This window comes from Maricaulis sp. (assembly GCF_030149235.1).
GTDB lineage: Bacteria > Pseudomonadota > Alphaproteobacteria > Caulobacterales > Maricaulaceae > Maricaulis.
The window spans coordinates 1-55,448 of the sequence record NZ_JASBRW010000013.1 but is presented as its reverse complement, the minus strand read 5'-3'; the positions used below and the strand labels follow the sequence as shown (position 1 = coordinate 55,448).

The 55,448-nt window shown below is 63.0% G+C and carries 50 protein-coding genes, 3 tRNA genes, 1 rRNA gene and 1 pseudogene; 25 read left to right on the top strand and 30 right to left on the bottom strand.

The genetic code is table 11. The annotated features are described in order from the left end of the window. Positions 1-28 precede the first annotated feature (28 nt). Positions 29-1,675, bottom strand: a complete 1,647-nt coding sequence (gene ccoN, locus Q1V51_RS02220; RefSeq protein WP_300552246.1) for a cytochrome-c oxidase, cbb3-type subunit I — start codon at positions 1,673-1,675, stop codon at positions 29-31. A 289-nt stretch (positions 1,676-1,964) separates the two neighbouring features. Between ccoN and Q1V51_RS02215 the strand changes: the two genes are divergently transcribed. Continuing rightward, the gene (locus Q1V51_RS02215) at positions 1,965-2,216 is read left to right on the top strand and encodes a hypothetical protein (RefSeq protein WP_300552244.1); all 252 of its coding nucleotides are present in this window, start codon (positions 1,965-1,967) and stop codon (positions 2,214-2,216) included. A 25-nt stretch (positions 2,217-2,241) separates the two neighbouring features. On the opposite strand, the gene fsa is transcribed toward Q1V51_RS02215, so the two are convergent. From fsa to Q1V51_RS02185, 6 genes are all read right to left on the bottom strand, one after another. Next, the gene (gene fsa / locus Q1V51_RS02210; RefSeq protein WP_300552241.1) at positions 2,242-2,895 is read right to left on the bottom strand and encodes a fructose-6-phosphate aldolase; all 654 of its coding nucleotides are present in this window, start codon (positions 2,893-2,895) and stop codon (positions 2,242-2,244) included. A gap of 75 nt (positions 2,896-2,970) precedes the next feature. Beyond that, positions 2,971-3,939 (bottom strand): alpha/beta hydrolase, encoded by a 969-nt coding sequence (locus Q1V51_RS02205; protein WP_300552239.1) that lies wholly within the window; start codon positions 3,937-3,939, stop codon positions 2,971-2,973. After that, the gene (locus tag Q1V51_RS02200; RefSeq protein ID WP_300552236.1) at positions 3,936-4,781 is read right to left on the bottom strand and encodes an SDR family NAD(P)-dependent oxidoreductase; all 846 of its coding nucleotides are present in this window, start codon (positions 4,779-4,781) and stop codon (positions 3,936-3,938) included. Before Q1V51_RS02200 ends, Q1V51_RS02205 begins: the two co-directional genes overlap by 4 nt. Continuing rightward, positions 4,778-6,286: an NAD(P)/FAD-dependent oxidoreductase gene (locus Q1V51_RS02195; RefSeq protein WP_300552233.1), complete on the bottom strand. Its 1,509-nt coding sequence runs from the start codon at positions 6,284-6,286 to the stop codon at positions 4,778-4,780. Before Q1V51_RS02195 ends, Q1V51_RS02200 begins: the two co-directional genes overlap by 4 nt. 413 nt (positions 6,287-6,699) lie before the next feature. Next, complete coding sequence (locus Q1V51_RS02190) at positions 6,700-9,822, bottom strand: efflux RND transporter permease subunit (protein ID WP_300552230.1); 3,123 nt, start codon at positions 9,820-9,822, stop codon at positions 6,700-6,702. Next, on the bottom strand, positions 9,819-10,943 hold the full coding sequence (locus Q1V51_RS02185) for an efflux RND transporter periplasmic adaptor subunit (RefSeq protein WP_300552227.1): 1,125 nt from the start codon (positions 10,941-10,943) through the stop codon (positions 9,819-9,821). Before Q1V51_RS02185 ends, Q1V51_RS02190 begins: the two co-directional genes overlap by 4 nt. Positions 10,944-11,348: 405 nt before the next feature. Between Q1V51_RS02185 and Q1V51_RS02180 the strand changes: the two genes are divergently transcribed. Further along, the gene (locus Q1V51_RS02180; RefSeq protein ID WP_300552224.1) at positions 11,349-12,539 is read left to right on the top strand and encodes an alpha-hydroxy-acid oxidizing protein; all 1,191 of its coding nucleotides are present in this window, start codon (positions 11,349-11,351) and stop codon (positions 12,537-12,539) included. 255 nt (positions 12,540-12,794) lie between these two features. Then, positions 12,795-13,235: a hypothetical protein gene (locus Q1V51_RS02175; protein ID WP_300552221.1), complete on the top strand. Its 441-nt coding sequence runs from the start codon at positions 12,795-12,797 to the stop codon at positions 13,233-13,235. 49 nt (positions 13,236-13,284) lie between these two features. On the opposite strand, the gene Q1V51_RS02170 is transcribed toward Q1V51_RS02175, so the two are convergent. Both Q1V51_RS02170 and Q1V51_RS02165 read right to left on the bottom strand, forming a co-directional pair. Further along, complete coding sequence (locus Q1V51_RS02170) at positions 13,285-14,652, bottom strand: ATP-binding protein (protein ID WP_300552218.1); 1,368 nt, start codon at positions 14,650-14,652, stop codon at positions 13,285-13,287. Then, entirely contained in the window at positions 14,649-15,344 is a 696-nt protein-coding gene (locus Q1V51_RS02165) for a response regulator (RefSeq protein WP_300552215.1), read from the bottom strand. The genes Q1V51_RS02170 and Q1V51_RS02165 overlap by 4 nt, the downstream gene beginning before the upstream one ends. A 129-nt stretch (positions 15,345-15,473) precedes the next feature. Between Q1V51_RS02165 and Q1V51_RS02160 the strand changes: the two genes are divergently transcribed. Next, entirely contained in the window at positions 15,474-17,384 is a 1,911-nt protein-coding gene (locus tag Q1V51_RS02160; RefSeq protein WP_300552212.1) for a S8 family serine peptidase, read from the top strand. A 400-nt stretch (positions 17,385-17,784) separates the two neighbouring features. Here the strand turns inward: Q1V51_RS02160 and Q1V51_RS02155 are convergent. From Q1V51_RS02155 to Q1V51_RS02110, 10 genes are all read right to left on the bottom strand, one after another. Then, positions 17,785-17,860 (bottom strand) — tRNA-Phe (locus Q1V51_RS02155). Positions 17,861-17,971: 111 nt separating this feature from the next. Further along, entirely contained in the window at positions 17,972-18,151 is a 180-nt protein-coding gene (gene yacG, locus Q1V51_RS02150; RefSeq protein ID WP_300552209.1) for a DNA gyrase inhibitor YacG, read from the bottom strand. A gap of 9 nt (positions 18,152-18,160) precedes the next feature. After that, positions 18,161-19,234, bottom strand: coding sequence for a ribonuclease E/G (locus Q1V51_RS02145; protein ID WP_300552207.1), 1,074 nt, complete (start codon positions 19,232-19,234; stop codon positions 18,161-18,163). Further along, positions 19,231-19,842, bottom strand: coding sequence for a Maf family nucleotide pyrophosphatase (locus Q1V51_RS02140; protein WP_300552204.1), 612 nt, complete (start codon positions 19,840-19,842; stop codon positions 19,231-19,233). The genes Q1V51_RS02145 and Q1V51_RS02140 overlap by 4 nt, the downstream gene beginning before the upstream one ends. A 39-nt stretch (positions 19,843-19,881) precedes the next feature. After that, positions 19,882-20,100 carry a translation initiation factor IF-1 gene (gene infA, locus Q1V51_RS02135; protein WP_019961978.1) on the bottom strand — a complete coding sequence of 73 codons (219 nt, stop codon included), beginning with the start codon at positions 20,098-20,100 and terminating at the stop codon, positions 19,882-19,884. Between the two features lie 107 nt (positions 20,101-20,207). After that, entirely contained in the window at positions 20,208-20,630 is a 423-nt protein-coding gene (locus Q1V51_RS02130) for a low molecular weight phosphatase family protein (protein ID WP_300552201.1), read from the bottom strand. Beyond that, a complete protein-coding gene (locus Q1V51_RS02125) occupies positions 20,627-21,106 on the bottom strand; it encodes a UPF0262 family protein (RefSeq protein ID WP_300552199.1) in 480 nt (159 codons plus the stop codon). The genes Q1V51_RS02130 and Q1V51_RS02125 overlap by 4 nt, the downstream gene beginning before the upstream one ends. Continuing rightward, positions 21,103-21,555 (bottom strand): DUF2948 family protein, encoded by a 453-nt coding sequence (locus Q1V51_RS02120; RefSeq protein ID WP_300552196.1) that lies wholly within the window; start codon positions 21,553-21,555, stop codon positions 21,103-21,105. Before Q1V51_RS02120 ends, Q1V51_RS02125 begins: the two co-directional genes overlap by 4 nt. Positions 21,556-21,580: 25 nt before the next feature. Further along, positions 21,581-22,846 carry a UDP-N-acetylglucosamine 1-carboxyvinyltransferase gene (gene murA, locus Q1V51_RS02115; RefSeq protein ID WP_300552193.1) on the bottom strand — a complete coding sequence of 422 codons (1,266 nt, stop codon included), beginning with the start codon at positions 22,844-22,846 and terminating at the stop codon, positions 21,581-21,583. A gap of 54 nt (positions 22,847-22,900) precedes the next feature. Then, on the bottom strand, positions 22,901-23,089 hold the full coding sequence (locus tag Q1V51_RS02110) for a hypothetical protein (protein ID WP_300552191.1): 189 nt from the start codon (positions 23,087-23,089) through the stop codon (positions 22,901-22,903). 104 nt (positions 23,090-23,193) lie between these two features. Between Q1V51_RS02110 and Q1V51_RS02105 the strand changes: the two genes are divergently transcribed. The 3 genes from Q1V51_RS02105 (at position 23,194) to pip (ending at position 24,919) form a co-directional block, all read left to right on the top strand. After that, a tRNA-Thr gene (locus Q1V51_RS02105) sits at positions 23,194-23,268 on the top strand. A gap of 132 nt (positions 23,269-23,400) precedes the next feature. Beyond that, a complete protein-coding gene (locus Q1V51_RS02100) occupies positions 23,401-23,838 on the top strand; it encodes a hypothetical protein (RefSeq protein ID WP_300552188.1) in 438 nt (145 codons plus the stop codon). A gap of 58 nt (positions 23,839-23,896) precedes the next feature. Continuing rightward, a complete protein-coding gene (pip, locus tag Q1V51_RS02095) occupies positions 23,897-24,919 on the top strand; it encodes a prolyl aminopeptidase (protein ID WP_300552185.1) in 1,023 nt (340 codons plus the stop codon). On the opposite strand, the gene Q1V51_RS02090 is transcribed toward pip, so the two are convergent. Continuing rightward, complete coding sequence (locus Q1V51_RS02090; RefSeq protein WP_300552182.1) at positions 24,916-25,638, bottom strand: DUF2793 domain-containing protein; 723 nt, start codon at positions 25,636-25,638, stop codon at positions 24,916-24,918. The two genes, pip and Q1V51_RS02090, sit on opposite strands and share 4 nt — an antisense overlap. A 160-nt stretch (positions 25,639-25,798) precedes the next feature. Here Q1V51_RS02090 and Q1V51_RS02085 point away from each other — a divergent pair, with 160 nt between their 5' ends. The 4 genes from Q1V51_RS02085 (at position 25,799) to Q1V51_RS02070 (ending at position 30,393) form a co-directional block, all read left to right on the top strand. Continuing rightward, entirely contained in the window at positions 25,799-27,229 is a 1,431-nt protein-coding gene (locus Q1V51_RS02085; RefSeq protein WP_300552179.1) for a methylmalonyl-CoA mutase family protein, read from the top strand. After that, positions 27,229-29,373: a methylmalonyl-CoA mutase gene (scpA, locus tag Q1V51_RS02080; protein ID WP_300552176.1), complete on the top strand. Its 2,145-nt coding sequence runs from the start codon at positions 27,229-27,231 to the stop codon at positions 29,371-29,373. Before Q1V51_RS02085 ends, scpA begins: the two co-directional genes overlap by 1 nt. Before the next feature lie 69 nt (positions 29,374-29,442). After that, positions 29,443-29,871 carry a hypothetical protein gene (locus Q1V51_RS02075; RefSeq protein ID WP_300552174.1) on the top strand — a complete coding sequence of 143 codons (429 nt, stop codon included), beginning with the start codon at positions 29,443-29,445 and terminating at the stop codon, positions 29,869-29,871. A gap of 48 nt (positions 29,872-29,919) precedes the next feature. After that, a complete protein-coding gene (locus Q1V51_RS02070; protein ID WP_300552172.1) occupies positions 29,920-30,393 on the top strand; it encodes a hypothetical protein in 474 nt (157 codons plus the stop codon). On the opposite strand, the pseudogene Q1V51_RS02065 reads toward Q1V51_RS02070, so the two are convergent. From Q1V51_RS02065 to Q1V51_RS02055, 3 genes and pseudogenes are all read right to left on the bottom strand, one after another. Next, a pseudogene (locus Q1V51_RS02065) lies at positions 30,390-30,758 on the bottom strand (MmcQ/YjbR family DNA-binding protein). The gene Q1V51_RS02070 and the pseudogene Q1V51_RS02065 sit on opposite strands and share 4 nt — an antisense overlap. 6 nt (positions 30,759-30,764) lie before the next feature. Then, entirely contained in the window at positions 30,765-31,346 is a 582-nt protein-coding gene (locus Q1V51_RS02060; RefSeq protein WP_300552169.1) for a hypothetical protein, read from the bottom strand. A gap of 3 nt (positions 31,347-31,349) precedes the next feature. After that, positions 31,350-32,384, bottom strand: coding sequence for a hypothetical protein (locus Q1V51_RS02055; protein ID WP_300552166.1), 1,035 nt, complete (start codon positions 32,382-32,384; stop codon positions 31,350-31,352). Between the two features lie 567 nt (positions 32,385-32,951). Between Q1V51_RS02055 and Q1V51_RS02050 the strand changes: the two genes are divergently transcribed. The 3 genes from Q1V51_RS02050 (at position 32,952) to Q1V51_RS02040 (ending at position 38,421) form a co-directional block, all read left to right on the top strand. Continuing rightward, on the top strand, positions 32,952-35,291 hold the full coding sequence (locus Q1V51_RS02050; RefSeq protein ID WP_300552164.1) for a TonB-dependent receptor: 2,340 nt from the start codon (positions 32,952-32,954) through the stop codon (positions 35,289-35,291). A 161-nt stretch (positions 35,292-35,452) separates the two neighbouring features. Then, positions 35,453-37,492, top strand: a complete 2,040-nt coding sequence (locus Q1V51_RS02045) for a S9 family peptidase (RefSeq protein ID WP_300552162.1) — start codon at positions 35,453-35,455, stop codon at positions 37,490-37,492. Next, on the top strand, positions 37,489-38,421 hold the full coding sequence (locus Q1V51_RS02040) for a carbon-nitrogen hydrolase family protein (RefSeq protein ID WP_300552160.1): 933 nt from the start codon (positions 37,489-37,491) through the stop codon (positions 38,419-38,421). The genes Q1V51_RS02045 and Q1V51_RS02040 overlap by 4 nt, the downstream gene beginning before the upstream one ends. Before the next feature lie 8 nt (positions 38,422-38,429). Here the strand turns inward: Q1V51_RS02040 and Q1V51_RS02035 are convergent, their stop codons facing one another. Both Q1V51_RS02035 and Q1V51_RS02030 read right to left on the bottom strand, forming a co-directional pair. After that, positions 38,430-39,059, bottom strand: a complete 630-nt coding sequence (locus tag Q1V51_RS02035; protein ID WP_300552158.1) for a glutathione S-transferase family protein — start codon at positions 39,057-39,059, stop codon at positions 38,430-38,432. 7 nt (positions 39,060-39,066) lie between these two features. After that, positions 39,067-40,815, bottom strand: coding sequence for an amidase (locus tag Q1V51_RS02030; protein WP_300552157.1), 1,749 nt, complete (start codon positions 40,813-40,815; stop codon positions 39,067-39,069). 186 nt (positions 40,816-41,001) lie between these two features. On the opposite strand from Q1V51_RS02030, the gene Q1V51_RS02025 reads away from it, so the two are divergent. The 4 genes from Q1V51_RS02025 (at position 41,002) to Q1V51_RS02010 (ending at position 43,998) form a co-directional block, all read left to right on the top strand. Continuing rightward, positions 41,002-41,940 (top strand): hypothetical protein, encoded by a 939-nt coding sequence (locus tag Q1V51_RS02025; RefSeq protein WP_300552156.1) that lies wholly within the window; start codon positions 41,002-41,004, stop codon positions 41,938-41,940. Between the two features lie 63 nt (positions 41,941-42,003). Next, positions 42,004-42,792 (top strand): hypothetical protein, encoded by a 789-nt coding sequence (locus tag Q1V51_RS02020; RefSeq protein WP_300552154.1) that lies wholly within the window; start codon positions 42,004-42,006, stop codon positions 42,790-42,792. A 140-nt stretch (positions 42,793-42,932) separates the two neighbouring features. After that, complete coding sequence (locus tag Q1V51_RS02015; RefSeq protein WP_300552152.1) at positions 42,933-43,256, top strand: hypothetical protein; 324 nt, start codon at positions 42,933-42,935, stop codon at positions 43,254-43,256. 73 nt (positions 43,257-43,329) lie between these two features. After that, entirely contained in the window at positions 43,330-43,998 is a 669-nt protein-coding gene (locus Q1V51_RS02010; protein ID WP_300552151.1) for a glutathione S-transferase, read from the top strand. Positions 43,999-44,073: 75 nt separating this feature from the next. On the opposite strand, the gene Q1V51_RS02005 is transcribed toward Q1V51_RS02010, so the two are convergent. After that, the gene (locus Q1V51_RS02005) at positions 44,074-45,453 is read right to left on the bottom strand and encodes a M20/M25/M40 family metallo-hydrolase (protein WP_366522685.1); all 1,380 of its coding nucleotides are present in this window, start codon (positions 45,451-45,453) and stop codon (positions 44,074-44,076) included. A 132-nt stretch (positions 45,454-45,585) separates the two neighbouring features. On the opposite strand from Q1V51_RS02005, the gene Q1V51_RS02000 reads away from it, so the two are divergent. The 6 genes from Q1V51_RS02000 (at position 45,586) to thrC (ending at position 52,955) form a co-directional block, all read left to right on the top strand. Then, positions 45,586-46,482 carry a pirin family protein gene (locus Q1V51_RS02000; RefSeq protein ID WP_300552149.1) on the top strand — a complete coding sequence of 299 codons (897 nt, stop codon included), beginning with the start codon at positions 45,586-45,588 and terminating at the stop codon, positions 46,480-46,482. 431 nt (positions 46,483-46,913) lie between these two features. Further along, entirely contained in the window at positions 46,914-48,494 is a 1,581-nt protein-coding gene (locus Q1V51_RS01995; protein WP_366522684.1) for a phosphoenolpyruvate carboxykinase, read from the top strand. A gap of 186 nt (positions 48,495-48,680) precedes the next feature. Continuing rightward, positions 48,681-48,830, top strand: coding sequence for a hypothetical protein (locus tag Q1V51_RS01990; RefSeq protein WP_300552146.1), 150 nt, complete (start codon positions 48,681-48,683; stop codon positions 48,828-48,830). 116 nt (positions 48,831-48,946) lie between these two features. Then, positions 48,947-50,737, top strand: coding sequence for a homoserine dehydrogenase (locus Q1V51_RS01985; protein ID WP_300552144.1), 1,791 nt, complete (start codon positions 48,947-48,949; stop codon positions 50,735-50,737). After that, entirely contained in the window at positions 50,734-51,675 is a 942-nt protein-coding gene (locus tag Q1V51_RS01980; protein WP_300552143.1) for a homoserine kinase, read from the top strand. Before Q1V51_RS01985 ends, Q1V51_RS01980 begins: the two co-directional genes overlap by 4 nt. Beyond that, positions 51,672-52,955 (top strand): threonine synthase, encoded by a 1,284-nt coding sequence (gene thrC, locus Q1V51_RS01975; protein ID WP_300552141.1) that lies wholly within the window; start codon positions 51,672-51,674, stop codon positions 52,953-52,955. Before Q1V51_RS01980 ends, thrC begins: the two co-directional genes overlap by 4 nt. On the opposite strand, the gene Q1V51_RS01970 is transcribed toward thrC, so the two are convergent. The 3 genes from Q1V51_RS01970 to Q1V51_RS01960 all read right to left on the bottom strand — a co-directional run bounded on the left by Q1V51_RS01970 (position 52,912) and on the right by Q1V51_RS01960 (position 54,533). Further along, positions 52,912-53,232, bottom strand: coding sequence for a hypothetical protein (locus tag Q1V51_RS01970; protein ID WP_300552139.1), 321 nt, complete (start codon positions 53,230-53,232; stop codon positions 52,912-52,914). The two genes, thrC and Q1V51_RS01970, sit on opposite strands and share 44 nt — an antisense overlap. Before the next feature lie 484 nt (positions 53,233-53,716). Beyond that, positions 53,717-54,403, bottom strand: a complete 687-nt coding sequence (locus tag Q1V51_RS01965) for an RluA family pseudouridine synthase (protein ID WP_300552137.1) — start codon at positions 54,401-54,403, stop codon at positions 53,717-53,719. Between the two features lie 53 nt (positions 54,404-54,456). Next, positions 54,457-54,533: transfer RNA gene (locus tag Q1V51_RS01960), tRNA-Met, on the bottom strand. Positions 54,534-54,740: 207 nt separating this feature from the next. Here Q1V51_RS01960 and Q1V51_RS01955 point away from each other — a divergent pair. After that, positions 54,741-55,205 (top strand): hypothetical protein, encoded by a 465-nt coding sequence (locus Q1V51_RS01955; protein WP_300552136.1) that lies wholly within the window; start codon positions 54,741-54,743, stop codon positions 55,203-55,205. Between the two features lie 113 nt (positions 55,206-55,318). Here the strand turns inward: Q1V51_RS01955 and rrf are convergent. Beyond that, positions 55,319-55,433 (bottom strand): 5S ribosomal RNA (rrf, locus tag Q1V51_RS01950). Positions 55,434-55,448 lie beyond the last annotated feature (15 nt).

Genomic DNA, 55,448 nt, shown 5'->3' with positions numbered 1-55,448 from the left:
GCCTTCTTTCGCAGACATGTCCGCCCCCCTATTCCGCAAGTGCCGGCTGAGGCACGACAGCCTCGTCGGCTTCCGTCACATCATCTTTGATGGTGCGATAGACGTTGTAGATCATGATGAGTGCACCCACGAGGTAGAGCGAGCCGCCTACCGCCCGGATGATGTACTGGATGTGCATGGCCTCGACGGTTTCGATGAAGGAATACTCCAGGAAGCCGAGCGAATTGTAGGCGCGCCACCACAGGCCCTGCAGGATGCCAGCAGCCCACATCGAGGTGATGTAGAGAATGATGCCGATGGTCGCGATCCAGAAGTGCCAGTCGACCAGGGTCTTGGAGAACATGCCCTTCTTCTTCCACAACCAGGGAACCAGGCAGTAGATGGCACCGAAGGAGATGAAGCCAACCCAGCCCAGGGCGCCGGAGTGCACGTGGCCAATAGTCCAGTCGGTGTAGTGCGACAGCGAGTTCACGGCGCGGATCGACATCACCGGGCCTTCAAAGGTCGACATGCCGTAAAAGGCCACCGAGAGCACCAGCATGCGGACAACCGGGTCGGTGCGCAGCTTGTCCCAGGCCCCAGACAGGGTCATCAGGCCGTTGATCATCCCGCCCCAGGACGGCATCCACAGCATGATCGAGAAGGTCATGCCCAGCGTCTGCGCCCATTCCGGCAGAGCCGTGTAGTGCAGGTGGTGCGGACCAGCCCAGATGTAGATGAAGATCAGCGACCAGAAGTGGATGATCGAGAGCCGGTAGGAATAGACCGGACGGTTCACCCGCTTGGGGATGAAATAGTACATGATCCCCAGGAAACCGGCCGTCAGGAAGAAGCCCACCGCGTTATGGCCATACCACCACTGGGTCAGCGCATCCTGCACACCGGCGAAGGCCGAATAGCTGCGGGAGCCAAAGAAATCGACCGGCATCGCCAGATTGTTGACGATGTGCAGCATCGCAATGGTGAGGATAAAGGCGAGGAAGAACCAGTTGGCCACATAGATGTGGGGTTCCTTGCGCTTCCAGAGCGTCCCGAGAAAGACCAGGAGATAAGCGACCCAGACTATGGTCAGCCAAAGGTCGGCATACCATTCCGGCTCGGCGTATTCCTTGCCCTGCGTGATACCGACCAGATAGCCCGATGCGGCGATCACGATGAAGAACTGATAGCCCCAGAACACGAACCAGGGCCAGATGCCCCCGGCCAGACGTGTCCGGCAGGTGCGCTGCACGGCGTAGAAGGACGTCGCGATCAGCACGTTGCCGCCGAAGGCGAAAATCACCGCCGAGGTGTGCAGCGGCCGCAAACGGCCGAAATTGGTGAAACCAAAGGCCTCAAGGTTCAAAACCGGGAAGGCGAGCTGAAAAGCAATGACAACGCCCACCAACAATCCCGCCGCACCCCAGAACAGGGAGGCGATCACGCCGGCTTTGATGATGTCCTCGCTATATTCGCGCTGATCGGTGATCACGCCGCCGCGCGCGATGGCGCCGACAACGAGAAAGATCCCGACCAGGAATCCCCCCAAAATTAGCCAGGACTGGCCCTTCATGGCCGCGTCTGGCGCGTGCGCCGCTGCGAAGAGCGCCCAGAGCGCCCCTAAAACGGTAATCAGTCCAACAGCAGCAAGGCTAATATCCGCCCCGCTCCGTTGAAGTGTTTGCGACGAAGTCATCGACGCCCCCGGATTTCTATTGCCTACAGCACCGGGTTACTTGGGCCTTTCCGCAAAATCTGTATGGCAATTTGTCGCTGCCCCGCAAAATATGTAGGGCAATTTGTCGCGACCTCGTCCAGGCAGGCGTGCGCCGTCGCTTTTATGCAACAAAGGCAAGTCTGTTAATAAATGGCGATTGCCTAGCGACGGTGATCTGGGTCACACTCCGTATCAGTGAGAAGCGGCTATAACGCTTCCACTAGACGGGGAGCGTAGGCAACGAACCGCGTTCGCAGGGGGTAAAATCATGCTGTCTCAGACACACACGTTCGATTCTGATGCCGAAGTTGTGGCGTTCCAAAAACGTGTTCTGAGGTTCCTGACCCGATTGGAGAGTCAGGATCCGGGTGGGTCGGAATGCCTGTTCTTGACCAATCGCAAGACCGTTCGTCGTCGCCTCGTCCAGATCGAGGCCACCAGTCATGCGACGCTGGCGGCCTTCAACCGCTTTCTGGAACAGGATCGTGAGCTGGCGCCGGAGATGGCCCGCGCCGTTTAGTGGCGCTCAAGTCGAGACTTCCAACCTAGAGAATCGACTGGCCGGTCTTGGCCCAGTCGGCCATGAAGGCTTCCAAGCCCTTGTCGGTCAGCTGGTGTTTGACCAGCCCCTTGAGCACAGCCGGCGGCACGGTCGCGACATCGGCACCGGCGATGGCACAATCCTGCACATGCGCTGCGGAACGAATTGACGCGGCGAGGATTTCCGTCTCGTACCCGTAATTGTCATAGATCGCGCGCAGGTCATGGATCAGCTCCATGCCATCGACACCCAGATCGTCCAGGCGGCCGATGAAAGGCGACACATAGGTCGCGCCCGCCTTGGCGGCGAGCAAGCCCTGATTGGCAGAGAAACACAGGGTAACATTGGTCTGCACCCCGTCCGACACCAGCCGGCGGCAAGCTTTGAGCCCGTCCCAGGTCAGCGGCAGCTTGACGACGACATTGTCCGCCAGCTTGGCCAGCTTGAGCCCCTCGACAACCATCTGATCTGCGTCCAGTGCGGTCACTTCGGCACTGACCGGACCATCAACCAGCTCGCAAATCTCCTGGATCACCTCGAGAAAATCGCGGCCCGACTTCATCACCAGCGACGGGTTTGTGGTCACGCCATCAAGCAGTCCCACTTCAGCCATGTCGCGGATTTCTGCCGTGTCGGCGGTGTCGATGAAGAATTTCATGGGAGCGATGATCCTTGATTGTGCTTGGCGGGCACATGCCACGATACGCGTGAAAGGTCGAGAGGTTGCAAAGCGCTATTTTGCGGCGAAAACACGTTCCGCCATCCGCCGGATGAAGGCCTCGGTCCGCTCAGGCTGCGTGATCGGCGGCATATGGCCAACGCCCTCCAGAACTTCCAGGTCAAGATCCGGCCGGGCCGCCTGGATCGGCGCGATATGGGTCTTCCAGTGCAGGATCCGGTCACCATCGCCATAGAGCATGCCGAGCGGGTGTTGAAGTTCCGAATAGCGCGCCTGGACCTGGCGCATCTCCGGCGGCACGGCGTGCAGGTCTGTGGCCGCCACATAGAAGGCCTCCGGCCGCAAGGACAGGAGTGAACCGCCCCGGGTGCGGAAATCCTCCGGCGCAGCCTCCGGGCCGAACACTTCCCCAAGCGCCTTGTCGCCATTGCGAATGGTCATCGGCACAGCCAGCGTGCCCGCCACCAGGCGCCGCACACCGGGATTGGCAATATTGAGCGAATCAAAGGCGCCGGGCGCATCATCCTGTACCGCTGTCAGCGGAGCGATCATGGCCAGCCCGCCGACCCGTTCGGGATGATTGAGCGCCAGGAACAAGGACAGCGCCCCGCCGAGCGAGTGCCCGACAACGAGCGGGTTTTCGATGCCTTCGCGCTCCAGGAACTCGGCCACCATGGCCGCCTGCTGGGGCAAGCGGGCCCGGTCATCATTCTCGCGGGTCGAATAACCGCAGCCGGGTCGATCCAGTGCGATAACGCGATAATCCTTCGCCAGTGCACCCGTCATGGCATAGGTGAAATTGTGCAGATTGCCGGCGAGCCCGTGGATCATCACGATAGGCTGGCCTTCACCGGCTTCAACGAAATGAATCTCACCGCCCGCGACGGCCGTTTTGCGGCCGGCCGGTGGCAAGGCTTCCTCGACCTTGGCGCCGACATTGCGCGAAAACATCGCAAACCCGGTGCCGGCCGCCAGAAAGGCGATAACGACCAGGGCCATTATCCCCAGAATCCAAAGGCTCACGAGCGCTTCTCCTCTTTCAGGGCGGAACCGAGCCGGCCTTGCATGAAGGTCCAGTAGCGCGACGGCATGAGCTTCTCGAACCAGGCCAGCATGTGCGCGTCACGCCCGACCAGGACGCGCGGCTTGCGCCGCTCAACACCGCGCAGGATGATCTCTGCCGCCCGGGCCGGCGGCATGACCAGGTTTTCGGCCGCCTGCTTCAGCCCGGCTTCGCGTTCCTCGGCGGTGGTATGGGCAGAAATCCGGGCATTTTCGGCGATCGAGGTGTTGACGCCGCCGGGATGCACCGTGGTGACCCGGATCGCGTCCTGGCCCAATTCATGACGCAGCGCATCGGAGAAACCGCGCACACCGAATTTCGACGCCGAGTAAGCGGTTTGCCCGGCAGGAGCAATGACACCGAAAATGCTCGAGATATTGGTGATGTGCCCCTCACCGCTCCGCCGCATCAGCGGCAGGAAGGCGCGCGTCATCCGGATCGGCCCCCAGAAATTGATCCCGACCAGCCACTCGAAATCATCTTCGGAAATCTGCTCGAAACGGCCGCCGACCGCGACACCGGCATTGTTGAACAGGAGATGGGCCGCTCCATGCTCGGCCTCGACCGTATCGGCAAAGGCCTTGATCGCCTCCTTGTCGCCGACATCAACAATATGCGTCGTGACTTTGCGCTCGTTGGAGCGAAGCGCTGCGGCCGTTTCCTCCAGCCCCTCGGCGTTGACATCGGCCAGCGCAAGGTCGCAGCACCGTACCGCCAGGGCCTGAGCCAGGGCGCGGCCAATACCGCTCGCCGCACCGGTGATGACGGCAGTCTTGCCGGCAAATGTCAGGGGCTGGCTCATTCCGCCGCCGCCAATTCCCGCGGCGCCGAGGCGCCCTCATCGCTTTTGCGGTAGAATTGCAGGGCCCCGTCCTCCAGCTTGCCATAGCGGATCGCCAGCATGTCCTGGATATAATTCTGATAGGTCCGCCAAGGCGGTTCCGTACCCTGCCGCGGCAGATGGGGTTCCGCGCGCTTGATATAGCCCGACTGCAGATTCAAAAGCGGCTGGGTCTCGATACCGGCCGGCGGTTCCGGCACGCAATAGTCATAGCCCTTGGCATCCATGTGATTGAGCAGGCGGCAGACCCGCTCGCAGGTCAGATCGATCTTCAGCGTCCAGGACGCATTGGTATAGCCGAAGGCCAGCGCCAGATTGGGCAACTGGCTCAGCATCATGCCGCGATAGCTGATCGTTTCGGGCGGGCTGACCTCGCGGCCGTCGACCTGCATCGCCATGCCCCCGGCCAGAAGCATTTCCAGCCCGGTTGCAGGGATGATCAGATCCGCTTCGATATGCTCACCGGATTTCAGCTGGATACCAGTCTTGGTGAAGCGCTCGATATGATCGGTAACGACCGAAGCCTCGCCCTTTTTCAGCGACTGGAAAAAATCGCCGTCCGGCGCCGCGCAGAAGCGCTCATCCCAGGGATTATACTTGGGCGTAAAGTGCTTATCGATGTCGTAGTCTTCGCCCAGCTCGTCGCGGATATATTTGTGAACCTGGTTCTTCACCCAGCCCGGCCAGCGTTGCGCGATCTCGAAGAAGATGATCGAGATCAGGACATTCTTGATCCTTGTGGCGGAATACGCTGCTTTGCGCGGCAGGATCTTGCGCAGGAAATTGGCCACCGGATCGACCGATGGCCGCGGCGCGATATAGGTGGGTGAGCGCTGAAGCATGGTCACATGCCCCGCCTTGTCCGCCATCGCAGGAACCAGCGTCACCGCCGTCGCGCCGGAACCGATAATCACGACTTTCTTGCCGCTATAATCAAAGTCCTCACGCCAGTGCTGCGGGTGAATGATATCGCCGGCAAAGTCTTTCTCGCCTTCCCAGTGCACGACATGACCGTGGTCATAGCGATAATAGCCGGAACACATCATCAAGAACCGGCACTCCACCCGCACGCGTTCACCGGTATCGGTGCGCTTGGCCTCAACTTCCCAGCGGGCTGTGCGGGAGTTCCAGTTGGACGACAAGACCCGGTGCTTGAAGCGGATATGGGGTGTGATGCCGGACTCGTCGGCGGTTTCTTTCACGTAGTTGCGGATGGCCGGGCCGTCAGCAAACACCTTGCCGTCTTCCCACGGTTTGAAGGCATAACCGAAAGTATGCATGTCGCTGTCCGAGCGGATGCCGGGATAGCGGAACAAGTCCCAGGTCCCGCCCATACCGTCTCGGGCTTCCAGGATCATATAGCTCTTGCCCGGAGCGCGTCGCTGCAGGTGATGTGCAGCGCCGACGCCAGACACACCTGCACCGACGATCAGGACATCAACAAATTCGGCTGTCGCCTCACTCATCTTTACTCTCCGCTCGGCAAGCCCTCAGCGGCTTGAACCGGGCGAAAGTGAACACTGTTCGCTCAAGGATGACAAGGGCATGGCGGGGGCCGTCGCCGGCAAGCCGCCAGGCAGACGGGTCAGCCGGAATAGCGTTCATTCCTTGTCAAACCGAATAGGCTTAACTGGTTTTTCGGCTAACCAAGCGGGACGCGGAATGATCAGCGATCACGTCATTTCAGTCAGGGCCAAGAACAAGATCCTGGGACGGGCATGTCCGGCCTGCTTGGCAAGCCGGTGCTAATCTCTGATCTGGACAAGATGATCCGCGAGCACACAGACGGGGCTGATGCGATGAAACGGGCCCTCTAACCCGCATTTGCCACCCGCTCGCTGCTCAGGCCCGCCATATCCCTACCCTGGAGCCGAAAGCGCTATTCGGCGGCGACTTCGACGGCATGGCCGCCCGCCTCACGGGCTTCAGCTTCCAGCTTGTTGCGCATCCAGTTCGGCGTCTTGGTAAAGCGGCCCAGCACGCCATAGGCGACAGGCACAACGAACAGGGTGAACACCGTAGCGACCGCCACGCCAGAGAAAATCACCACGCCGATCGTGATCCGGCTTTCCGAGCCGGGGCCGGCCGCGAACACCAGCGGGGCTGCACCAATGGCCGTCGACAAGCCGGTCATCAAGATCGGACGGAAGCGCGTCTCCGCGGCATCCAGCGTTGCTGTCAACACATCGCGTCCGTCCTCGCGCAACTGGTTGGCGAATTCGACAATCAGAATGCCGTTCTTCGCCGCCAATCCGATCAGGATCACCAGGCCGATCTGAGAATAGATATTCAGGCTGGAACCAATCATCTCGAGCCCGAACAGGCCGCCAGCAATCGCCAACGGGACGGTCAGCATAATGACCAGGGGCTGGATCAGGCTTTCGAACTGGGCCGCGAGGACCAGGAAGACAATCAGCAGGGCCATGCCGAAGGCAAACAGCAGGGCCTGATTGGCGTCCAGGAATTCCTTGGCGCCACCGAGGAAACTTGTTCCCATTTCCGGTGCCAGCTCACGGGCCGCCCAGTCATCCAGCCAGTTGACCGCATCACCCAGATTATAGCCTTCCGCCAGCGTGGCGGAGATGGTGATCGAGCGTTGGCGATCGACACGATTGCGCGACGAGGCCTCACCGACCTCACGCACACTCACCAGGTTGGAAAGCGGGATCAGGCGATTTTCGCGGCCGGAGACATAGAGCGTCTCGAGATCCTGCGCACTGGCCCGTTCCTCACGCCGGTTTTCCATAATGACGTTATAGGCCTCGCCGCGCTCGATGAACTGGCCGACCCGACGCGACCCCAGATGGGTTTGCAAGGTGGTTCCGATATCGGACACCGAAACCCCGAGCGCCGCAGCGCGTTCCCGGTCAATATCGACCACAAGACGCGGGCTGGTCGGCTGATAGTTCTTTCGTGCACGAAGCAAATTCGGGTTGTCGGCGCGAATGGCGGCCAGCAGGCGCTCGGCTTCCGCATCGATGGCGGCATAGTCCGGTCCCTGGATCACGAAGGAGATATCATCGCCATTACCCCCGCCCCGAATGGACGAACGCATGGACGCAAAGGCGCGCACGCCGGTCAGCTGAGCGAAACGGCCATTGATCTCGCCGACAATCGCCCCCCCCGGACGGCGCTCATCCCAGGGCACCATGGTGCCGATGACAATTCCCGAATTAAAACCGGACCCGCCCCATCCCGGGGCCACAACGAGGACTCGGCGCAATTCCTCACGCTCGATATATTCGAGCATTATGTCTTCGATCTGATCGGCCTGTTCAGCCATGTAGTCGAAGCTCGCGCCTTCCGGCCCGGAGAAGAAACCGAAGAAGCCGCCACGATCTTCCGGCGGTGTAAGCTCACCGGGCAGACGGTTCAGCAGGACACTCGAGCCACCGATAGCGACAAGCACCAGCGGCACCGCCATCCAGGGCGCTTTCAGCGCGACCTCCAAGCTCGAGCGATAGCTTGCCCGCAAGCGCTTCACCAGACTGTCGACCCACTTGGCCGGGCCCCGCGCCTCACGGCTCGGGCGCAGCAATTTCGACGCCATCATCGGCGACAGGGTCAGGGCGACAAAGCTGGAGATGATCACGGCGGCCGCAATTGTCAGCGAAAGCTCGCTGAAGAGCCGGCCGATGAAGCCCGGAAGAAAGACCAGCGGCACAAAGACAGCGACCAGTACGGCCGTGGTCGCGACAACCGCGAAGAACACCTGTCGGCCACCGCGAAGCGCGGCAAGCGCCGGCCCCTCCCCGAGATCGACGCGTCGCTGGATGTTTTCCAGCACAACGATGGAATCGTCCACGACCAGTCCGATCGCCAGGACCAGGGCCAGGAGGGTCAGGATATTGATCGAGAAACCGGCCCAAGCGAGCGCCGCAAAGACGCCGATCAGGCACACCGGGACTACGGCGGCAGGAATAATGGCGGCCCGGAAGGAGCCCAGGAAGAGGTAGATAACGAACACGACGAGCGTCGCGGCCAACAGCAGGGTGCGCCAGACCTCCTTGATGGATTCCTCGATGAAGACTGTGTCGTCCGACGCCACGATCAGGCTCATACCCTCGGGCAAGGTGTTGCGAACCCGGGCCGCGACCTCCTCGATCCGGTCGGCCACTTCAACCGAATTGGCCTGGCTCTGACGGACAAAACCTAGCCCGATCATGTTGTTGCCATTGCCGCGGAACAGCGTCCGGTTTTGTTCGGCCTCACGCGACACGTCCGCGACCTCGGCCAGACGAATGATATGCCCATCCTCACCGCGTCCAACCGGCAAACGGGCAAAGCTCTCGGGGTCACCGAAGATGCGCTCAACACGGACGACGATCTGCGTGTCCGGCGTCTCGACGGAACCGCCCGGCACTTCCACATTCTGGGTGCGCAGGGCCTGCTCGATATCGCTGACGGTAATGCCACGAGCAGCCATGGCCCGGGGATCAAGCCAGATACGAATGGCGTAACGACGCTCGCCGCCAAGGCGAACCTGGGCAATGCCATCAATGACACTGAAACGATCGATCATGGTCCGGGCGGCATAATCGGACAATTCTTCCGACGTCATGCGGTCCGACATGAGCGAGTACCACATGAAAGGCCGCGCATCGCCATCCTGCTTGCGCACCTCGATCGTCTCGACATCCTGCGGCAGGCGGTCAACGGCGCGGGAGACGGCGTCACGGACATCATTGGCTGCCGCTTCGATATCGCGCTCCAGGGTGAAGGTGATCGACACACTGGCACTGCCGTCTCGCGAGGAGGAGGTAATGGTATCGATGCCATCGATACCCGACAGCTGATCCTCGATGATCTGGGTCACCCGGTTTTCGACGACCTCGGCATTGGCGCCGGGATAGGCCGCGGACACAGAAACGATCGGCTGGTCGACATCGGGCAATTCGCGCAACGGCAGCTCGCGCAAGCCGAGGACACCGAACACGACGATCAGTGCACTGGCCACGAAGGCCAGTACAGGGCGGCGGACAGCGATATCAGACAGGGTCATTGCGGGCTCGTCTGGCTGGCGGCAACGCCGGCAGTCGGGCTGCCCGTCGCCGGTTCACTGCGGTCGGTAATACTCACGCGCATCCCCTCGCGCACCCGGTGCACACCGTCGCGGACGATCAGCTCGCCATCCTCGACACCATTGATGACCTCAACCATGCTGCCTTCGCGGCGTCCCAGTTCAACGCGGCGACGTTCGATGCGGGCCACTTCGCCTTCTTCGATGAGGACAAAGACAAAACTGTCGTCGAGATATCGCGTGATCGCAGAGCCCGGGATGGACGGCGAGCGCCGAACATCCCGCTCGATCTCCACTGCCATGAGCTGGCCCGGAAGCAGGCGCGCATCATCATTGGCGATTTCGGCACGAACCGTGACGGCGCGGGTGACCGGATCAATACGGCTGTCGATCTGGGCGATGGAACCGGCAAAGACCTCGTCGGGATAGGCCGAGGTTACCGCTTGAACCGGCAGCCCCGGGCGCAAGGAGGCCAGGAAACGCTCGGGGACGGTGAAGTCGAGCTTGATCACCCGCGTATCATCAAGGCTGGTAATGGCATCGCCCGGACGAACCAAGCCACCCACACTCACTTCACGCAGTCCGACAATGCCCGAGAACGGGGCGCGGACGATGCGGTCAGCCAGCTGGGCTTCCAGCGAGGACACCCGAGCCCGGGCTCGGCTCACGGTTGCGCTGACTTCGTCGAGCCGCTGGCGTGAGGCGATACCGCGCTCAACCAGGCCATTGACGCGGTCATATTCGCTCTGGGATTCACGCAGCGTGGCGCGTGCTTCCGCCAGTCCCGCCGCCTCTTCCGTATCGGTCAGTTCGACCAGGATATCACCGGCCTCAACACGTTGACCGCTGTCGAAATTCAGCGCCGAAATCGTGTCTGACACGCGAGCGGTAATCGTCACGGTTTCATCAGCCCGCGCCGTACCCAGAGCTTCGACGATATCGGCAAAGTTTTGGTCGCGGACCGTATGCGCCGCGACCGGCATGGTACGGCCACCCCAGCCGCCACGTGTCTGAGGCTCGGGCGTCAGGACGCGGAAGGCGACGATGCTGGTCATGACAGCAAAGGCCACAAGGACAGCGATAAGAAAGGCAGCACGGCGCATGTAAAAACTCCTTTGCGCCCGGATATGTCTCAAACGGCTTGCATTTCAACGCCCTTCGACAGCTTCATCGATCAAATCGTGAATGAGAGCAGGGTTCGATTTTTTATAACCTCTCCCTTCGTAGGGATAATGCCTGTGATTAGGTTGCCTAAGCTATCGGGTGACGGCGCCCCCCGACACAAGCGGGCCCCCTGCTGCCGCAGAAAAGGCCAGTCCGAAAGGTCTCGGTCCGCTAGGTGTTGGGGTGGCAGGAGCTTACTCGGCATCAGACGCCTTCCTCCATTGGCCGCCTAACCTGCGGGGTGTCGCCAGCTGAGGGCGAGACCGGCGCGAGCGCTTTCCTCAACGCCCGAGTTTGCCTAACGTCCCGGCAGACAGACGCGAAAACGCGCAGGGGAGACCTAGATGGCAAAAGACACCGAACAACCGCCAAGCCCGAATTATGGCGGCTTCCAGAACGAAATCTATTTCAATGGCCTGCAGGGCGTCGTTCCGGAATACCCGGTCGACTTCAAGGACCTCGTCGCGCGCGCCCAGGCCGCCCTGCCCCCGCATATCCTGTCCTATGTCCAGGGCGGGTGCGGCGATGAGCTGACCCAGGACCGCAATGCCTCGGCCTTCGCCCATTGGGGCATGGTCCCGCGCATGCTGGTCGATTGTGCCCAGCGTGACCTCTCCACCGACCTGTTCGGCGACACCCTGCCCAGCCCCGCCTTCATGGCCCCGATCGGCGTCAACGGTATCTGCACCCAGGACGGTCATGGCGATATTGCCTGTGCCAAGGCCTCGGCGCTGTCCGGCGTACCGTTTGTCGCCTCCACCCTGGCCAATGATCCGCTCGAGCATGTGATCAAGCATTGCGGTGATGTCCCCGCCTATTTCCAGCTCTACACCCCGAAAAACCGCGAGCTGGCCCAGAGCCTGATCTCGCGGGCGGAAAACGCCGGCTACAAGGCGATTGTCGTCACACTCGACACCTGGGTCACCGGTTGGCGGCCGCGCGACCTGAAAACCGCGAACTTCCCGCAATTGCGCGGCCACGTACTCGAGAATTATTTCTGCGACCCGGTCTTCCGCAGCCTGCTCGCGGCCCCGCCGGAGGATGACCCGCAGAGCGCCATCCTGACCTGGGCCGGCGTCTTCGGTGAAGTGCTGACCTGGGAGCATATTCCCTGGCTGCGCGAAAGCACCAAGCTTCCCATCGTGCTGAAGGGTATTTGCCATGAGGAGGACGCCCGCAAGGCGGCCGACATGGGTATCGACGCGATCTACTGCTCCAATCATGGTGGCCGCCAGGCCAATGGCGGGATCGGCGCCATCGACATGCTGCCCGGCGTGGTGAAAGGCGCCGGTGATACGCCGGTCTGGTTCGACAGCGGCATTCGCTCCGGCTCCGACATGATCAAGGCGATCGCGCTGGGCGCCAGCGCGGTTGGGGTTGGCCGGCCCTACACCTATGGCTTGGCCCTCGGGGGCGCGGAAGGCGCCGCGCACGTGCTCAAATGCATCCTCGCAGAAGCCGACCTGATGATGGCGGTCAATGGCTATCCGACCCTTGCAAGCGTCCGCTCAGAAGGCGCACAACGGGTAGGCTAGATAGGTTTAAAACCTGTCCCAGATACCGAGGGCCTGTGCGCTGCGCTGGCCGCTGGCAAGACCTGCGTCGGCATGTGAAGTTGGCGGTTTGTACCATCTGATTTCATTATACATATTCGATGGATTCTGGGCACAAAATTGAAACAAGCCGTGAGCCGCTCATCTGCGGTCTGGGCGTCGGCGGCGACATAGACGCCCTGGCGGCCTTACATAGAATCTGGTTCACGAGCACACCCACCGTGGACGGCGGGTTTTATGGAACGCCCTATTCGAGGGCAGAACTGCTTGAGCTCATCGCGGTGGGGGGCGGTTGTCACCGCCAAAACCCGCTCTGAACTGGTGGGCTATGGTATCCTCGATGCGAGTTCCATGAACTCCAATAGCGTGAAGGCCCGGGATGCGCTCGACCGTCTGATGATGGCGGGCGACCTTCCGGAGGGCCGTTATTGCGGCCGTTTTTCCGCAGCCGTCAGCAAGACCTGGCAGGGCAAAGGCGCCTACCGTCAAATCCTCCGCAATGCGATGCAGTTGGGCATGAGCCGGTTTGATTACTTTTTTGGCGTGGTTGACACCGATCACCCCAAGCGCGCACTTCAGTCGGCGCTGGGCTGGCAAGAGGTCGGGCAAGGCGGAAACGTCTCGTATTTGGTTCTGCCGCTAACGGGGCGCCAGCCAGCAAGCGACTTTGCTGGGTAATCCGGGCACTGGAAAGCCTTGCATGGGCAGCGATGCCTGCCTGCACGACCTATCCGTCAGTCCGGTACAGCGGCAGGTCGAGAATGGCGCGCAGTCCTCCTTCGGCGCGGTTGGCCAGCACCAGGGCACCGCCGTGATAGAGTGCCACATCGCGCGCCACGGTCAGCCCGAGACCGGACCCGCCGGTTGACCGGTTGCGGGACGCTTCGCCGCGCTGGAAGGGCTCCATCAAGCGGTCGATATCGGCTTCAGGAATACCCGGCCCGTTATCCTCGACCTGAACCTTGAGGCGGTCACCGGTCGCATGCACCGACACGAGGGCTTCACCGCCATACTTCTGGGCATTGCTGATCAGATTGGCGATGGCCCGGCGCAGTTTCATGGGATCGCCCTGCACCCACATCACTGCCAATTCACCGTCGAAGCGGGCCACACCGGACAGGGCCGCCTCGTCGACACAGGAGCGGGCCAGCTCACCGATGTCGACCCGCTCGGCTTGGCGCGGCTGACGTGAGTGGCTGTAGTCGATGACATCCGCAATCATCGCTTCCATGCGTTCGATGTCCTCGACCATGCGCTGGCGAGCCGCCGGAGGCGCCTGCTCCGCGCGCAGCCGCAGACCCGTCAATGGCGTACGCAGATCATGCGCCATTGCCGCAACGATGCGCTCGCGGTCTGCCAATTGCGCATCCAGCCGGTCGCGCAAATCATCAATGGCCTGGGCGACCGCAAGAATTTCCGTGGTCCCTTGTACCCTGGCACGGCGCGACAGGTCGCGGCTTTGCGTCGCCTGCACCTGCCCGGCCAGCTCGCGCAGGGGTTTGGCGGTCAGGTTCGCTGCAAACCAGGCCAGAGGCGTCAGGACCACGAGTGTGGTGAGAAAAATCAGGGTCAGCCGCAAGCGCCAATCCGACCAGAAGGACGGCTGCTCACCCATGACGAGCCAATCTCCCTCAGGACGCTGATAGGACGCCAGCATGTAGGGCAAGGGCGTATTTTCCAGCGTGATGATCGATTCAGCCGGAATGGTGTCGATTTGCGGCAAGCCCTCATAGGTGAGCGGCACCGAGAAGTCGTGGTCAGCATTGCGGTGCTGAACCAGCTCAACCCGGGTATCGCTGATGAACACGATCCGCACCTGCGCGACGTCGACATCAATACGCTGCGCCCAGATCGCCTCCAGGGTTTCATCGCGGCGACCTGCAGGTGGCTGTGACTGAATAGCCACCGGAATGTCGAGCGCCTCGGCGAGATCAGGTTCAGCGAGGATGGCGGCCGCCTGCCGCAAGGACATCTGGGCCAGGTTGGGCGTGGGGGTTGTTGCCAAGGCGAGGATATTGGCGACCTGCACGACCAGTGCCGTAAGGCCAATCAGCAGGATCGCCTGCACAAAGGCGGAAACCGGACGCTTGATCATGACTGCACCGTCGCCGTGAACCGGTAGCCTTCGCCGCGCACGGTGGCGATCAGTCGATCGCCATCCGGATTGAGCTTGCCGCGGATCCGGCTCACCGCCAGATCAATGGCCCGGTCAAAGGCCTCGGCATCACGCCCCCGTGCCAGGTCGAGCAATTGATTGCGGGTGAGAATGCGTCCGGGCCGTTCAAGAAAGGCCGTCAGGATCGACACATCACCGGCCGTCAGCCCCACTTCCCCTCCGTCAGGGTCAATCAGGAGGCGCTTTTCATAATCCAGCCTCCAGCGGTCGAACCGGTAAACCCGTCCGGCCTCTGGCGCGCTGTCCTTGCGACGGCGCAATAGCGCCCTTACCCGCGCCAGCAACTCCCGGGGTTCAAAGGGTTTGGAAAGATAATCCGATGCCCCGATCTCGAGGCCAACAATACGGTCTGTGGTCTCACCAAGAGCGCTCAGAACAAGGATCGGCGGACCGTCCTCGCCCAGGCGGCGGCAGACCGAAAGGCCATCTTCGCCAGGCATCATGATATCGAGCACCAACAGGTCGTAATGCCCGCCCTGCATGAGCTCATCCATCTGCGCAGCGCTGTCGGCACTGGTCGTGGCGAAGCCATGATGGCCGAGATATTCGCTCACTGCATCGCGGATACTGGCGTCATCATCGACGATAAGAATGTTGGCCGTTTCAGTCATTTCCGCTCTTTCGCAGACTTTTGTATCCCGAATATGTCCGAGTTTTTCAAAACCATACAATCGGGACATATCGCAGGTAACTCCGCCCCCTAGCGTCAGCCTCAGCACTCAAGCCAAGAGGAGATCGCTATGCACAACCCGTCACCTGCCCTCAACCGTATTCGCAAGACGCTCCTGGTCAGCGCTGCAGTCATGCTGACCAGCCTGACCCCGGTTGCGAGCCTGGCCGATAATCCGGACAACCGGCCGCAGATCCAGAGCCAAGCCGATATACCGCGCAGTGAATACCGTTTGCCCGCCCTGCCCAGCGTCCTGATCATGGACGACCCGGACGCACTCATTCCCCTGCGTGAACAGCTCGATGCCGACGTCACTGGAATTCTGGACGGCTATCAGATCCATGATGTCGCAACTCGCCGCACCCTGCTGGGGCATCTGCTCCGCGTCGCATTTGCCGAAGCCGACTGGAACCGCGTGCTTTCGACGATTGGTGACCTGCAGGCGCTGGAAGACAGCCCGGCAGAACAGGCCGCTGTCGGCTATCTTGAGGCCGCCTATGCCCGGGCCGCGATCGAAACTGGAACTGGAGACGCACAGGATCCACGTTTCCAGGCCGCCTTCCGCGACACATTGAGCGCCCAGCTGACACGCATGGACCTCGCCGTATCCGGTGCCGCCCTGCGCAATGCCAAGAACTCGGCCGAGATCATTTCGCCCGTCCTGCTGCGCGGCGCACTGGAAGGCGCCCTCGACCCCAATGCCGAAGCCCAGGGTCTTGTTGTTGGCCGCGGCACGGTTTCCGTTCTGCTGGCCAATCGCCAGCTCGTGGAATTCCTGCCGCTCAACACCATCACTGCTGAGGTCCTTGGCGAACGTCTGGAAGGTGAGCAGCCGGAAATCCCAGATCTGTGGAGCGAGCGTCTGGTTGATCTGTCTGATCGCGGCCAGCTGACCCCTGTCACCGTTGGCATCTGGGATACCGGCACTGACGTGGCCCTGTTCGGGGACCGCGTCTGGGTCAATCCACAAGAGCGGATCAATGGCCGCGATGATGACGGCAATGGGTTTGTCGATGACGTCAACGGGATTGGTTTCGCGCCCGGCTGGACCCGGTCGACCGGCGTGCTGCGGCCGGTGTCTGAGGACGATGCACCGGTCCTCGATGAGTCCCTGCGTCTGGTGAAAGGCGCCCTGGACATGCAGCTGGGACGCGAAACGCAAGACGCAACCCTCTACCGGTCCACCATGGCCGGCCTTGATGGCGACGAGTTACAGGACTTCCAGCTGCGCATGCAGCGCATGGGCCTTTACCTTCACGGCACCGCAACTGCGGATATTGCCCAGCGCGGCAATCCGGCCATTCGCCTGCTTCCCGTCCGCTTCGACCAGGCCATCGGCACCGTGCCGACGCCCTTTGACGAGGCATTCGCCGAACGCTTTGCCGATTATGTCCACGCTTCCGTCGATTATCTCGACGCTGCCGGTGCCCGCGTGGTCAATATGAGCTGGCGCATCACCACACCACAGATCGAGAGCACGCTGTCCTCGGTCGAGCCGGACACCGAGCGCCGCCGCGAACGCGCCATTGCGATCTTTGACTCGATGAATAATGCCCTGCGCGAGGCGTTCGCGGCCAAGCCGCACATGCTCTTTATCGCCGGTGCCGGCAATGAAAACGAGGATGTCGAATTCGTCCGCTCCATGCCGGCCGGGATCAACCTGCCCAACTTGATCACAGTGGGTGCCGTGGATCAGGCCCTGCAGGACACACACTTCACCAGCTATGGCGGCTCCATCGACGTCTATGCCAACGGCCAGAGCATCCCGAGCCGCGTGCCTGGCGGCCTGGTTCTGCCCCTGTCCGGCACATCGATGTCGGCGCCGCAAGTGAGCAATCTTGCCGCCATGATCTGGGCTCTGGACCCGCAGCTCAGCGTCGCCGAGGTGCGCGAGATGATCCTCGCCAACGCCACCGCAGAGGGCGATCTGGCCCTGCCGGTGATATCCCACGCCGCCACGCTGGCCGGCATGGTAGAGTAGCGAGTACGCCGCCCTCTCGCCGGGTAGAGGTGGCCCGGCGCCAAGGCGCCGGGTCGGAGCGGGCGTAGACAAGTCCCACTGCTTAAAACTCAACTCCCCCTCATTCCGGGCTCGATCCGGGACCTAGAGAGGTCACGCTCGACGCCATCGGGGTACCGGATCGAGTCCGGGATGAAGGTTTTAGGTGTTGATATCCCGCTATATTTCCCCCCGAAATCATTCCGGGGCCTCGTTGCAACGAAGACGTCAATGACTCCAGGAACCGTCAGCGCCCAGAGTCATCCACCCCGGGATAACGCCAGCCCCCGACATGGCGTCGGGGAAAACAACACGCGTGAACGAACGGCACGGGTCCGGGGCGTTCGGCTCAAAGCCAGCATCAAAGAAAGCAAGGAAGGAATGGTGCCTAGGGGCGGATTCGAACCACCGACACGCGGATTTTCAATCCGCTGCTCTACCAACTGAGCTACCCAGGCACTGGTCCGGCTGCGACCAGGGTCGCCATCGGAGAGCGCGGTTTATACGGCGATGATCTCGCCGTGTCCACGGCTTGCACAGCACAAGCGATAAGCTTTTGCAGTTAACCCCTATTCCTCGTTTCGCTTGTCGTAGGGATTGTCGTCGGCCTGATCGGCCGGTTCGCCAGGAATGGTATAGCTATCGCTCATCCATTTGCCCAGATCGAGATCGGCGCAGCGCTTGGAACAGAAGGGTTTGAAGTTGTCATCCGCGGGAGCACGGCAGATCGGACATTTGAACTTGGCCATGTCTAACTCCTAGGCGCGTTTAACGGCATAGCGGTCACGGGCAAAGCCCTCGCGTTCGGCGAGCTCGAAGCGCGGTCCGATGCGCTCGGTCAGGGCCTCGCGCCAGCCGATCGTATCGGCCTCGAGCCAGGTGAAGACCTCCGGGGAGACTTCCAGCACCTGACGCTTGCCGCGATCATGGCTGGCCTCACGCTCGAGACGGCGCAGGGCATCAATGGCGCAGGTTTCGACCGAGCGCCTACCGGTCTCATCGAGCAGGATTTCCCCCAGCGTGCGGCCACGGCGCTGGCGCGCCAGTTCGCCAACACAGAATTGCGACAGCGGGGCTACGTCGACCTTGGCGCGGTCACGCCGGAACGCGCCCCTCAGGGTCTGTTCCACACCCTTGCGCTCGGGCTGGGCGCGCATATGCACGAAATCAATGGCGATAATCCCGCCCAGGCCGCGCAGGCGGATCTGCCGCGCGGCTTCCTTGGCAGCGGACTGGTTGAGCTGCTGGGACAATTTCTGTGCGCCGCCGGGCGCCTTGCGGCCATCGGCATCGACATCGATGACGGTCATGGCGCGGGTCTGCTCGATATAGAGGGAACCACCGCCGGGAATCGGCACGCGCTTGTCCAGCGCCTCATCAAAGGCGGCATCGAGATCAAACTCGGTCTCGTCGGCCCAGACCGCCTCGGCATCACCATGGGCGCGCACCAGGCGCTGGGCCAGGATCGGTGCCGGCTCGAGACATTCCGGCGCCTCACCCTCGTCGACCTCAACAAAGGCCAGATTGGCGCCCTTCTCGGCATAGGCCTCACGGGAGACGCGCACGCCAATGGCCAGGCCTTCATGAAAACCCTTGGGACGGCCGGCCTTGCCGAAGGGCAGAAACGCGTCCTCGCCAATACCGATATCGACAAAGGCGGCATTCAGGGACGGTTCGACACGCTTGACCCGGCCGCGATAGATCTCGCCCTCGACAGCGCGCGAGCCCGCCTCACTCCAGCGATCGATATGCAGCTCGGCGATGCGGCCATTCTCGACCACGGCGGCCCGGGTTTCGCCAATGCTTTCCTCGATGACGATAAGACGGTTCATTCGCTGTCCGCTAGGGCTTGGGCCTCAAGCACCGGATAGCCGGCGCCCTTGAGCAGGTTGATGGTTTCATACAGCGGCAGTCCGACGACGCCGGTATAGGACCCGATCAGATTGACAATGAAACAGCCGGCCCGGCCCTGGATGGCATAGCCACCGGCCTTGCCCTGCCATTCCATACTGTCGAGATAGCCGGCCAGTTCGGCCTCGCTGAGGGGCTTGAACTTGACCCGGGTTTCCACCAGGCGCGAGGTCAGCTGCCCGTCCGGCGCCTTCAGGGCGACACCGGTATGAACCCGGTGCGACCGCCCCGACATCAGGCGCAGGCAGCGCTCGGCTTCACCCCGCTCTTCGGTCTTGGGCAGGATGCGACGGCCGACGCCCACCACCGTATCGGCAGCGAGCACATAGGCATCATCGCCACCAGGGTGGGCGACGGCCTTTTCCTGCGCCAGACGCAAGGCGAGCGGCCCCGGCAATTCGCCAGGGATTTCGCTCTCATCGATATGGGTAGGTTCGATCGCGTCGGGCGCCAGTCCGGCGCCGGTCAGAAGATCGCGGCGGCGCGGTGAGGCGCTGGCCAGAACCAGGCGTGGGCGGGGATGGGCCATCAGGGCCTCCAACATCGCGCAATCACGCCCGGGCTCGTCTTACTTGAAGCGATAAGTGATCCGGCCCTTGGTCAGATCATAGGGCGTCATTTCCACGAGGACCTTGTCACCCGCGAGAACGCGGATGCGGTTCTTGCGCATCTTGCCCGCAGTGTGGGCAATGATTTCGTGGTCGTTTTCAAGCTTCACCCGGAAGGTTGCGTTCGGAAGCAATTCCGTCACCTCGCCGGGAAACTCCAATAACTCTTCTTTCGCCATGCGGCTCCACTTTCATATGCAAAACAGGATTGCGAGTCGGCCTGAGCCGCTCGGCGCGGCGTATATAGTCCTCTCACCCCCATAAAGTCGAGGGTTGATGGGTGTGATTAGCCCATATTCCAGCTGGCAATGCGCGATTTGATCGCCTCACGGGTTTCCCGATAGGCGTTGAGCCGGTCCTCGCGCGTGCCCGGCGTCTCGCTCGGATCGGGGATCGGCCAGGCCTGGAAGAGAGCCCCGGTTTCCTGAGCATACTCACGCGCGGTCCGGTCTGCAGCGGTCGACAGCGAGATCACCACATCGGCCGGCGGATCGCCGACGCCGCGCAGGGCGATGGGCGAGAAGTCCTCCAGATCGATGCCAACCTCCTGCATAACGGCCACGGTGAAGCCATCGACGAAGGCCGCCGGAATAACACCGCAGGACCGGGCGTGGGCTGTCTCCCCATAGGCCAGGCGCCACAGCCCCTCACCCATCGGCGAACGGATGGCATTGCGGCCGCAAACAAACAGGACGGAGGGCGCACTCACGTCGCGGCCCGCCGGTGCAGGGCGCAAATCAGGGTGAACAGCCGCCGCGAAGTATCGAAATCGACCTCGATTTTGCCCGAAAGCCGGTCGCGCAACAGGCTGGAACCTTCATTGTGGACGCCGCGCCGCCCCATATCGATGGCCTCGATCTGGGCCAGCGGCGCATCCCGTACCGCCTCGTAATAGCTTTCGCAGATCAGGAAATAGTCCTTGATGATGCGGCGAAGCGGCCCCAGCGCGAAGACAAAGGCGTGCACCGGGCTGTCGTCTTCCTGGCGGACATCAAAGACCAGGCGGTCGTCCTCGATCGCCAGGCGCAGGGCAAACGGCCCCTCGCCCTCTGCGCTCGGCTTGAAACTATTGCCCTCCAGGAGGTCAGCAATCGCCACCCGGCGTTCGTGATCGGCATTGACATCGCCCGGCCCCATGCTCGGCGCATCAAGGTCGATACGGACAATTCGGTGGGTCTCGCTCATGCCTTGCCCGTCTCTTGGTCAATCTCGTGCGTCGGCTGGCTGGCGGCCGGCCAAGGCTCACTGATATCGACCATAACGGCATCGATACACTCGACGCGCAAGCGCAACTCGCCGCCGCCGGAGAAAATCATCACGATCTCGCCGGACGGCGCCTCGGCCGTCTCGAAAGTGATGGAGAGCAGGCTCACCACCGCATCGTCAGCGCCCTGGCGGATGTTCTGAGACCGTGCCTCACCGACCTGGGCGAATTGCAGCCCGGTGCGCACGCGCTGTTTGCGCCCGCCCGCTTCCCAGCGATAGCGGTTCAGCGCCAGGGTGAACTCGCCCTTGCGGCGGGAAAACTCGAAATCGCCCAGCTGCGCGATGGCGTCCTGCAGGGCCGCGCTGATGGGTTCCAGATCGGCCGGGTCGACCGCGCTCAGGCGCAGCGGCTGAAACGGTGTAGGCAAGATCTGGCCCTTTCTGCGTGGTCCGCTAGTCGGAGAGACGCTGGATCTTGGCCCCGCACTTGGTGAGCTTTTCTTCCAGCCGTTCGAATCCCCGGTCGAGATGATAGACCCGGTTGACCACGGTTTCCCCTTCCGCCGCAAGCCCTGCGATAACCAGACTGACGGATGCGCGCAGATCGGTGGCCATCACCGGGGCGCCAACCAGCTTGTCGACACCGCGGACAATGGCTTCATTCCCGTGCACCGAGATATCAGCACCAAGGCGCGCCAGCTCCGGAGCGTGCATGAAACGGTTCTCGAAAATCGTTTCGCGCACCACTGACGTGCCCTCGGCGGTCGCCATGAAGGCCATGAATTGCGCCTGCGCATCGGTCGGGAAGCCCGGATAGGGCTGGGTTTCGATATCAACGCCCTTGATGGTGGAGCCATTGCGCGCCACGCGCACGCCGCCTTCGACGGCCTCGGCGGTCGCGCCGGCATCATTCATCGCCCGCCACAGCACCTTGTTATGCTCCCAGCGCGCACCCTTGAGCAGGACATCGCCACCCGCAGCAGCTACAGCTAGCGCGTAGGTGGCGGTCTCAATCCGGTCGGCGACGACAGGATGGGTGACGCCCTTGAGACGATCCCGCCCCTGGACACGAATGGTGCTGGTGCCAGCCCCCTCGACGAGCGCGCCCATGGCCGTCAGGCAATCGGCCAGGTCGGCGATTTCCGGTTCGCGTGCGGCGTTGTCGATGACCGTCTCGCCCTTGGCTAGGGACGCGGCCAGCATGGCGTGCTCGGTCGCTCCGACTGAGGCGAAAGGCAGTTCGATCTCACCGCCGACCAGCCCACCCTTGGGCGCCGTCGCCTCGACATAGCCTTCGGACAACTCAATCTGCGCCCCCAGCGCTTCAAGCGCCTTGAGGTGCAGGTCGACGGGTCGCGCGCCAATGGCACAACCACCCGGCAAGGACACTTTGGCTCGGCCTTCGCGGGCGACGAGCGGGCCGAGTACGTTGAAGGTCGCGCGCATTTTGCGCACCAGATCGTAGGGTGCGTAGGTGTCGGTGATGGTGCCCGCATGCAATTGCATCTGCGAGCCCGGCCCCTCTTCCACCTTGACGCCCAGACGCGCCAGGAGATGGCCCATGAAGCGGCTATCGGCCAGGCGGGGCATGGAGGTTAGCGTGACCGGTTCATCGGTCAGCAGGGCGGCCGCCATGAGCTTCAATGCTGAATTCTTGGCACCGCTAATGCCGATTTCACCGTTCAGGCTTGCCCCGCCCTCGATGACGATCCGATCCATGAAAACTCCCCAATCCAGATGCGGCCCGCATGAGGCGGCGCGATGCGGGCGGGATTATGACCGCTCTGGGGAATTTTCCGAGCCATCATCCGCAGCATCAGCCGCATTTTCGTCACGCCGCGGGGCCTTGCGGCGGCGCAGATTGGCGCGCAGGGCTTCCGCCAGACGCTCTTCCTTGGTCAAAGGCGCTTGTTTTGCAGGCTTGCGGCGGCCTGCCGGGGGCGTGTCAGATGCATTACTCATGTAATTGGTCATGTCGAACGCTGCTCTTCACGTCAAGACGCTCTTGGCGGCGCCGCGAGCTTGGGTTATACGCCCGGTCCTGTTTCGCGCACGCGCGAACCGGCGCCGCGGTAGCTCAGTGGTAGAGCGCACCCTTGGTAAGGGTGAGGCCGAGAGTTCAATTCTCTCTCGCGGCACCATTTCTCCCAGTTTTACTGTATCCTCGCTAAGTTGAGCAGTCTTGCCTTTGTCTTCCTGCGTCTCCGCGCGCTGGACGCGAAAGCTCCGCTTCTCTAATCTGAGATGATCAGGGATCCGGGGGGATTTTCATCATGGCTGGAGATGGCGCTCGCGCGCTGGGTGCGCTTGTCGTGGCGAGTGGACTGGCGGTTGCGGCTGTACAGGCCGCGCCTTATCTGCCGCGCACCGAAAGCGAAGCCGCCATGCCGGCGGAGATGGTCTACACCATTATCAATCTGACCGAGGATTATGATGTCCTCGTTCGTTGCCCCCTCGAACTCGACGACGCCAAAGCCCAGGCCGAGGCCGGGATGAGCAGCCTTTCGGTGACACCGGTTTACAGCCCGATCGCTGACGGCCCTGGCGTGCTGGTGCACGAGGTCACGGCGAATCTGGCCCCTGGGGCTGATGATTGTCGATGGACCAGCCAGGCCCGCTACGGCGGAGGCACAACGCCCGCGGTCAGCGATCGTCCTGACCGTCCCTATTCCAGCCTGGATCGTGCCAGCCGGGCCATCGCGCTGGATTGATATTTGTCCACGGCTCAGCCGGGCTCTAGGCTGACATCTAGCGAATCTGGACCCCGTGATGAGCACGCCCTTTTTTCCGCCCGTCGAGCCGCACCGTTCCGGTCGCCTGCCGGTTGGCGATGGACATGAATTATACTGGGAGCAAGTCGGCAATCCGCACGGCACGCCACTGATCATCCTTCATGGTGGTCCCGGCTCGGGGTGTTCGCCGAAATACCGTCAGCTCTTCGACCCGGATCGCTACAGCATCACCTTGATGGACCAACGCGGTGCGGGGCGTTCGACCCCGCATCTCCAGCTGGAGGGCAACACCACCGAGGCCCTCATTGCAGACATTGAGGCATTACGCAGCGCCCTCGACATCGAGCAGTGGATTGCATTTGGCCCGTCCTGGGGGTCCACCCTCGCACTCGCTTATGCCCAGACGCATCCCGGCTCGGTACTCGGCCTCGTCGTTGAAGCGGTTTTTCTCGGCACCGATGAAGAGCTGGACTGGTGGCACGACAGCGCTGGCGCGCCGCTCTTCTATCCGGATGCCTGGGCTGACTTCTCAGGTCCGATGCCCAAAGCCGCGAAACGGTCCGCCGGAGACGTGCTTGAGTGGTGTTTCGACGCGATGCGCGAGGAACAGGCCGAGGGTTACCCGATACTGCGCCAGCTGCCCGACCCCGGCGTGCCGATCGAGACCTTGCGGCAATCCACCCTCTATCGCTGGACGGAATACGAAGAACGCTTGTCGTATCTTGAGGTGACACCGCAGGCTGCTCGCGAAGCCTTCGCGGCGCGCGGTTGGCAATATGTCGCCGCGCATTCACTGATCGAAGCGCACTATTTCAGGAACAACTGCTTCCTCGAACCGGACCAGCTGATACGCGATGCCGGCACGCTTGCCGGCATTCCCATGGCCATCCTGCACAGCCGGTTCGACATGGTCTGCCCGCCCCGCTCAGCCTTCCGCCTGGCCGAGGCCTGTCCGCATGCAGATTTCCAGCTTATCGGGGTCAATGGCCATGGCATGACCGATGCCAGCCAGATCGAGCTCAATGCCATGATGCAGCGGCTCGATACACGCCTGCGCTAGTCCGGCGCGAGCGGCAGGAGCGCATGGATGGCAATGGCCACGCTGCCTCCAGCGAAATCACCGCCATTGGCGCTGAGCACGATCGGCGTTTCGTCATAAAAGGCCTGCGGTCCGATCACGCCGATATTGGCGGCGCCGGGCGCAGTCCCCAGCGAACCCCCGAATTTTGACCGCTCCCCGGCGACACCACAATCAAAACTCGTCGCCCCGCTGATGGCCGATTTCGTTCGCACCGAAACCCCCAGCAGCACAGCGCGGTCCGGGATGGATACGCTGGAGGTCACACTGGCCCCAGCCAATGACGTCAAGGTTTCAGCGACAATGATGGCCCGGGTCTGTGCGCCTCCGGCATCTGCGGCGAGCACCTGATCCGGCAAGCCGGTCTGCCAGCCTCCGCCCTGAAAGATGCAATCGACCGCTTCATCGCGAACATGGGCCCTCCACCCGTCCCGCGGCGTGGCGTTCGACCAATAGCCGTCACGGAAGATCGCGACATCGCCAGCCGTGAAATACATCCACTCCGCACCGCTGGCAGTATCCGGGATGATCCAGCGCCCGCCCTGTTGAGGCGCTGCGGGCTGGCTGGTGAGCGTGCGGCTTTCCACGCTGAGCTGAACGAGCGCATCGAGGCGTAGCAGGGCTTCATTCACCGTGACGTGTTTTTGCGCCTGGTCGGGCATGACCAGGGGCAGATCGAGTTGTGACGTTGTCTCGCTCATCGCATGTCTCCCTACCGTCTTGCGGCCAGCATGAGCGGTTTTGGGCAGACGTGGATAAGCACACACGCTATCCATGCGCAGAGCCCGGCCTTGACGCCGCGGCAGCGGACCGATTTCTTCCGCCCAAACAGGCCAAAGCCCCAAGGGGAGATTCCCGAGCATGAGTGAAACGCTCCACACCCTGGCTGCCGGATTTCCGGCCAAAGCAGACGCGGATTGGCGCGCCCTGGCGGAAAAGGCCCTGCGCGGCGCCGATTTCAACAGCACGCTGGGCCGGACAACGGCCGACGGGATCTCCCGCGGTGGCACGATGTTCACCCGCCCGCAGGGAAGTGGCGCCGTCGATGCGCGGGAGAAAGACGTCTTCCTGCCCTGGGGCATGCGCCAGACGCTGGTGGAAGCGACGGCCGAAGACGCCAATGCTGCGGCGCTGGCCGATCTCATGGGCGGTGTTTCCGAGCTCGAACTGAAGCTCGATCCGAATGGTCAAACCGGCCTGAACGCCATTGATATCGATGATATGGACGCGGCCCTGAAAGGCGTGGACCTGTCCATTGCGCCGGTTCACCTCGACACGGTTCTCGGCCAGGGCACGCATGCCCATACCCTGCTGGCGCTCTATGCCCGGCGGCGGATTGATGGTGAAGGTCTCAGGGGCGGGCTCGGCCTCAATCCGATCGGACGTGCGGCGCGCCAGGGCGGCGCGCTGGATCCGGAATGTTTCAACAAGGCCAAGGGCTTGGTCGATCTGGCCCAGGCGGCTTTTCCGCAATTGACGATATTCCGCGCTGACGGCGCTCTTGCTTTTGAAGCCGGGGCCAGTGAAGCTCAGGAACTGGCCACCATGGCGGCCTCCGTGGCTGCCTATATGAGGCTGATGGGCGATAGCGGGCTGGACGCGAACACGGCGGCGCAGGCCATCGAACTGCGCCTCAGCGCCGATGCGGACATCCATCTGACGATCGCCAAACTGCGCGCCGCGCGTCGCATTTTCGCGCGCATTGTGTCCAGTTTCGGTGCTGACGGGGATGCCATCCGGGCCAATATCCACGCGGTTAGCGCCTGTCGTATGCTTTCAGCGAAGGATCCCTGGACCAATCTGATCCGCAATGCCTGCGCCGGCTTCGCCGCAGCGTCCGGCGGTGCCGATGCGATCACCATCCGCCCGCTCACCGATGCGATCGGCCGCCCCTCAGGTTTTGCCCGCCGGGTGGCGCGCAATCTTCACATCCTGCTGGCCGAGGAAAGCCATATCGGCAAGGTCACTGATCCGGCCGCCGGCAGCTATCTGCACGAAACGCTGGCGGAAAACCTGGCGCAATCGGCCTGGGCCCTGTTCCAGGAGATCGAACGTCGCGGCGGTCTGGCAGCCGCCTTTGCCGAGGGCTGGCTGCAGGGCGAGATCGCCAAGGCTCGCGAGGCCAAACTGAAACGCATTGCCGAGGGCGAGGAGATCATTCTCGGCGTCACGAAATACCCGGACCCGGATCCTCGCGCGGTTGAGACGACCGGACCCTGGCCGTTGATCGAAGAGCCGGAAACGGCGTTGAAACCGGTTTTCCTGGCCGAACAGTTCGAGGGAGCGGAATAATGAGCATGAGCCCCGACTTCACCCAGATCGAACTTGGCCCGAACGACAATAATGGCGGCGGCGGCAATCGTCGTGAATGGGCGCCGGCTGAGGGCATTCCCATCGCCTCGCAATATGGTGCGAGCGATATCGACGGCCTCGACTTTCTGCAAAGCGTGCCGGGCGCAGCGCCCTTTGTGCGTGGCCCCTACCCGACCATGTATGGCCAGCGCCCCTGGACGATCCGGCAATATGCCGGCTTCTCCACGGCGGAAGACTCCAACGCCTTTTACCGCCGCAATCTGGCTGCCGGCCAGAAAGGCCTCTCCGTCGCCTTCGACCTGGCCACCCACCGCGGCTATGACAGCGACCATCCGCGCGTCGCCGGTGATGTCGGCATGGCTGGTGTGGCCATCGACAGTATCTACGACATGCGCACCCTGTTCGACGGTATTCCGCTCGACCAGATGTCGGTGTCGATGACGATGAATGGCGCCGTGCTGCCGATCATGGCGCTCTATATCGTCGCCGCCGAGGAACAGGGCGTCAGCCCGGACAAGCTCTCCGGCACGATCCAGAACGACATCCTCAAAGAGTTCATGGTGCGGAACACCTATATCTATCCGCCCCTGCCCTCGATGCGGATCATCTCGGATATCTTCGCCTACACCTCGGCTCACATGCCGAAATTCAACTCGATCTCGATCTCCGGCTATCACATGCAGGAAGCCGGAGCGCCGGCCGATCTGGAGCTGGCCTACACCATTGCCGACGGGCTGGAATATATCCGCACCGGTGTTGATGCGGGCCTCGATGTCGACGCCTTTGCGCCGCGCCTCTCCTTCTTCTTCGGCATTGGCATGAATGTCTTTATGGAGATCGCCAAGCTGCGCGCCGCGCGCCTGCTCTGGGCCAAGCTGGTCAAGGAGCGTTTTGCGCCCAAATCGGACAAGTCGATCTGCCTGCGCACGCACTGCCAGACCTCGGGCTGGTCGCTGACAGCCCAGGACGTGTTCAACAATGTTGGCCGCACGGCGCTGGAAGCGATCGCGGCTGTGGATGGCCACACCCAGTCCCTGCACACCAATTCCCTGGATGAGGCGCTGGCCCTGCCGACGGATTTCTCCGCCCGGATCGCCCGCAATACCCAGCTCCTCTTGCAGACCGAAGCGCATCTCTGCGACACGGCAGACCCGTGGGGCGGCAGCTATTATGTCGAACGCCTGACCCATGATCTCGCTGCCAAGGCGCTGAAACATATCGAGGAAGTCGACGCGCTGGGCGGTATGGCCAAGGCCATTGATGAAGGCATTCCCAAACTGCGCATCGAGGAAGCCGCCGCCCGCACCCAGGCGATGATCGACAGCGCCCAGCAGACCATTACCGGCGTCAATAAATTCCGCCTCAACGAGGAAGAAGACGTGCCGGTGCTGAAGGTCGACAATTATCTCGTCCGCAAGCAGCAGACCGAGAAGCTTGAACGCCTGCGCAATGAGCGCGATCCCGGCGAGGTCGGCGCGGCGCTCGACGCCCTGGCCGAGGCCGCACAATCGGGTGAAGGCAATCTCCTCGCCCTGGCCGTCGACGCGGCCCGCGCCAAGGCGACAGTGGGCGAGATCTCCGACGCCATGGAGCGCTCCTTCAATCGCCATGTCGCCAAGATCAAGGCGGTCGAGGGGGTCTACGCGGCAGCCGCCGGCGATGATGACAAGGTCGCCGCCGCCAAGCGCTATGCCGCGAGCTTCCTGACCAGGACCGGCCGCAAGCCGAAAATCCTCATCGCCAAGCTCGGCCAGGACGGCCATGACCGCGGCCAGAAAGTCGTCGCCTCGGCCTATATGGATCTGGGCTGGGAGGTGGTCATCGGCCCGCTCTTCCAGACCCCGGAAGAAGCCGCCGCGCTCGCCGTCAGCGAAAACGTTCACGCCGCCGCCGCCTCATCACTGGCTGCGGGCCACCTCACCCTGGTGCCGGAATTGCGCGATGCGCTGCGCGATCAGGGCCGCGAGGACATCCTCGTCATCGTCGGCGGCGTCATCCCGCCCGACGACGAACCGGTCCTGCGCCAGATGGGCGCCGCAGCGGTCTTCCCGCCGGGTACGGTGATCGCGGATAGTGCGGTCGTGATGCTGGAGCGTATGGGCGTCGAGCTGGAAGAGGCCTAGCCCGTCCCAGCGAGACAGACACAAAAACCTGCGCTATAAACTCTTCGGCAATAGCGGAAGGGGTTCAACATGCTGCGTGTCATCTCCAGTGCCGTCGGGCTGGCGCTGCTGGCCCTGTCTTCTCCGGCCATGGCCCAGGGGATCGGGCAGATTCCCTATATCGAGCAGTCACTGGATTCGCTGGAGTACGAGTTCAGTTCAGTCGGGGTCAGCCGGACCTGGAGTTATGAAATCCAGTCCCTGCGCAACGATCAGTATCGCGACCACACCTTTCAACTCACCGAGCCAGGCTATATCGGCGTCGGCAGCGATACCGACACGCGCCGGATCCGCTTGTCCAGGCTTGAAGACGGGCGCCCGTCCAGCCGGTATACGGACGGCGGCAACCGGTCGGCCAATCTCTATTTCAACCGCGCCGGGACCTACACGGTCCGCGTTTATGTCGAGGATTGCAGCGAGTCCTGGTGCTTTTATTCGATCATGACCGGCTATCGCTAATCCGGCCACGTCCCAGCCCCAGCCCCAGCCCCAGCGAAGGATGTTCCCATGCGTATTCTCCTGCCCCTCGCGCTGATGCTGAGCCTGGCCGCCTGCGCCAGCGCGCCGACGGTTTACGGCCCGTCCGGCGATAGCGATCGCGGTTTCTCGGAGCAGCAGATCGAAAGCGACCGCTTCCGCGTGCATTTCGATGCCGGCTCCGATGTCGACTTTACCGAGGCAGAAGACCTCGCCCTGCGCCGCGCGGCCGAGCTGACGCTGGAACAGGGCGGAGACTGGTTCCTGGTCGTGGCCCGCCTGCGCGACGGCAATGACCGCAACCCGGTCCGTCTTGGCGGTTCGGTGAGCCAGACGGTCGGTAATCGGGGTTATTCCGGATCATCGGTTGGGCTAGGCATCCGCATCGACCAGTCCGCCGGTGAGAAACGGGTGACGCTGGAAATCCTGGTGCGCTCGGGTGAGCCCGCAGATGGGCCGGATGCCTATGATGCGCGCGATGTGCTGGCGCGGGTGGTGTACTAACCCTCCGCCAACAGCCCCAGCTCGCGCTGCCGTTTCTTCGTCAGTCCGGACGCGACAATGCGATGGCTTTCGCGGATATAATCGCGCAACGCCTCGTCATCGAGGCCGGGGGCATCATAGTGCTGGATCCAGGTCATGCCGCGTGACGCCAGATAGGGCGCCGGGCGCAGGCCGGGTTGCTCCTGCAGGATCTCAAAGGAGATGTCGGAGACCTTGAAGGAGAAGCGCGGCGGCTCATCGCCGGTGAAACCGGCCACGACAAATACCTTGCCGCCGACCTACCAGACATCGCTATGGCCCCACTGCACGACATGGCTGGTCGCCGGGAGATCTGCGCAAAAGGCCTGGAAGGTGTCGCGGTCCATTACGGATCAGGCGAGGGTTTTGGCCTGGCCGACCCAGTCATCGCGGGTGATGCGGCCGCGGCCATTGATTTTCTCGTCCCAGCTGGCGATGTCGGCATCGCTCCAGGCGGCGATCTGGGCAAAGCGCGTGACGCCACCGTCCGCCAGGGCAGCAGCAGCCTTGGGGCCGAGCCCCTTGATCCGGGTCAAGTCATCCTGGACGGCGGCCGCCGGTGATTTTTCCACAGGCTTGTCCACAGACTTTTCGACAGACTTATCAACAGGCTTTCCCACAGGCTTCGCCGCCTTGGCTGCGGCTTTCTTGGCAGCCGGCTTGGCCTTGGGCTTGGTCTCAGCCGCCGGCATGGCTGCGGCGCCGGTCTTGATGCTCTCTTCCGCTTCGGCCTGTGGTGGCTCGGCGCGCGCTTCGGCCTCACCGAGACGACGGGCCAGGTTCTCGTTTTCCTGGCGCAACCGGGCCGCATCCGCGAGGGCCTGATCCGCTTCCGCACTGCGGGCATCGCCAGACCAGATCTGCCGGCCGAAGAACAGCCCCAGCGCAAAAGAGATGAGAAGCACAAAGCCCATCTGCCAAATCAGGTAGAACATCGATCAGCCCTCAATCGCTTCAATTTCAAACGTCATCATACGCGCGGCATTGCTTGCCGGAGCCAGCGCCAGCCGCGCTTCGCTGACACCGTTTTCAATCATGCGGGTGCGTACGGCCTCAAGCCGGTCGGCCGCCAGCGCATCGCCGCCCTCGGCAACCGCGATCCCGATCACCAGGCGCATTGTCTCCGGGCAGGCCGCGAACATGCGCGCCACGCGGCGCAGCGCCACATCGGTCAGCGGGCTCGGCGTCGCCGCTTCGCGGTCAAAACGCAGCGCGTCGGACCCGTGGGCGGCGCGGACCACCGCGCGGCAGGCGGCTTCATCGGGCACGTGGGCCTCAGCAGGCGCGCCGGACGGCGTAATCACACTGGCGGCGCGATAGGGTTCCGGCAGATTGGCCAGGGCCGCCACAGCGGTCGCGGCGACCTGCGGATTACCGGCCTCGCCGACAAGGGCGGCCTGCTGGCCTTCCAGGTAGATCGAACCGCGCTCGAGCCGGGCGAGCTGGCCGAGCAGGCGCTTGGCCGCCTCTTCCCATTCCGCCGACTGGCCGCCACCGGGAACCAGGGTCAGATCGGTGTCGGCGCCGCTGGCAAAGCTGGAGGCGGCGTAACGGGCAATGCCGTCGCGAGCGGAGGCATCCGTCGCATCGCCGCGGATCAGCACCCGCCCCCGCACGGCCATATCGGCCCGGAAGGCAAAGCTGCGCTCGAGGCGCGCATTGGTCATGTCATCGACCACGCCGGTCGTGCCACCGGCAACAATGCCGCCTGACCAGGTCGAGGCCAGGGCCACCGCCATGGCATCGGCACGGGCGTCATCACTGGGCGCGGCACCGGTCAGCACGGCGCGCTGGCCCCGCATCTCGACATGGGCCCAATCCAGTCCGCGGTCCTGCAACGCCATTTCAGCGTTACGCTCCAGACGGTTCTCGATAGACTTGGCGGAGAACGGGCCAAAGCTGATAACGAGGGCGGCAAAAGCGATCCAGACCGCTGCGGCGATCATATAAAGTCGGCGGACTCGATCGGTCATGACCCCTCTCATTCGGTCGAATAGTGCGATTGGACACCGATTCGGCGTCAAGCTTTCTACAGCCTAGCCGATGGCGCCTCAGAAGCGACGTGGATAACGGAATTACCATTAAAAGTTAGCCACTTCCAGTAGGTATTCTCCTGTCTGCAACGGGTTAGGGCCGGTTTTGAGTGCGTTGTCTTTGCATCACTTTGATAGAAATGTGACAGCGACGCGCGATTCCCTGCCAGTACAGGGATTTACCTGCGCTGCGAAGCGGGTCTAAGCTCGGACTACGGCGGTATTTCGCGGATTCGGCTAATTTCCGTGAACCTCCGCTAGACGAACGGTCAGGCCAAACTAGGTCTTGCGAGGGAGGGTAAGCCCAATTCAGTCGTTAGTCGTCGAGCGTTACAGGGAATAATCGCTGACAGAACGCGTCATGATTTGCGGCAGCGTTGAACACTCCTAAGTGAACCAATGCATCGCCATAGCCCCACAGCATGGCTGCGACGGGCCCCGGGATAACCAGAACAACCGGACAGCAGCCAGGGTAGTTCAAACACAGTGAAATCAGGGGAGAACCAAATGAAATTTGATTTCGCCAAGACTATGCTCGCCAGCGCGAGCGCGATCGCCATCTGCTCCACCGGCGCCCTGGCGCAGGACGACAGCGAAGATGATCGCCGCTCCAGCGTCAGCGCCATCATGGACGTCATCCAGGTCACCGCGACCAAGCGTCAGGATGCGGAAAACGTCCAGGACGTTCCGATCTCCATCACCGCTTTCAACTCTGCCAGCCTCGACGCGCTCAACATGCGCGACCTGGAGAGCCTCAGCTACACCATGCCGAACGTGACGCTGGACGATATCGCCACCTCGCGCGGTACCGCCAACTTCGCGATCCGCGGCCTCGGTGTGAACTCGTCCATCCCGTCCATCGACCCGACGGTCGGCGTCTTCATCGACGGCGTCTACATGGGTTATAATGGCGGGCTTGTCTTCGACATGTTCGACCTCGACTCGATCGAAGTCCTGCGTGGCCCGCAAGGCCTGCTGTTCGGTCGCAACACGACCGGTGGCGCCATCGTCATCAACACCGGTTCGCCGACCGACGAGCTGACCTGGGCCGGCCGTGTCGGCATGGAAGGCCCGATCGATGATGATCGCGGCAGCTGGGCGCGCACTTTCCAGGGTTATGTGTCCGGCCCGATCGTCGAAGGTGTCCTCAATGGCCGCCTCGGCGCCTATCGCAATGACGATGACGGCTATTTCACCAATCTCTATGACGGCTCCGACCATGGCGCCAACGAAGCCACCATCATCCGTGGCTCACTGGAATGGTTCCCGTCCGACAACCTGACCATCCTCGGCAAGCTCGAGCGCTCCACCGGTGAGGGCGACGGCCCGTCAACCCAGAACCGCGGCCTGTTCGAGCGTGATACGTTCGACATCTCGATCGATGAGCGCGGCTTCTACGAAAGCGAAGCCTGGCTCGCCTCGCTGCGTGCCGATCTCGATGTCAGCTGGGGTGACGGCACGATCACCAATATCGTGGGTTACCGCGACAGCGAAGGCAGCTCCTACGGCGATATCGACTCCACGCCGGGCTTCTTCTTCCACTCCGGTTCGGAAACTGTGCAGGAGCAGTTCTCCAACGAGCTGCGCTATGCCGGTACGTTCGGCAATCTGGATCTGACCACGGGCGTCTACTATTTCGACCAGGAAATCCGCTACACCGAAACGCGTGACCTTCCGACGGTTTCGGCGGCCGGCTTCTTTGGTGGCGGCCAGCAGGACCACACGGTCTTCGGCGTCTTCGGTCAGGTGGACTATTCCTTCACTCCGAACTTCATCGGTAGCTTCGGCCTGCGCTATTCGCGCGAGGAGAAAGAAGCAGGCATTACCTATGTCCGTCCGCGCCCGGCCTGCTCGGTTGTCGACGGCACCTGCCCGACCTCCGGCACGAATCCCTTCGTTCCGGGTGAGAATAACGGCTTCACCGACAGCGATGAGTGGACCAATGTGACCCCGAAGGTTGGTTTCCAGTACTTCCCGTCTGAGAACACCAATATCTACGGCAACTACACCCGCGGCTTCCGCTCCGGTGGTTACAACTTCCGCATCACGGCGCCGGCTCCGTTCGAGGCTATCGTGGCCGCGAATGGCGGTCAGATCGCCTTCGATGAGGAAACGGTCGACAGCTATGAAATCGGCCTGCGTCACCAGACCGAGGATGGCCGCGGCCAGTTCTCGCTCGGTGCCTACATGACCGAAGTCGAAGACATGCAGCGTGAGGTGAACGCCTCTGACCCGACCGCAGGCGTGGTGCAGACCATCCTGAACACGGCTGACGCCACCATCACCGGTCTCGAGTTCGAGGGTCGCTATGCGATCACCGAGAACTTCCTGATCATGGCCAATCTCGGCCTGATCGACGCCGAATATGACGCGGTTCGCTTCAACATCTCCGCAGATCCGGGTGGTCTGGTCGATGGCGATGATCTCGCCCTGGCCCTGCCGCGCGTACCGGAAAGCACCTGGGGTATCGGCTTCATCCACGATCTCGATCTGGGTGATAACGGTTCGATCTCCTCGCGGGTGAACTACCAGTACCGTGATCGCGTCGCTTACACGGACAGCAATTTCGGCTGGATCCAGGAAGCGGGCATGCTCGACGCAAACCTGACCTGGTACACGCCGGTTGATGGCCTCGAAGTCTCGATCTTCGGCCGTAATCTGCTCGACGAAGTCCAGGCGGGTGGCGACACCCAGCTGCCGTTCGGCGGCAATGTCGCTCCGCTGTTCGGCCTTGCCGGCCTGAATGACGGCGTCGACCAACCGTTCGGCGCTTACCCGGCTGTGGGTACGCTGTCCCCGCTGAAGCCGGGCCGCACTGTCGGTTTCGAGCTGACCATTTCCCGCTAAGCGGCGATTTAGTCCAGACATGATGAAAGGCCGGAGCGTCCCGCTCCGGCCTTTTGTTTTGCCCGCCCATTGCCGGGTGGTCGCGAAATCACAGTTCTATGATTGGCCCGGAGGCGAAAACCGGGTTCAGTACTCATCCCGCTTTCCGGAGATTGACCGTCATGCTGCGTAGCCTTGCCTGCCTGCTTTTCCTCGCCCCGCTGCCCGCCTGGGCCCAGGACTCCGCCCTCGAGCCGCTCGATGTGTTCAGTCTGGAAGCGGCCTCGCAGCCGCAATTCGCCCCGGATGGCTCCAAGATCGCCTATCTGCGGGCCAGCAATGACATCGCGACCGACAGCACACGCTCAGCGATCTGGCTGATTACGCCCGACGGCGAGCATCACCAGGCGATTGACGACAGCGGCGCCGCCATGGCTTCGCCGCGCTGGTCACCGCAATCGGACCGGCTGGCCTATATCCGCTCTCAGGATGATGTCACCTCGATCAATATCTACACGCCGGCGAGCGCCAGCGATGAACAGGTCTTCGAGCTGACCGGAGGAGCCGGCGGGCTGAGCTGGTCGCCGGACGGGAAATTCCTCGCCTTTGCCGGTTTCGTTCCGGAACCGGGCCTGCCGCCGGCGGCGCTGCCGGAACGCGGCGAGAATGAGTGGAGCGCTCCGGCGCGGGTCGAGGACCGCCTGGTCTTCCGCATCGACGGTATCGGCATGTTGCCGCGCGGCGGGCAACAGCTCTTCATCCTCGACATTGCCCAGGGGACCGCCCGCCAGGTCACCGAGGAACGCAATGGCAGCGGCTCGGACTTCGCCTGGTCGGCCGACGGCACCGCCCTGCTCTTCTCCACCGACCGGCGTGAGAATGACGGAACGCTGGCGCCGGACAATGAGATTTACAGGCTCGACATCGAGAGCGGCGAGATCACCGCCCTGACCGATCGCCGCGGGCCCGACAATGCGCCCCGCCCCTCACCCGATGGCGAGATGATCGCCTATCTGGGCTATAACGACCGGCTGATGGGCTATCACAATAGCGAGCTTTACGTCGCCGCAGCCGACGGGTCGGAGCCGCGCTCCCTGACCGCCGCGCTCGACCGTTCGGTCAGCTCCCCGGTCTGGGCCGCCGACGGCAGTGGCCTCTATGTCCAGATGGATGATTACGGCAGCACCCATGTGGCCTTTGTCAGCCTCGATGGTGCGGTCGAGCGCCGGGTCTCCGGTCTCGGTGGCGCTGCCTTTGGCCGTCCCTATACCGGCGGCAGCTTCTCCATCGCGGACACGGGCGACATGGCCTATACCGCGGCCTCCGGAACCCGGCCGGCAGAACTTGTCGCTGGCAATGCCGACAGCGGCTTCTCCACCCTGACCTCACTCAATGAGGACGTGCTGGGCGACCGCTATGTCTCGCAGGTCGAGGAAATCCGCTTCGCCTCGCCGCATGACGGGCTCGAGATCCAGGGCTGGGTGCTATACCCGCCGGGCTTTGATCCGGAACAGACCTATCCGATGATCCTGGAAATCCATGGCGGCCCCTTCTCCGCCTACGGGCCGGTCTTTTCGGCCGAGTTCCAGCTGATGGCAGCGCAGGGCTATGTCGTCCTTTATACCAACCCGCGCGGCTCAACGAGCTATGGTTATGATTTCGCCAACGAGATCCACCACGCCTATCCGGGAAATGATTATCACGACCTGATCGGCGCCGTGGATCATATGGTCGAACGCGGTTTTATCGATGAGGATCGGCTCTTCGTCACCGGCGGCTCCGGCGGCGGCACGCTGACCGCCTGGATTATCGGCCAGACCGACCGTTTCGCCGCGGCCGCCGTGGTCAAGCCGGTGATCAACTGGGCCAGCTTTGTCCTCTATGCCGACCTGCCGCAATTCTTCTCGCGCTACTGGTTCGGGGTCGAGCCCTGGGAAGACCCCGATGCCTACTGGCAGCGCTCGCCGCTCTCCCTGGTTGGCGAGGTGGACACGCCGACACTGATGATGGTCGGCGGGGCCGATGTACGCACCCCGGCCGCCGAGACCGAGCAGTATTATTCGGCCCTGAAGCTGCGCGGTGTCCCGACCGAGCTGGTCGTCATTCCTGACAGCTATCACTCCATCTCCAACTCCGCCCCCAGCCGTCTCCTGGCCAAGGTGGCGGAAATCCTGCGCTGGTTTGAACGCCATGACCCGGCCGCTGCGGAGGAGGAAGAGTGAGCCTGATCAATCTCGCGGCCATCCAGGCCGCACCGGTCTTCTTCGACAAGGCCGCCTCGACCGAAAAGGCGTGCCACTGGATTGCGGAAGCGGGCAAGCAGGGCGCCGATATCGCCGCCTTCGGGGAGACCTGGCTGCCGGGCTATCCCTTCTTCATCGAGGCGCCCTTGAGCGATCTCTGGTGGGAGGCCTCGGCGCTCTATCTGCAACAGGCCGTCCGGCTCGACGGACCGGAACTGGCCCAGATTGCCCGAGTGGCCAAACAGGCTGGAACCGATGTGGTCATCGGCATTGCCGAGCTCGATCCGGCCACCGAGGGCAGCGTCTATGCCTCGCTGGTCTTCATCTCGCGCGAGGGCGAAATCCTTGGCCGGCATCGCAAGATCAAGCCGACCCATCACGAACGCTCGGTCTGGAGCGATGGCGATGCGGAAGGCCTGAAGGTCTATGCGCGGGACTACGGCCGGCTGTCCGGCCTGAATTGCTGGGAGCACAATATCATGCTGCCCGGCTTCTCCCTGATTTGTCAGGGCACCCAGATCCATGTCGCCGCCTGGCCGGGCCGCGAGCCGGAAACCGCCCCCAGCGAACCGGTCTGGTCCCGCCAGCTCTTGCTGTCCCGGGCCTTCGCCAGCCAGGCCGGAGCCTATGTCATCGCCCCGGCCGGACTGCGCCTGACCGAGCATGTGCCGGAACGTTTCCGCCCGCTCAGCGCTTTTGAACACACCGGCCAGAGCGCGATCATCGACCCGCGTGGTGAAATCATCGCCGGGCCGGTCGAGGGGGAGACCATCCTCATGGCCCAGGCCGACCTCAACGAGGTACGCAAGGCCAAGGCCGCCTGTGACCCGGCCGGACATTATTCCCGGCCCGACCTGTTCGAGCTCAAGCTCAAGGGCGAGCGCGTCTACCCGCCGGGCCCGCGCTAGATGGACGGCTAGACCGCCGCGCTCGGGCGCGCCGCAACCGCGTCGCGCCAGGCTTTCAGCGCGGTCTGGCTGTCCTCGGGGACCAGCTTGATCCAGGCCGAGAACTCGACAAAGACGAAGGCTGCGATATCGGCGGCGGTGAAGTTATCGCCGGCAAGGAAAGCGCTCTTCTGCAGGCGTTCATCCAGCACCGCGAAACAGTCTGCCACGCGTTTGCGGCCGCGTTCGGCCAGCTCGGGAATTTGCGCATGCGCGACCGGGCCGGTCAGGGCGGCGTCCTTGAAGGCCTTGGAGGAATTCCGGAAGGCCTCCGCGGTCGCCATGAAGCCCTCGAACTCGACCCGGGCGGTCCACTCAGCCACAAGCGCTTTTTCAACGGCAGTCGCACCCAGCATGGGCGGCTCGGGATAGATTTCCTCCAGATAGCGCATGATCGAGGCGCCGTCGCACAACACCGTGCCGTCATCGAGCGCCAGCGCCGGCACGGTGCCGCGCGGATTGATGGCGAGGAAGGCCTCCGAGAGCTGTTCCTTATTGCGCAGGTCAATCTGCACGGTTTCGATCTCAATCCCCTTCTCAGCCAGGAACATGCGGACACGCCGCGGGCTTGGGGCGGTCAGGCAATCATAGAATTTCATGTCGTCCTCACAGGAATTGCGGCGGATGATCTTCGGCCACGCCGAGACGGCGTTCAATGGCCACTCCAAGCCGCAGGGCGGCCTCTTCACGGAATAAGGGGGCCCAGATGCTGGTGGTCTGCGGCACCCGGTAAAGCGCCTCCGCATCGGATGCCTCGACACCCGCGGGGACGCGGCTGGCCACATCGTTATAGCCGGACTTAACAGCCAGCTGCGGGTGTCCGGTATAATTGGTGATGGTCAGCATCGCGCCGGCGAAATTGGGCCCGATCACGGCCTCCATCCCGCTCATCGCCTGATCGATTTCCTGCATCACGCGGCGGCGCAGACGGTCGACATTGATCAGATCGACAGCCGAGATCAGGCGGGCCCGGCGCCAGGTATTGGGCCAGGCCGCATTGGCCTGCCAGCGCAGCTCATCATCACGATTGCTCAGGGTCAGCTCTTCAAAGGCCGCGGCCGATTCCGCTTCAACCACCGCAAACAGCGCGTCATAGGGCAGGTCCGGCATGGCAAACTCGACCAGCTCCACCCCGGCATCCCGGGCTGCCGCCAGAGCGGCGCGATCAGCACCACTGCCCGCCTCGAACCAGGCCGGGTTATAGCCCACGCGCATCCCGGCCACCTCGGCACCCAGATCCGCGCTGAAACCATGCCCGAGAGAGCCCGGGTCCCGGGCATCCTCTGCATTGATGGCCGCCAGCACCCAGGCGGTATCCTCGACCGAACGGGTGATCGGTCCGATCTTGTCCAGGCTCCAGCACAAGGCCATGGCCCCGGCGCGCGACACCCGCCCGAAGGTCGGCCGAAGTCCGGTCGTGCCGCAGCGATTGGACGGCGAGACGATAGAGCCGAGGGTCTCGGTGCCGATGGCAAAACTGACCAGGCCGGCCGCTGTGGCCGAGGCCGAGCCCGCGCTGGAGCCGGAGGAGCCCTCTTCCAGGTTCCACGGATTGCGCGTCCGGCCATCAAACCAGAGATCACCATAGGCAATGGCACCATTGGTGGTCTTGCCGAGATGCACGGCCCCGGCTTCGGCGAGGAGCGCCGTCACCGTTGCATCGTTTTGCGCCACCCGGTCACGATAGGGCATGGCGCCCCAGGTCGCGGGGATGCCGGCGACATCGATAATGTCCTTCATGCCGTAGGGAATACCGTGCAGCGGGCCGCGATCCTGACCGGCAGCCAATTCGCGATCGGCCCGAGCGGCCTGTTCGCGGGCCAACCCGGCCGTCACGGTCACGAAACACTCCAGCGCGCTGCCATGGCGGGCGATCCGCTGGAGATAGATCTCGGTCAGACGCTGCGACGTGATCGCCCCGCGGCGCAGCCATTGCGCCTGTTTCCACGCCGGAGCGAAGGCAATGTCCGCGTCCGATCCGGGCAGCGCACCGGCATCGTCCCCGGCCCCAGCGACAGTATTCGCCTGTGGCGCGTATTCCCGGCCCGGCAGCCGTGGATCGAAAACACTGGCCGGCGCCAGCGCGTTCGGCTTCTCGACGGCCCGCAGGCGCTCAAGCCGGCTTATCCACTCTTCCAGACCATCAATGATCTGCGCCCGTTCGGCATCGGTGTAGCTGACATCGAAGAGGGTTTCGGCCGCGCGCAGGGCCTCGGAAGCGGCTTCTCCCCCCGAAGGCGAATCGGAAATTCCGTCCAATTCGCCCGATTCCTGCCCCAATTGACTACAGCCCGAGCCGGCCAAGGCCGCTCCTGCGGCTGAAACCTTGAGGAAATCCCGTCTTGTGCGGCTCATTCTCATCGCCCTCCCCTGGCGTTATTTGCCTGTAAAACTAGGCGTCTTCGGACCAAACGCACAAGGGCGCTCAGGCAGGGTTCATCGCCGACACGCAAAATTGCCCGTATACGCGCACGTCGCTGCCACATTTGCTCATTAACCATGCTAATGAAGCCCACCGGGCGAAATTTTGAGGGGGAGGCCATGCCCTTAGACGCTGTAAGACAGTTCGACGACGACACGTTCGATCGTGCCGCCGGCCAGGACACCCAACGCGACCTGCGCTCGCCGGTCGAAATGACCCGTCTGCGCAAGGCGATGTCCTTCGCCGACGCCAAACGCCACGACATGATCCTGTTCCGCCGCACCTGGGACGGAGCGGTTGCGTTCAAGAGCACCGAGGGCGAAGGCGCAATCAAGCCGATCGAGCGCGCTGCAGTTTATCCCAAATCGCACATCATGCACTTCTCGATCCTGGCTTCACTGGTCCTGTTCGAGGGACTGGCCAATGCCTATTTCTTCTCCAAGGGCTCAGACTTGGGTCTGCTGGGCGGCTGGCTGCAGGCCATCACCGTGTCCTTCACCAATGTGATCGCTGCCTTCTTCCTGATCGGCTTCCTGGGCTTCCGCCTGTTGTCCAACCCGCATCGCCGGCTGCATATCGCGCTGGGTGTCCTGACCATTGTGGCGACCTCCATCGCGCTGGTCATGCTCAACCTGACGGCGGCGCATTTCCGCGATTTGCTGGAGTTCAACGCCGCGACCCTGGCGCTGGGCGGCGCCGGTGAGACCGGCGAGGTCCTCGCCCCGGTCCTGGCCGTGCGCGAAAACCCGTTCGGCTTCCAGACGCTTGAAGCCCTGCTGCTGTTTATCCTCGGCACGACCTTCGCGGCGATCGCCGCCTATAAGGGCCGGACCTTCTCGGATCCGATCCTGGGCTATGCCGGCGTTTCCAAGCGCCTGGAATCGGCCGCCAAGGACCTCGAGCGGGCCACGGAAGTCGGCTATCGCAATGTCAAGAAGTTGAGCGAGCCGGAGCTGGAACTGCTGTCTCAGGCCAATGATCTGCTGATCGAGGTCAATACCGACCTCGCCGGCCCGGGTACGCGCACTCTGGCCAAGGCCCAGATCGATCCGGCATAATCTTGCGGGGAGCGGCGTGCTGGGTGCCGCTCCTCATCAACCAGCGGAGCGACGGGGGGGAATATGTCGGGACGCGATATCATCGGTTTTTTCAATCTGATCATTGTCGCCGCCATTCTTGGCGGGATCAGCTACGCAGCTTTCATGCTGACGCCGGACGAATATGACAGCGAAACGCTCTGCCTGGTCGGCGCCACGCCACCGCATCGCGTCGTCGTCATCGACAAGACGGACCTCTACTCGCCGCAGCAGGCCAGCTCCATCGAGGGCGTCATCCTGCGCGAGCGCAACGGACTTGAGGTCGGTGAACGCCTGTCGCTCTACGAGCTCAATGAAAGCGGCCAGCTGCGCAATACCAACCGCTTCTCCCTGTGTAATCCGGGCGCTGGCGAGCAGGTCAATCCGCTGTATCGCAATCCGGATCGCGTGCAGGCGCGTTATGAAGCCCTGTTCGCAGACCCGCTGGAGCGCGCCCTCGCCGACCTGATCCTGCCGAAGAATGCGCCCAACAGCCCGATCATCGAGGCCCTGGCGCGCCTGGCCCAGGAGCCGGTTTTTGACGAAAGCGTACCGGCCCGCCGCATCGTGCTGGTCTCGGACATGCTGCAGAACTCGGAGATTTTCTCGGTCTATGGCCGCAGCCGGGGCAATCTGGAACAGCGCCTGCCGAATGCTGCCACGGTCGCCAATGCCGTGCGCGATACCTATGGCGACAATCTACGCGGCGTTGAAATCGAGATCCGGCTGATTCCCCGCGATCGCTGGGAAGCCGATCAGCGCGGACCGTTGCGGGCCTATTGGGACGAGGTTTTCGATCGTCTCGGCATGCGGGCCCGTTGGACCGGCATCTAACAAGTCATTGATTTAAAATTACGAATGCCGCCGCTCCACAGGATCTGACGGAGCTGGCGGCATTGAGCGCTTCCGACTCAGTCGCGCATCCTTCACTATATCTGGTATTGATTGGCACTAGGCCCACTAGGTATTGTGTTGTGACCCTCAACCCCCTTCAGAGTGATGCAGATTGGCGCTGGACCCGTTCCGCCCGCAATCCGTTTGTCGACCAGGATATCGTCAGCTTCTGCACGCCCAGTCCGCACCTGGTGGAACTGGCCTTCACCCTGGCTGATCATGGTCATACCCATGTTGGCGACGTCGTCCGCCTGGGCTTTTACACCCTGATCGACCTGTCAGGCGGTGATCCGCGCCTGGCCGAGCAATTGCGCCTCCGGTTGCAGCGCGCCGGCCTCGATCTCGACATGCAGCTGGAGGGCTGGCAGCGCCCGGTCGAGCCCTGTGACAGTTTCGCAGAATAATCGTCAGGCCCGAGTGATCTGATTTCGCCCTGCCTCGTATTGAGAATGCGATTGAATATTGAGGCACTCCAGGATGATCACCGTCCACCATTTGAACAATTCACGCTCGCAGCGCGTGCTCTGGATGCTGGAAGAGATCGGCGTCCAGTACGAGATTGCGAAATATGACCGTGACACGGAGACCATGCGCGCGCCGGCCTCGCTGCGTGCCGTTCATCCGCTGGGCAAGTCTCCCGTCATCACCGATGGCGATGTCACCGTGGCCGAGTCCGGGGCCATTATCGAATATCTCGCCAGCACCTATGCGCCGCAGCTGAAGCCGGAGCCGGGCACGCCCGAGCATCGCGACTGGGTCTATTGGCTGCACTTCGCGGAGGGCTCGCTGATGCCGCCGCTGCTGGTCAAGCTGATCATCGGCCGTCTCACCGAGGCCAAGGTCCCCTTCTTCGTCAAGCCAGTCATCAAGGCGATCGCCAACCAGCTGGACACGAATTACACCGGCCCGGAGATCAAGAATCTCCTGACCTATATCAATGAGCACCTCGAGGGCCGTGACTGGCTGGTCGGTGACGCCCTGTCCGCGGCCGACATTCAGATGAGCTTTCCGCTCGAGGCCGGCGGATCGCGTTCGGACATGTTCGAGCTCTATCCCAACGTCAAAGCCTATGTGGAGCGCATCCACGCCCGCCCGGCCTACAAGGCTGCCCTGGAGCGCGGCGGCGCCTATGATTTCGCGAGCTAGCCCCTCCGCTAGCGGTGAGTAAAAAAGCCCCGGCCAATTGGCCGGGGCTTTTCTATTCGCGATACGTGCGGGGCCTTATTCGCCCACCGCTTCCATGTCGCGGCGGAACTCGACATCCATCTCGGCGGCGAGATAGGTGAAGGCCGCATAGGCGGCGACATTCTGCGCCAGGGCTTCCGGATCGATCTTGTCGAGCGTGTCGTCCGGCGTGTGGTGCAGGTCGAAATAATCCCGGCCATTCTGCTGCAGCCGCACCGTCGGCACACCGGCCATGGCCAGCGGAATGATATCCGGACCACCGCCCGGCACATTGGAGCCACCGCGAATGATACCGAGGTGCTGGATCTCGCGATGGATGGCATCGATCGCCGGATTGGCGCCCTCGTCCACATTGGAGACAAACCGCCAGATCGTATCGGCACCGAAATCGGATTCGGTCGCGATGACGTGATTGGCGACCTCGCCCATGTGCTGCGCGGCATAGGCGCGAGCGCCGAGCAGGCCCACCTCCTCGGCACCGAACATCACCACGCGAATGGTGCGGCGCGGACGCTGAGGCAGTCGGGCGATGAGCTCGGCTGCTGCCACGGTAATGGCGATACCCGCCCCATCATCAACGGCACCCGTGCCCTGGTCCCAGCTATCGAGATGACCGCCGATAAGAACGATCTCCTCGGGACGCTCGCGGCCGATAATGTCGAGAATGACATTGCCGCTGGTCACCTCACCACGCCAGCCGGCATGCGAGCGGATGCGGAATTCAATGGTCTCGCCATTTTCATGCAGACGGCGCAGGTGATCCGCATCGGGATTGGACACGGCCAGCACCGGGATGTCGGCCCAATCGCCATTGAGCGAGGACATCATGCCGGTATGGGCAAAGCGGCGGTTGGAAGAGCCCACAGAGCGCACGACGAGCGCCTCAGCACCGGCCCGCTCGGCATGCTGCCAGCCGACCCGGCGGCGCTGGTTGGCCGGGCCGTAACCGGCACCGGTCTGGCTCTTCACCATCATCTCGCCATCAACAAAGGCGATACGGCCTTCCAGCGAACCATCCTCGGCCGCCATCAGATCGTCCAGCGTGCGGAAATATGCGATCTGGGCATTGATGTCGCGCAGGCGCGGTGACCGGCCGGAGCCGCCCAGCGCCGTCCCGTAGAGCACCTGCTGATAGGGCGCGGTCATGGTGATTTCGGTATCGCCACGTTCCCAGAACGGCATCGAGAATTCTTCGATGCTCACCCGGTCGAAACCCAGCTCTTCGCCCAGCTCGCGGCCCCATTCACGCGCCCGCGCTTCGGCTTCCGAGCCTCCCAGACGCGGACCAACTTCAGTGGTCAGCGATTCCACAATGTCCCAGGCCAGATCGGATTCCAGCGCCTGCTCGATCAGCTGCTGCGCGGTTTCCGCTTCATGAGGCTCGAGTTCGTGCCGGTCCTGCGCAAACGCAGGCACGGCCAACAGGAGTGCCGCCCCAGCGGCGAGAATTGATTTCAACGGTGCCTCCCTTAGATATTGCGGGGAAACTACGCGATGGGGCCCTGCTCCGGCAATGTCTAGATACGCGCTTATGCAGAAGGATGCGCCATGTCTGCCTCGATTGAACTTGTGATCTCCGGCCGCGCACGCGACCTGGGTGGGTTTGAAGTCCGGCGCGTCCTGCCAGCTCCGAAACGGCGACTGGTCGGGCCGTTCATCTTCTTCGACCAGATGGGGCCGGCCCAGTTCGAGCCCGGCACAGGCATAGATGTACGTCCGCATCCGCATATCGGCCTGGCCACCGTCACCTATCTGTTTGACGGCGCACTACGCCACCGCGACACGATCGGTGTCGACACGGTGATCCGGCCCGGTGAAGTCAACTGGATGACCGCCGGCTACGGCGTCGCCCACTCCGAGCGCACGCCCTCGCCGGAGCGCGAGGACGGGCATTACATGTTCGGGATTCAGACTTGGGTCGCCCTGCCTGAGGAGCATGAGGAAGACGCTCCGCTGTTCGAGCATGCCGGCGCAGACGAGCTGCCGGACTTTGAGCGCGGCGACGGCCGTTTCCGGCTGATCCTCGGCACAGCCTGGGGCCATACCGCACCGATCCGGCAGTATTCGCCCATCTTCTACCTGCATGGCGAATTGCCGGCCGGAGCCCGCCTGCCCCTCGATATCGAGCATGACGAGCGCGCTGTTTATCTCGTGCAGGGGGCGATGACGATTGACGGGGTCGTGCTCAAGCCCGGGGATATGGCGGTCATCGCGCCGGGCAGCGCCCCGGAGATGGAAGCGAGCGCGGATAGCCGCATCATGATCTGCGGCGGGGCTCCGCTCGGCGAGCGTCATATTTTCTGGAATTTCGTAGCCACCCGCAAGGACAAGATCGAGGCGGCCAAGGCGGCCTGGCAAGCCGCCGGCGAGGACGGGTTTCCGGCCGGAGGGCGCTTTTTGATGCCCGAGGGTGAGACCGAATTCATTCCCCTCCCGGCCGAGTAGCGCCCGCCACGTTCGCGCACGACGCTTCGACTGCGAATTTTGTTGCAAAAAGTGAGTTTGCCCGGTCATGCGCCGAGCAGGTTTGTCTTTATTGGCCATCTCCCTGCGGACAAATGGGAAAACCGGAATAGCGTCAAAAATGTTTGCGATAACATTCGCTTCCCGGAATTTTCCTGTGCTAAACTCGCGTGTCTTTAGGGCTTTCCCGGTCGGATTTGATCTGGTACCGGCGGCTCTTCAACCGGGAGCCGGATGAGACGCGACAACGCGCCGCCGGCATAGGAGTGCGCGGAATGCCCGGCCTGAAAGAGGCCGGTGCGCCGCCAAGCATCACGCCCGCCAAGTGTATGGAGCGGGCCAGTTGGGGGTTAGGCAATATGTCCACCAGTGATCGTACCGAAGCCGTTCGTCTTGATGGCGGCCTGAGCGCCATGGGTATTGAAACCGGCCCGATCAATCTCAACTGGAACGAAGCCCGCCTGTATCAGGAAATCGTCCGCCGCGGCGAAGGTGAAGTGGCCGAGGGTGGCGCCCTGGTCGTGAAAACCGGCGAGCACACCGGCCGGTCCGCCAAGGACAAGTTCACGGTTCGCGATGCCTCCACCGAAGACCAGGTCTGGTGGGACAATAATGCGTCGATGACGCCGGAGCAGTTCAGCAATCTCTGGGATGACTTCAAGGCCCACATGGCCGGCAAGGAACTCTTCGTCCAGCAGCTCTTCGGCGGCGCCGACACGGAACACCGCCTGCCGGTGCGCGTGGTCAACGAGCTGGCCTGGCACTCGCTCTTTATCCGCCATCTGCTGCGCATCCCGGCGGCTGACGAATATGCCGGCTTCGACGCCCAGTTCACCATTGTGAACCTGCCGAGCTTCAAGGCCGACCCGGAGCGCCATGGCTGCCGCTCTGAAACCGTCATCGGTGTCGATTTCGACCGCAAGATGGTGCTGATCGGCGGCACCTCCTATGCCGGCGAGACCAAGAAATCCGTCTTCACCATTCTCAACTACCTGCTGCCGGCCAAGGGCATCATGCCGATGCACTGCTCGGTCAATGCGGGCAAGGATGATGATGCGGCGATCTTCTTCGGCCTGTCCGGCACCGGCAAGACCACCCTTTCCGCCGACGCCAATCGCGAACTGATCGGCGATGACGAGCACGGCTGGTCGCCCAATGGCCTGTTCAATTTCGAAGGCGGTTGCTACGCCAAGATGATCCGCCTGTCGGCCGAAGCCGAGCCGGAGATCCACGCCACCACCAAGATGTGGGGCACGGTGCTGGAAAACGTCGTCATGGACCCGGTCACGCGCGAGCTTGACCTGGATGACGCGACCCTGGCGGAGAACTCGCGCGGCGCCTATCCGATCAGTGCGATTCCGAATGCCAGTGCGACCGGCACCTGCGGCCATCCGAAAAACCTGGTCATGCTGACCTGTGACGCCTTCGGCATTATGCCGCCGATCGCCAAGCTGACCCCGGCCCAGGCCATGTATCACTTCCTGTCCGGTTACACGGCCAAGGTCGCGGGCACCGAAAAAGGCGTGACCGAGCCGACCGCCACCTTCTCCGCCTGCTTTGGCGCGCCGTTCATGCCGCGCCACCCGGCCGATTACGGGGCTCTGCTGCGCGAACTGATCGCCGAGCACGATGTCGATTGCTGGCTGGTCAATACCGGCTGGACCGGCGGTGCCTACGGCACGGGTCAGCGCATGCCGATCAAGGCCACCCGCGCCCTGCTCAATGCGGCCCTTGATGGATCCCTGAAGAGCGCTGCCTACCGCGAAGACGCGAATTTCGGCTTCATGGTGCCGGTCTCGGTGGCCGGTGTAGACGACGCGATCCTCGACCCGCGTTCGACCTGGGCCGACAAGGACGCCTATGACGCACAGGCGACGAAGCTGGCGACCATGTTCACCGACAACTTCAAGAAATTCGAAGACCATGTCGCGCCCTATGTCCGGGCCGCAGCGCCGAAGCTGAAGGCCAAGACGCTGGAAACTGCTGCCGAATAAGCAGTTTTCGGAAACGTGAAGAAAAAATCCCCGCTTGGTCGTTCCGGTGGGGATTTTTTGCATCAGCCGCGGCTTTTGTCTTCGCAGTCGCAAAAATCATTTGACGCAAGGACCATGTTGACGGATTGATGCACAGGATTTTCGCGATTTGTGGACCTGGTCCACGCGCCAATTGAGTTGAACCGCATGTCTATGAGCCGTGCCATCGCAAACGAAATGACTGTCCGGGCCACCCGTCCGGCCGGTGCCGTTTCGCGTGCGCAGACCATGCTCATGTCCACCATGACCGTCATCATGACCACCTCCTATGCCAAGGGGGCGGACGACGTGGACTAGCGGACAGACGACAAAACCGCAGAACACAGAACCCGCTCCCGGCCTCCGGAAGCGGGTTTTTTCTTGTCCAAACACCAACGCCCAGCACCGAAACACCAAGTCCAAAGGAAAATCCCGTGAACGCTCTCAGCCCCCAACGCAGCCCTCACCGCATATGCGTCCTTAAATTCGGATCATCGGTCCTCCGCGATGCCAGCGACTATGCCCGCATTGCCCACGAGATCTATCGCCATCTCCGCGCGGGCGAGAAGGTCGTCGCGGTCGTCTCTGCCCTTGAGGGCGAGACCGATGCCCTGTTCGGCCTCGGCGAGGAGGTTGGAGCCGGCGCTCATGATGCCTTGCTGGCCCGCCTGTTGCGCTGCGGCGAGCTGAAGTCTGCCGCACTGCTCGGCCTGGCTTTGGAACGAACGGGTGTGTCATGCCAGGTGTTTGATCCGCATGAAATGGGCTTGCGGGCAGAGGGCGCGCCGCTGGACGCGAACCTGGCGGGATTGGATGCGGCAAAGGTGTTTGCCCATCTCGACCAGCACGATGTCATCGTCGCTCCAGGCTTTTTCGGCGAAGGCGCATACGGGCCGTCGACGCTGGGTCGCGGGGGCACCGATCTGACAGCGGTAATGTTTGCCAGCTGGCTGGGCGCCGACCGGGCCCGCCTGATCAAGGATGTCGACGGGGTCTATTCCGACGACCCGGCCAAGGTGGCCGACGCCAAGCGCTTTGATCAGCTCGATTATATCGAGGCGGCCAAGGTCAGCCGCGGTCTGGTCCAGGAAAAGGCCATCTTCGCCGCCCAATCTCTCGGCGTTGTCATAGAGGTCGCATCCCTTGGCCGAGCCTACGCCACGCGTATCGCATGCGTCGAAGCGAGCCCGGGCCGAGTGCATGATGTGGAACCGCTGCGGGTTGCCGTGCTCGGCCATGGTTCGGTCGGTGCCGGTGTCTGCGACCACCTCCTCGCTCATCCGGGGCGTTTCAAGCTCAACCCCGTGCTGGTTCGCGATCCCGCTAAACACGCCAGGGCGCGAGAAGATCAGCAGCTGGCCTTCACCGATGACCCGCTCGCCGCCTTGGGCCATGCACCGGATATTGTCGTGGAGATGGTCGGTGGAACCGGGCTGGCACGGGCCCTGAGCCAGAGCGTGTTGCGCGAGGGAACCCATCTGGTCTCAGCCAACAAGGCTGTCATCGCCAAGGATTTCGAACTCCTGCATGGCCTCGCCAGTACCGGTGGCCTCCAGCTGCGCTATTCCGCAGCCGTCGGCGGCGGCGCGCCGGTGCTCGAGGCGATCGACCGGCTCGGTCCGAACAAGGATATCACCGCGATCGAAGGCGTGATGAACGGGACGTGCAATTACATCTTCGGTCAGCTCGATCAGGGCATTGGTCTCGACGAGGCCATTGCCGACGCCCAGGCCAAGGGCTTTGCCGAAGCCGATCCGAGCACGGATATCGACGGCTATGATGCGGCGGACAAACTCTCCATCCTGTGCTGGCACGCCTTTGGAGCCCGCGTCGATGTCCGCGATATCGAACGCGACACCCTGCGCACGCTTTCGCCCGAACGCATTGCCGAAGCCCAGGCCGACGGGCTGGTCTTCAAACAGGTCGGACGGGCTGATATCGGTGAAGATGGGCAGGTCCGCGCACGCGTCGAGATCCTGGCCCTGCCAAAGAGCCACCCCTTCGCCAGCTTGAAGAACGAGGCCAATGGCTTCCTCATCCGCCGGCCGCGCGAGACGGTCTGGGTCGCCGGCAAGGGCGCGGGCCGCTGGCCCACCGCAGAAGCCGTGTTCGCCGACATCATGGATGTTCAGCGCGCAGTCTGCGGCGATCAGGCGGGCCTCTCGACAATCCCGGCGATTTTGGCCAAGTCTGAGACAGAACTTGTTGGAGACGCCTCCGCATGAGGACAGGCAAATCGGCTCGCGCATCCGCGCCGGCCAGCATCGGCAATCTTGCGGTCGGCTTTGACGTGCTCGGCCTGGCCTTTGACGCGGCGCGCGACCAGGTCATCGCCCGGCCCAGCGAAACGCCAGGCGTACAGCTCGGCCGCGTCAGCGGTCTCGTCGACAGCCTGCCCGGCGAGGTCGAACACAATTGCGCCCTCGCCGCGGCCCGGGCGGTTCTGGACGCTGCCGGAGCCGGTTTCGGCGTCGTCCTGGATGTCGACAAGGGCGTACCCCTGAGCGCCGGCATGGGCGGATCGGCCGCCTCCGCTGTTGCCGCGGCCGGCGCTGTCAATGCCTTGCTGGATACCCCCTTCGACTTGGAGCCCCTGCTCCCCCTCGCGATGGAAGGCGAGCGTGTTTCAGCCGATCCACCGCCCTGGGACAATGTCATGGCGAGCCTGTATGGCGGTCTGGTCCTGGCGGCCCGGCTCGATCCGCCCCTGATCCGTCCCCTGCCCTTGCCGCAAGGCCTGTCCTGTCTCCTCTGGCACCCGGATCGCAAGGTCGAGACCCAGGCGGCCCGCGCGCTTTTATCGGACACTGTTCCGCTCACCACGGCAGTCGAGCATGCCCGCAATTTGGCGGGCTTCATTGCTGCCTGTCACAGCGGCGAGCTGGAGCTGTTTGCCAGCGGGCTGTGCGATATTCTCATCGAACCGCAGCGCCTGCCCCTCCTGCCCGAGCTGAGCGCTCTGCAAGAAGCGGCGCTGAGTGCCGGCGCGCTGGGCTGTTCCTTCTCCGGATCCGGCCCCTCGATTTTCGCCCTGATGCCGGATGACCGGTTCGACGCCGTCAAAGCCGCCATGCAGGTCGCGCTCAATGCCGCAGACCTGACGGCGACGGCCTATACCGCGCCGCTGGTCTCACAGGGCCTCAAGGTCGAGGTGCTGCCGTGATCTATACCAGCACGCGCCAGGCCAGCGCCCCGGTCGACGCCGCGGCGGCGATCCGGGCAGGTGCGGCACCAGATGGCGGCCTCTACATGCCCGCCGCATTGCCGTCTCTGGACATTGCGGCGTTCGACCCGGCCGGCAGCCTCGCCAAGACAGCCAGCGCGATCCTGACACCTTTCCTGGCGGGCAGCGTGCTTGAGGCAGATGTCGGCAGCATGTGTGCCGGCGCCTTTGACGTCCCGCTTCCCTTAGTCGAGCTCGAGAACGCCTCCGGCCCAGTCTCAGTGCTGGAGCTGCTTCACGGACCGACCGGGGCCTTCAAGGACTTTGGCGCACGCTTTTTGTTTCGCTGTCTCGACCGGATTGCAGATGCGGCCGACCCGGTCACTGTTCTGGCGGCGACCTCCGGCGATACCGGCGGGGCGGTGGGCTGTGCCGCGGAAGGCCGCGCCAATGCCCGCGCGGTCATTCTCTTTCCCAAGGGGCGTATTTCAGCCTTCCAGGAGCACCAGCTTTGCTGTTGGCAGGCGCCGGTGATGGCCCTGCGCGTCGATGATGATTTCGATGCCTGTCAGGCGATGGTCAAGCAGGCTTTCGCCACGCCGGTGCTTAGCGCCCGGCATGGACTGACTTCAGCCAACTCCATCTCCATCGGCCGCCTTTTGCCGCAGGTGAGCTATTGGGCTCATGCCAGCTTGCAGAGCCAGGCCCGTACCGATCAGGCCGCCGGTCTGATCATTCCCAGCGGCAATCTTGGCAATGCCCTCGCCGCGTTGATCGCCCGCAATCTCGGCTTTCCCATTGGCCCGGTCGTGCTGGCCACCAATGCCAATGCGACCCTGTCCGACTGGGCCCGCAAGGGGGTGTTCGAGCCGCGCGCCTCGATCGCCACCCTGGCCAATGCCATGGATGTCGGCGCGCCGAGCAATTTCGAACGCCTCGGCGCCCTGCCCGATCACGCCATTCATGCCGTCGCCTCGATCAGCGATGAGCAGATCCGGGCCACGATCGCGCGCTGGCATGGCGAGACGGGCTATATCGCCTGTCCGCACACGGCAACGGGCTTGGCCGCGTTCGACGGTCTGGACACCGGGCCACGCCGGGAGCGGCCCTGGATCATCGCCGCCACTGCACACCCCTATAAATTCGCTGACGCGGTGGAACCGGTGATCGGCGAGACCGTGGCCCTGCCGGATAATCTCGCCGGCGTGCTGGAGCGCCCGGCCCGGATGATCGACATCAAGGCTGACCTGGACGCCCTGGCTGCAGCGCTGTCCGGCTGAGCCGGTCCAGCTGCGTCTGGCAGGCTTCAAGCAAGGCGGGGTTATAGGCGGCATCGGCGCGATAAAGCCCCGCGGCCTCACGCCAGTCGCGCCCCTCGACCATGTCCAGCGGCGCCCGGGGCTCGGCCCGGCAGGCCGGCGGGATTTCACCGCGGATCTGGTCGCGCAGTCGTTCCAGTTTCAGAAGTGGAGCCAACTCCGCTTCCGGAGCGGGCGAAGGCGGCGTTGAACAGGCGCACATCATGGTCAAAAGCAGGACAGGCATGCGAAGGGTCATAAGTCTCTCCCAGGCGCTGTAGCACCCGCTGTGTAGATTGGGCCGCCGCGTTAAGGGCCTGGGTCGCCTCCGCCTCGAACGCCCGGCGTCGCGCAAGATCTTCTTCGACCCGGCTGAGCAATGCCGAAAGCGCGCCGTGTTCGACCTCACGCTTATGCTGCAGCTGCGCCAGCTCTGCGACGGCCTGGCGCCCCCGTACAGCCTCGCCCCCGTCTGCCCGCCCCTGCAAATAGACCGCAACCGTACCCAGTGCCGCTCCGACGAGGGCACCGCCGATCCAGGGAAATGCGGTTGGAAAAGGCAGACGCGGCATGAGGCGGGGCTCCCGGTGAATGAACCAGAAGCATAGGATGGGGGCGAAGGGCGAGGACAAGCCCGGCTTCGACCGTCGGCCCGGCAATCCATGGACACCGCCGGGATGCTTGGCATTTCAGAAGGATAAGAGGGCTCAGCGCGGATAGGCGCGCCGACCCGAAGTGCAGGATTAAAACGGGACAGCGCTCTCGAACACCATCGCCTCACCGCCTTGCGGATGCCTCAGCCCCAGCTTGCAGGCATGCAGACACAGGCGATGGCTCGCGGCAAGCGCGTCCGCGTGGGCGTAGAGATTATCGCCCAGGATTGGGTGTCCCAGGCTGAGCATATGCACCCGTAATTGGTGCGAGCGCCCGGTCAGTGGCTCCAGCTCGACACGACTGTATCCATCTGCCCGGTCCAGCACCCGCCAGCGCGTCAGCGCCGGCTTGCCACGCTCCGGATCGATCATCTGTTTGGGACGGTTGGGCCAGTCGGTGATCAGCGGGGCTTCGACCTGCCCCTCATCTTCCGCCATCTCGCCAAACACCAGGGACTGGTAGGTCTTGGACGTCTGGCGTTTTTCGAATTGCAGGCCGAGATGGCGTTGGGCATGCGCCGTGCGGGCCATGATGATGACGCCGGACGTATCCATGTCGAGCCGGTGGACAATGCGAGCGTCGGGATAAACGCCCTGTGCCCGCGCCTCGAGGCAATCCGCATGCGCCGCCGGCTTGCCGGGCACGCTCAGCAGGCCGGAGGGTTTGTCGAGCACGAGCAAGTGCTCGTCGACATGGATCACCGGCAAGGGCCCGGCCGGCGGCGGGGCATAGACAAAGGCCCGCGGTCCCGGGGCGCTATTCGCATCAATACCCATCACGCCGCCCTAGATACACAAAACCCGCCAGCGCGTCGCGCTAGCGGGCTTGTTGGGTGCGGGGGTAGGATTTGAACCTACGACCTTCAGGTTATGAGCCTGACGAGCTACCGGGCTGCTCCACCCCGCATCAAGAGGTGCTTCGGGCGCGCTTTGTGCGCCGGAAGGAGCGCGTGTGTAGGATGTGTGACGGGCGCCGTCAACACTCAAAGCTGCGCTTGGGCCAGCCCGATCTCAGCAGAGCTGCTGTCGCCCCCCGAGCACTTGTTCGACCACCCTCTTCCCTCTTGGCCCGCTCTCAGGCAAGCTTCAGCCTTGGTCATCTAAAGGAACTGTCATGCCATCGCACAACCCGTCTGTCGCCACCAAAGCGCGCGCTTGGGTGATGGCAGCACTGCTGACGGGTGTTTCAGCTACACCGCTGGGGTATGCACAGTCGGACGACCCCCGCCTAGTCGGCCGCTGGTACGGTCACGACTACCATGCCGACCAGGAGCGTTATTACCAGCGCATCGCTGAACGCACGGCGGATGGACGCTTTACGCTCGAATTTCGCCGCTATGAGCAATGCCAGCTGATCGAGCAGCAGACCATAAGCGGGACCTGGTGGGTCTCCGGCGATTTCTGGGGGACTGAGGCGACCTTGATCGATGGCTATGCCACCCGGCTAGAGAACACCTATGTGCTCACCGATTATGACGGCACGCATACCCGTTATCGCCATCCGGCGACCGGCAACAGCTTCACCTATGAACGGGTCGACCCTGAATTCGACTTCCCGGCCTGTAATCTGATGATGTAGGCGGCAGTCTGGTTTCAAGCCGGCCGATTTTCCGGAATTCAGACATGAAAAAACCGCCTCGCGAGAGCGAAGCGGCTGTTTCAAGATTGAAGAGGGCAAGATCTAGCGGGCAGACCGGGCAGCGACCTACTCTCCCACGTCTTAAGACGCAGTACCATCGGCGCGAAGGGTCTTAACGGCCGTGTTCGGGATGGGAACGGGTGTGGCACCCTTGCAATAACCACCCGGTCAGCGCGCTAGATC

Excerpts from the sequence above, each read along its gene's own strand:
- ccoN (WP_300552246.1), bottom strand. The coding sequence starts at position 1,675 with ATGACTTCGTCGCAAACACTTCAACGGAGCGGGGCGGATATTAGCCTT.
- Q1V51_RS02215 (WP_300552244.1), top strand. The coding sequence starts at position 1,965 with ATGCTGTCTCAGACACACACGTTCGATTCTGATGCCGAAGTTGTGGCG.
- fsa (WP_300552241.1), bottom strand. The coding sequence starts at position 2,895 with ATGAAATTCTTCATCGACACCGCCGACACGGCAGAAATCCGCGACATG.
- Q1V51_RS02200 (WP_300552236.1), bottom strand. The coding sequence starts at position 4,781 with ATGAGCCAGCCCCTGACATTTGCCGGCAAGACTGCCGTCATCACCGGT.
- Q1V51_RS02195 (WP_300552233.1), bottom strand. The coding sequence starts at position 6,286 with ATGAGTGAGGCGACAGCCGAATTTGTTGATGTCCTGATCGTCGGTGCA.
- Q1V51_RS02190 (WP_300552230.1), bottom strand. The coding sequence starts at position 9,822 with ATGACCCTGTCTGATATCGCTGTCCGCCGCCCTGTACTGGCCTTCGTG.
- Q1V51_RS02185 (WP_300552227.1), bottom strand. The coding sequence starts at position 10,943 with ATGCGCCGTGCTGCCTTTCTTATCGCTGTCCTTGTGGCCTTTGCTGTC.
- Q1V51_RS02180 (WP_300552224.1), top strand. The coding sequence starts at position 11,349 with ATGGCAAAAGACACCGAACAACCGCCAAGCCCGAATTATGGCGGCTTC.
- Q1V51_RS02175 (WP_300552221.1), top strand. The coding sequence starts at position 12,795 with ATGGAACGCCCTATTCGAGGGCAGAACTGCTTGAGCTCATCGCGGTGG.
- Q1V51_RS02170 (WP_300552218.1), bottom strand. The coding sequence starts at position 14,652 with ATGATCAAGCGTCCGGTTTCCGCCTTTGTGCAGGCGATCCTGCTGATT.
- Q1V51_RS02165 (WP_300552215.1), bottom strand. The coding sequence starts at position 15,344 with ATGACTGAAACGGCCAACATTCTTATCGTCGATGATGACGCCAGTATC.
- Q1V51_RS02160 (WP_300552212.1), top strand. The coding sequence starts at position 15,474 with ATGCACAACCCGTCACCTGCCCTCAACCGTATTCGCAAGACGCTCCTG.
- yacG (WP_300552209.1), bottom strand. The coding sequence starts at position 18,151 with ATGGCCAAGTTCAAATGTCCGATCTGCCGTGCTCCCGCGGATGACAAC.
- Q1V51_RS02145 (WP_300552207.1), bottom strand. The coding sequence starts at position 19,234 with ATGAACCGTCTTATCGTCATCGAGGAAAGCATTGGCGAAACCCGGGCC.
- Q1V51_RS02140 (WP_300552204.1), bottom strand. The coding sequence starts at position 19,842 with ATGGCCCATCCCCGCCCACGCCTGGTTCTGGCCAGCGCCTCACCGCGC.
- infA (WP_019961978.1), bottom strand. The coding sequence starts at position 20,100 with ATGGCGAAAGAAGAGTTATTGGAGTTTCCCGGCGAGGTGACGGAATTG.
- Q1V51_RS02125 (WP_300552199.1), bottom strand. The coding sequence starts at position 21,106 with ATGAGCGAGACCCACCGAATTGTCCGTATCGACCTTGATGCGCCGAGC.
- murA (WP_300552193.1), bottom strand. The coding sequence starts at position 22,846 with ATGGATCGGATCGTCATCGAGGGCGGGGCAAGCCTGAACGGTGAAATC.
- Q1V51_RS02110 (WP_300552191.1), bottom strand. The coding sequence starts at position 23,089 with ATGAGTAATGCATCTGACACGCCCCCGGCAGGCCGCCGCAAGCCTGCA.
- Q1V51_RS02100 (WP_300552188.1), top strand. The coding sequence starts at position 23,401 with ATGGCTGGAGATGGCGCTCGCGCGCTGGGTGCGCTTGTCGTGGCGAGT.
- pip (WP_300552185.1), top strand. The coding sequence starts at position 23,897 with ATGAGCACGCCCTTTTTTCCGCCCGTCGAGCCGCACCGTTCCGGTCGC.
- Q1V51_RS02090 (WP_300552182.1), bottom strand. The coding sequence starts at position 25,638 with ATGAGCGAGACAACGTCACAACTCGATCTGCCCCTGGTCATGCCCGAC.
- Q1V51_RS02085 (WP_300552179.1), top strand. The coding sequence starts at position 25,799 with ATGAGTGAAACGCTCCACACCCTGGCTGCCGGATTTCCGGCCAAAGCA.
- scpA (WP_300552176.1), top strand. The coding sequence starts at position 27,229 with ATGAGCATGAGCCCCGACTTCACCCAGATCGAACTTGGCCCGAACGAC.
- Q1V51_RS02075 (WP_300552174.1), top strand. The coding sequence starts at position 29,443 with ATGCTGCGTGTCATCTCCAGTGCCGTCGGGCTGGCGCTGCTGGCCCTG.
- Q1V51_RS02070 (WP_300552172.1), top strand. The coding sequence starts at position 29,920 with ATGCGTATTCTCCTGCCCCTCGCGCTGATGCTGAGCCTGGCCGCCTGC.
- Q1V51_RS02060 (WP_300552169.1), bottom strand. The coding sequence starts at position 31,346 with ATGTTCTACCTGATTTGGCAGATGGGCTTTGTGCTTCTCATCTCTTTT.
- Q1V51_RS02055 (WP_300552166.1), bottom strand. The coding sequence starts at position 32,384 with ATGACCGATCGAGTCCGCCGACTTTATATGATCGCCGCAGCGGTCTGG.
- Q1V51_RS02050 (WP_300552164.1), top strand. The coding sequence starts at position 32,952 with ATGAAATTTGATTTCGCCAAGACTATGCTCGCCAGCGCGAGCGCGATC.
- Q1V51_RS02045 (WP_300552162.1), top strand. The coding sequence starts at position 35,453 with ATGCTGCGTAGCCTTGCCTGCCTGCTTTTCCTCGCCCCGCTGCCCGCC.
- Q1V51_RS02035 (WP_300552158.1), bottom strand. The coding sequence starts at position 39,059 with ATGAAATTCTATGATTGCCTGACCGCCCCAAGCCCGCGGCGTGTCCGC.
- Q1V51_RS02030 (WP_300552157.1), bottom strand. The coding sequence starts at position 40,815 with ATGAGCCGCACAAGACGGGATTTCCTCAAGGTTTCAGCCGCAGGAGCG.
- Q1V51_RS02025 (WP_300552156.1), top strand. The coding sequence starts at position 41,002 with ATGCCCTTAGACGCTGTAAGACAGTTCGACGACGACACGTTCGATCGT.
- Q1V51_RS02020 (WP_300552154.1), top strand. The coding sequence starts at position 42,004 with ATGTCGGGACGCGATATCATCGGTTTTTTCAATCTGATCATTGTCGCC.
- Q1V51_RS02010 (WP_300552151.1), top strand. The coding sequence starts at position 43,330 with ATGATCACCGTCCACCATTTGAACAATTCACGCTCGCAGCGCGTGCTC.
- Q1V51_RS02000 (WP_300552149.1), top strand. The coding sequence starts at position 45,586 with ATGTCTGCCTCGATTGAACTTGTGATCTCCGGCCGCGCACGCGACCTG.
- Q1V51_RS01995 (WP_366522684.1), top strand. The coding sequence starts at position 46,914 with ATGGGTATTGAAACCGGCCCGATCAATCTCAACTGGAACGAAGCCCGC.
- Q1V51_RS01990 (WP_300552146.1), top strand. The coding sequence starts at position 48,681 with ATGTCTATGAGCCGTGCCATCGCAAACGAAATGACTGTCCGGGCCACC.
- Q1V51_RS01980 (WP_300552143.1), top strand. The coding sequence starts at position 50,734 with ATGAGGACAGGCAAATCGGCTCGCGCATCCGCGCCGGCCAGCATCGGC.
- Q1V51_RS01970 (WP_300552139.1), bottom strand. The coding sequence starts at position 53,232 with ATGACCCTTCGCATGCCTGTCCTGCTTTTGACCATGATGTGCGCCTGT.
- Q1V51_RS01965 (WP_300552137.1), bottom strand. The coding sequence starts at position 54,403 with ATGGGTATTGATGCGAATAGCGCCCCGGGACCGCGGGCCTTTGTCTAT.
- Q1V51_RS01955 (WP_300552136.1), top strand. The coding sequence starts at position 54,741 with ATGCCATCGCACAACCCGTCTGTCGCCACCAAAGCGCGCGCTTGGGTG.